The organism is Streptomyces endocoffeicus (genome assembly GCF_016741935.1).
Classification (GTDB): domain Bacteria; phylum Actinomycetota; class Actinomycetes; order Streptomycetales; family Streptomycetaceae; genus Streptomyces; species Streptomyces endocoffeicus.
Window position 1 is genome coordinate 1,262,705 of record NZ_JAERRG010000001.1, and the last position, 57,671, is coordinate 1,320,375.

The following is a 57,671-nucleotide window of genomic DNA, read 5'->3' on the forward strand; positions in this document are numbered from 1 at the left end:
CACTTGAGGACCGTGCGAGGCGTAGTCCACCTCGATCAGCCGCGCCCGCTCCCCCGCGTCCTGGCACGCGGCAACGACAGCGGCCACCTGCTCCGGCGGCCCGGAAATCACGGTGGAGAAGGGGCCGTTGACGGCTGCGACGCCCACGCCTCCGGCTCGGTTTCCCAGGTCGGAGAGCAGTTGACCCGCCCGCTCCTGGCCCACACCGAGCGACGCCATCGCCCCGCCCCCGGCCAACCGCCGCAGCGCCTTGCTCCGCAGCGCCACGACCTTGGCACCGTCCTCCAACGACAGCGCCCCCGCGACGACAGCCGCCGCGATCTCACCCTGGCTGTGGCCCACCACCGCCGCGGGACGTACGCCATGTCCTGCCCACACCGCGGCCAACGACACCATCACCGCCCACAACACCGGCTGGACCACATCCACCCGGCCCAGATCCGCCGCACCCTCCGCGCCACGCAGTACGTCCGTGAGCGACCAGTCCGCGTACGGCGCCAGTGCCCGCTCGCACTCGGCCACCCGGGCCGCGAACACCGGCGAGGCTTCCAGCAACTCGGCGCCCATACCGGCCCATTGCGAACCCTGGCCGGGGAAGACGAGCACCGGACCCACGTCACCCGTCAGCGCCGCCGTGCCCGACCGCACCACACCCGGATGCGACACATCCGCCGCCAACGCCTCCACGGCGGCCAACAGCTCCGCACGGTCATCGCCCACCACCACCGCTCGGTGCTCGAACACCGATCGCGTGGTGACCAACGACCACCCCACATCGACGGGCGAGAGCTCGGATGCGCCGCCCACCCGCTCGGCCAGAGCGGCGGCCTGGCCGCGCAGCGCCTCCGCGCTGCGCGCCGAGAGCACCCACGAGACCGTGCCCATGTCGGAGGAGACCGCCTCCGCCTCCGGCCCGTCCTCCTCGGGAACCTGCTCCAGGATCACATGGGCATTGGTGCCGGAGGCGCCGAACGAGGACACCCCGGCCCGGCGCGGGCGCTCACCGTTCGGCCACTCCGCCGCCTCGGTCAGCAGCCGCACCGCACCGCTCTCCCAGTCCACATGCGGGCTCGGCTCGTCGATATGCAGCGAGGCGGGCAGCATTCCATGGCGCATGCCCTGCACCATCTTGATGACACCCGCGACACCCGCCGCCGCCTGCGTATGCCCGATGTTGGACTTGATCGAGCCCAGCAGCAGCGGCTGCTCGGCCGGGCGTTCCTGACCGTAGGTGGCCAGCAGTGCCTGCGCCTCGATCGGATCGCCCAGCGTGGTACCCGTACCGTGCGCCTCCACCGCATCGACATCCGATGCCGACAGTCCGGCGCTCGCCAGGGCCTGCCGGATCACCCGCTGCTGCGACGGGCCGTTCGGCGCCGTCAACCCGTTGGACGCGCCGTCCTGGTTGACCGCCGAACCACGGATCACCGCCAGTACCTCATGATCGTTGCGGCGGGCGTCCGACAACCGTTCCAGCAGCAGAACGCCCACGCCCTCGCCCCAGCCCGTCCCGTCGGCGGCCGCCGCGAAGGGCTTGCAGCGGCCATCGGGGGCCAGACCGCGCTGACGGGAGAAACCGGTGAACACATCCGGGGTGGCCATCACCGTCACCCCACCGGCCAGGGCCAGGGTGCACTCCCCCTGCCGCAACGCCTGCGCCGCGAGATGCATCGCCACCAACGACGACGAACACGCCGTATCCACCGTCACCGCCGGACCCTCGAAGCCCAGCGTGTACGCCACCCGACCCGAGACCACACTGCCCGAACCCGCGAGCATCGCATAGCCCTCGAGCTTCACATCCGCGCCGCCGCCGCTGAGCCCGGCGGCGTAGTCGTGGTACATCACGCCCGCGTAGACACCGGTCGGGCTGCCCTTCAACGACACCGGGTCGATCCCCGCCCGCTCCAGCACCTCCCACGACGCCTCCAACAGCAACCGCTGCTGCGGATCCGTGGCCAGCGCCTCCCGCGGATTGATCCCGAAGAACGCCGCGTCGAACGCGTCCGCGTCATAAAGGAAAGCACCCTCGTTGGCATAGCTGGTGCCCGGGTGATCGGGGTCCGGATGGAACAGCCCATCCAGGTCCCAGCCGCGGCCGGTCGGAAACTCCCCGATCACGTCCTTCCCCGAGGCGACCAGGTCCCAGAGCGTTTCGGGGGAGTTCGCACCTCCCGGGAAACGGCAGGTCATGCCGATGATTGCCACGGGGTCGTCCACGTCGGCCCGCACCGCGAGGGGAGCGCCGGAGGCCGCGGTCCCACCGGTCAGCCGGGTGCACAGATACTCCGCCAGCGCCCGAGGCGTCGGATAGTCGAACACCAACGTCGCCGGCAACCGCAACCCCGTCACCACCGACAACCGATTACGCAACTCCACCGCCGTCAACGAATCAAAACCCAACTCCTTGAACGCCGCATCCACCCGCACCTCACCCAACGAACCAAACCCCAACACCACCGCCACCCCACCCCGCACCACATCCACCACCACACCCAACCGACCAGCCGCATCCAACCCCACCAACTCAGCCGCCAACCCCGAGGCCGACGGACCACCCTCGGCGGCCCGCCGCCGAGTACGACCGGACACCAACCCCCGCAACACCGCCGGAAGATCCTCACCGGCCACCCCGGCCGGGTCGAAGTCCACGGCCACCATCAGCGGGTTCGCGAACCGGCATGCGGCGTCCAGCAGGGCCAGCCCGCGCTCGGACGACAACGGCCTCATTCCGCGCAGCCGCGTCAGATCCGACCGGCCCATATGCCCGGTCATCTCGCTGGCCCGCGCCCACAGCCCCCAGGCCAGGGAAAGCCCGGACAGCCCGAGCGCCCGCCGATGGGCCACCAGCGCGTCGGCAAACGCGTTCGCCGCCGCGTATCCGGCCTGACCCGCGTTGCCCACGACTCCGGCGGCCGAGGAGAACATCACAAACATGCGGAGCGGAAGATCCGCCGTGGCGGTGTGCAGATGGGCGGCCGCCGTGGCCTTCGCCGCCCACACCCGCGCCACCTGTTCCCGCGTCTGCGAGGTGACCACCGCGTCATCCAGCAGCCCCGCCGCATGAATGACACCGGTCAGCGGATGCGCCGGGTCGATACCGGCCACCGCCCCGGCCACCGCGTCCGCGTCCGTGACATCCACCGCGGCGATGCGCACCCGCGCACCCAGATCGCTCAGCCGCTCGGCCAACTCCGGTGCGCCGGGCGCGTCCGAGCCACGTCGGCTGACCAGCACCAGATGCTTGACCTGCCACGTACGTACGAGATGCTCGGCCACCAGACCGCCCAGCAGACCCGTACCACCGGTGATCAGCACCGTGCCATCCGGGTCGAGGCCACCAGGGGTCGGCCCGCCGGATTCCGCCTCGTCGGCACCGTCGGTGGCCCGCGCCCGCATCAGCCGGGGCACCATCGGCCCCCCGGTGCGCAGCGCCGCCTGTGGCTCATCCGCCCGTACGGCACGGACCACGGCGTCCGCCACCTCACCCGCGGCCGGATCGATGGCCTGGTGAAGGTCGAGGAGGACGAATCGGTCCGGGTGTTCCGCCTGTGCGCTCCGCAGCAGCCCCCAGAGCCCCGCGGCGGCCACATTCAGCTCTCCGTCGCCGGAATCCCCGCCTTCATCAGGGTCGCCGGTCGACACCGCGCCACGTGTCACCACCACCAACCGGGCTTCGGCCAGCCGTGGTTCGGCCAGCCACCCCCGCACCAACTCCAGCGCGTGGCCGACGGCGGCCAAGCCATCAGCCGCCCTGGCCGCGGCTCCGGCGTCCGCCGGGCCACCGTCGGCAGGCAGGTAGGTCACGGCGAACGCGGGAGGTGGCGTACCGTCGTCGAGCGCGGCGACCAGCACGTCGAGACCCGGGTGGCACACCACTCCTCCGCCACCGAGTCCGGGCTCCTCGGCCAGGTGCAGCGCGTCCTCGCCCAGTACGACCCAGCCCATGGCGTCGGAGGCGTCCGCGTCCGGCACGTCGCGCATCGGAATCCAGTCCAGCGTGAACAGCCCCTCGACGCCACGTCCGCCCACGGATCGCAGCTGACGGGGGTCGGCGGCACGCATCGTCAGGGAGTCGACCGTGAGCACCGGGGCACCCATGCCATCGGCCACGACCACCCGCAACCCGCGCTCCCCCGCCGCACCGTCCCGATGGGGCGAGAGCCGGACCCGGACCGTGGTCGCCTCCGTGGCCCACAACGACACGCCGTTCCAGGCGAACGGCAGCCTCACCCCGGCATCGTCGGCCGACTCGATGCCGGCGGCGAGCAGCATGGGATGCAGGGCGGCGTCGAGCAGCGCCGGATGGATGCCGAATCCGTCCGCGTCCCCGGCCGCCTCGGGCAGCGCCACCTCGGCCAGCAGGTCCGCACCGTCCCGCCACACGGTGCGCACCCCGTGGAACGACGGCCCGTACGCATAGCCCGACGCCGCGGCATGCTCGTAGAAGCCCTCGACGTCCACCGGCTTCGCGCCCTCGGGAGGCCAGACTCCCGCCAACTCCCCGGCCGCGCCCGGCGCGGCCGCCGGGCTCAGGACACCCTCCGCATGGGCCACCCAGTCCGGATCGGCGCCGGGCTCGGCATCGCGGTCGGGCCGGGAGTACACCCGCACCTCGCGCCGCCCGTCCTCGGCGGCCTCGCCCACCACGATCTGCACCCGCAGCCCGCCCGTCTCCGGCAGCACCAACGGCACCTGCAGCGCGAGTTCCTCGATGCCGCCACAGCCCGCCTCATCGGCCGCCCGCAGCGCCCACTCCACCAGCGCCGCACCCGGCACCAGCGACGCTCCCGCGACCACATGGTCACCGAGCCAGCCGTCGCCGCCGGTGGCCGAAACCCGACCGGTCAGCACCAGCCCGCCATCGGCAAGGCCCACCGCCGCCCGCAACAACGGATGCTCCACCCGCTGCAGCCCCGCGGCACCCACATCACCAATCCCGCCGGTGGCGGTGGCCCAGTAGCGTTGGCGCTGGAAGGCATACGTGGGCAGATCGACCGTACGAGGGGCGGGGTCACCCGGGAACACGGCCCTCCAGTCGACGTCCACCCCGGCGGTGAACGCCTGGGCGAGCGAGTGGAGGAGCTGGGCCCGGCCGCCGTGCTCGCGGCGCAGGGTGGGCACGGTGACGGCCGGGATCTCGGCTTCCTCGAAGATCTCCTGCAGACCGAGGGTGAGCACGGGGTGGGTGCTGGCCTCGATGAACACCCGATGCCCGGCCACCAGCAGCGCCTGAACGGCATCGGTGAACCGCACCCGCTCACGGAGATTGGTCACCCAGTAGGCGGCGTCCAAGTCGGTGGTAACGGCACGGCCGCCGGTCACGGTCGAGTAGAACGCCGTATCCGAACCGGACGTATCGAGCGGACGGACGCCCTCCAGCACCCGCGTCAACTCATCGCGGATCTCCTCCACCTGGGGGCCGTGCGAGGCGTAGTCCACCTCGATCAGCCGCGCCCGCTCGCCCGCCTCCTGACATACGGCCACGACAGCGGCCACCTGAACCGGCCGACCCGAAATCACGGTGGAGGAGGGTCCGTTGACGGCCGCCACACCCACACCGGCGGCCCGATCCCCAAGCTCCGACAGCAACTGCCCCGCCCGCTCCTGACCCACACCGAGCGACGCCATCGCCCCACCACCGGCCAACCGCCGCAGCGCCTTGCTACGCAAAGCCACGACTTTGGCACCGTCCTCCAAAGACAGCGCCCCCGCGACGACAGCCGCCGCGATCTCCCCCTGGCTGTGGCCCACCACCGCCGCAGGACGTACGCCATGCCCGGCCCACACCGCCGCCAACGACACCATCACGGCCCACAGGACAGGCTGGACCACATCCACCCGGCCCAGATCCGCCGCACCCTCCGCGCCACGCAGTACGTCCGTGAGCGACCAGTCCACATACGGCGTCAGCGCCCGCTCACACTCGGCCACCCGGGCCGCGAACACCGGCGACGCTTCCAGCAGCTCGGCGCCCATCCCCACCCACTGCGAACCCTGACCGGGAAAGACCAGCACCGGCCCTACATTTCCCGTCAACGCCGCCGCACCCGACTGCACCACACCCGGATGCGACACACCCCCCGCCAACGCCTCCACACCCGCCAACAGCTCCACACGGTCAGCACCCACCACCACCGCCCGATGCTCAAACACCGACCGCGCAGTGACCAACGACCACCCCACATCGACGAACGACAGCCCAGACACGCACCCCACCCGCTCAGCCAACGCCGCAGCCTGCCCCCGCAACGCCTCCACACTCCGACCCGACACCACCCACGGAACCGTGCCCACCTCAGAGGACGGCTCCGACGCATCCTCCTCAGGAGCCTGCTCCACGATCACATGCGCATTGGTGCCGCTGATCCCGAAGGACGACACACCGGCCCGGCGCGGGCGCTCACCGTTCGGCCACTCCACCGGCTCGGTCAGCAGCCGTACACCGCCGCCGTCCCACTCCACATGCGGGGTCAGCTCCTCGGCGTGGAGGGTGGCCGGGAGTACGTCGTGCCGCAGGGCCATCACCATCTTGATGACACCGGCCACACCCGCCGCACCCTGCGTATGGCCGATGTTGGACTTCAGCGAGCCGAGCCACAGTGGCCGGTCCTCCGCCCGGTCGCGGCCGTACGTGGCGATCAGCGCGTCGGCCTCGATCGGGTCGCCCAGCTTGGTGCCCGTGCCATGCGCCTCCACCGCGTCCACCTCGGACGGGGCCAGCCGGGCACTGGCGAGGGCCTGGCGGATCACCCGCTGCTGCGATGGGCCGTTCGGCGCGGTGAAGCCATTGCTGGCGCCGTCCTGGTTGATGGCCGAGCCCCGGATCACCGCCAGGACCCGATGACCGTTGCGCCGGGCGTCGGACAGCCGCTCCAGCAGTACCAGGCCGACGCCTTCGCCCCAGCCCGTTCCGTCGGCATTCGCCGAGAACGCCTTGCACCGCCCGTCCGGGGACAGCCCCCGCTGCCGGGAGAAGCCGGTGAACACCTCGGGGGTGGTCATCACCGTCACCCCGCCGGCCAGGGCCAGGGCGCACTCCTCCTGCCGCAGTGCCTGGCAGGCCAGATGGATCGCGACCAGGGAGGACGAACACGCCGTCTCCACCGTGACGGCCGGTCCCTCCAGACCGAGGGTGTAGGACACCCGGCCCGAGAGCAGGCTCGGTGCGTTGCCCGCGTATCCCTCGGATCCCTTCTGCGGAAGGTCACCCGATGTGGTGCCACCGGTGGTGGCCGTACCGGCGTAGACGCCCGTCCGGGAGCCCTTGAGGGACACCGGGTCGATTCCCGCCCGTTCGCATGCCTCCCAGGCGGTTTCCAGCAGCAGTCGCTGCTGGGGGCTGGTGGCGAGCGCCTCGCGCGGGCTGATGCCGAAGAACCGCGGGTCGAATCGGTCGGCGTCGTAGAGGAATCCGCCCCGGCGGACATACGTGGTGCCGGGGTGGTCCGGGTCCGGGTGGTAGAGGCTGTCGAGGTCCCAGCCGCGGTCGGTGGGGAAGTCCCCGATGGCGTCCACACCGCCCGCGACCAGCCGCCACAGGTCCTCGGGCGTGTTCACCCCGCCCGGGAACCGACAGGCGATGCTCACGACCGCGATCGGCTCCTGGTATCGCTCCTCCACCTCACGCAAACGCAGGCGCGTATCGTGCAGATCCGCGGAAACGCGCTTGAGATACTCGACCAGCTTCTCTTCATTCACGTTCACCATGAGGTTTCACCCGGCCCTCAGCGGTCGTCGCGCCCGGCACATTCAGGACACGCCCAGTTCGTTGTCGATGAAGTCGAGAACCTGGGCCGCGGACGCGGACTCCAGCCTCTCCGCGGCGGTCATCTCTTCCTCCGCCGGCTTTCGTGTCGCCTTCCACTTCGCCAGCAGGCCTTCGAGCCGTGCCGTGACCGCCCCCGAGTCGTCGTCTTCCATCTGGAGGCCGAGCAGGGTGGCTTCGAGCCTGGCCAGTTCGTTGAGGACCGGATCGGCGCCTCCCCGGCCCGGTGTGGCGCCGACCGCCGGAGCGATGCGCTCCAGCAGGTAGTCGGCGAGCACCGCCGCGTCCGGATAGTCGAAGACGAGGGCCGCGGGCAGACGCAGACCGGTGGCGGCGGCGAGCCGGTTGCGCAGTTCGACGGCGGTCAACGAGTCGAAGCCCAGCTCCTTGAAGTTGGTGTCCGCCTGCACCGCCTCGGCGTCGGCGTGTCCGAGCACGGTGGCCACATGGCCACGGACCAACTGGAGGACGGCGCGGTGCTGTTCCGCGGCGGACAGCCCCGCCAGCCGGTCGGCCCAGTCGTCCGGCCGCGCGCCGGCTGCCGCCGCCGTACGCCGTGCCGCCGCGCCACCGGCCCCCGAGGCGGCGAGGGCGCGGAGCGTGGCCGGGAGGCCCTCGGCGGGCTGGGCGGCGAGGACACGAGTGTCCATATCCGCCGCGATCAGCTGGTGGCCACCGTGCTCGGACGCCGCGTCGAGCAGCCGGAGGGCGTGGCCCGCGGCCATCGCGGTGACACCCGAGCGGGACATCCGGGCCAGGTCCGCGTCGGCGAGGCCGCCGGTCATCTCGCTGGCCTCGGCCCATAGGCCCCACGCCACCGAGACCGTTGGCAGGCCCAGCGCCTGGCGGTGGGCCGCGAGCGCGTCGCAGAAGGCGTTGGCCGCCGCGTAGTTGGCCTGTCCCGGGCTGCCCATGACCCCGGCGGCCGACGAGAACAGCACGAACGCGCCCAGGCGCAGATGTGCCGTCGCGGTGTGCAGATGCGCCGCGGCGGTGGCCTTCGCCGCCCAGACCCGCGCCAGTCGCTCGGGAGTCTGCGCGGTGACGACCGCGTCGTCCAGCACACCCGCGGCATGGATGACCGCGGTCAGCGGACGCTCGGGATCGACCCCCGCCACCAGCTCGGCCACGGCTGTCGCGTCTGTGACATCGGCCGCGACGATGCGTACTCGCGCGCCCAGGGCGGTCAGCCGGGCGACGAGGTCCTGGGCGCCCGGCGCGTCCGGGCCCCGGCGGCTCACCAGCAGCAGATGCCCGATTCGCCAGACCCGTACGAGGTGTTCGGCGACCAGGGCGCCCAGTGTGCCGGTGCCACCGGTGATGAGCACCGTGCCGTCCGGGTCCACGGGGGCGGGGACGTCCAGGACCAGCTTGCCGGTGTGCTTGGCCTGGCTGAGGTGGCGCAGCGCCTCACGTGTCCGGCTCAGCGGCCAGGTCCGCACCGGCAGCGGCGGCAGGGCTGCGGTGGCTCGGATGATAGCTCCGGTGGCGCCGGTGGCTCGGGCGTCTCCGGTGGCTGCGGTGCCTCCGGTGGCTGCGGTGAGCTCGGCGGCACCGGTGGCTCCGGCGGCCCGGGCACCTCCGGCACCCACGGCGGCCCCGGTAGCCCCCGCGGCCTTGGCGGCACCGGCAACCTCAGCGGCACCAGTACCTCCGGCGGCCCCGGCCGCCCCCGTGGTGAACAGCTCGCCCAGTTCGGCCAGCATCCGGCCGATGCGTTCGGGTCCCGCGTCAGTGACCAGGTCGTAGATCTGGTACGCCACTCCCGGGTGCTCTTCCGCGACGCGCTCGGGGTCACGGAGGTCGGTCTTGCCCATCTCCATCAGCCGGCCGCCCTCGGCCAGCAGCCGCAGGGAGGCGTCCACGAAGGGCCCGGCGAGGCTGTTGAGCACCACATCGACGCCACGTCCGCCGGTGGCCCCCCGGAACACCTCCTCGAAGTCCAGATCGCGCGACGAGGCCCGATGGGCCGCATCGACGCCCATCTCCTCCAGCACCCCGTGCTTCGCCGGACTCGCCGTCGCGTAGACCTCCGCTCCCAGGTGGCGGGCGATCCGCACGGCCGCCATGCCCACACCGCCGGTCGCGGCATGGATCAGGACCGACTCCCCGGCCCGGAGCCCGGCCAGCTCCACGAGCCCGTACCAGGCGGTCAGGTACGCCACCGGCACCGCGGCCGCCTGCGGATAGGTCCACCCGGCGGGAACGGGCGCCACCATACGGGCGTCGGTCACCGCCGTCGGGCCGAACGCGCGGTCGAAGACCCCCATGACCCGGTCGCCCACGGCGAGCCCGGTCACTTCGGGGCCGATGTCCAGCACCACGCCGGCACCCTCTCCACCGAGCCCGGTCTGGCCCGGGACCATGCCCAAACTGATGAGTGCGTCGCGGAAGTTGATACCGGCCGCGTGCACCGCCACCCGCACCTGATGCGGTCCGAGGGGCTCGAGCACCTCCGGGCACGGCACCGGCTGCACGTTCTCCACCGTGGCCGCGCCGGTCAGCTCCAGCCGCCATGCGGGCTGTCCCACCAGTGCGGCCACACCGCCGCTGCTCACACCGCCGGCGCGCATCAGCCGGGGCACCCGGAGCCGCCCCGCCCGCAGCGCGACCTGCGGCTCGTCCAGGTGCGCGGCACACGCCACCGCGCTGCGCACACCCTCCGCGAGCGGCTCGGCATCCGGGTCGAGATCGACCAGAAGGAACCGTCCCGGGTTCTCCGCCTGCGCACTGCGCACCAGCCCGCACACGGCGGCCCCGGCCATGTCCACGCCGCCGTCTCCGGGGGCCTCCGCCTCGGTTGCGTCGATCGCGACGGCCCCCCGGGTGACCACCACCAGCAGGGCGTCGGCCAGCCGAGGCTCGGCCAGCCAACCCCGCGCCAGCTCCAACGCCCACTCCGAGGCCGCCAGACCGTCGGCCGCCAGGTCCGTGCCGATGTGCCGCTCGGACGTGTCGCCGAGGGCGGGCAGATACGCGATGGCCACCGGGGGAACGGGGTCGCCACCGTCGAGGGCGGACACCAACGCCTCCAGATGCGGATGGCGTACCGCGTCCGGCACGATCGGCCCGCGCTCCTGCGGTCCCAAAACCACCCAACCGCTGCCACGGTCTGCCGAATCCGGCTCCTGGCCTCCCGCATCGGTGTCCTGTGCGGGAACGGGCAGGGGCGTCCACTCCAGGGTGAACAGCCCGTCCACCCGCGGCCCGCCGGAGGTCCGCAGCTGGTCGACGGCGGCCGGTCGCATCACCAGCGAGTCGACGGTCAGCACCGGACCGCCGACGGCGTCGGCCACCTCGACCCGCAGCCCGCGCTCGCCCTCGGCACCGCCCGCCTCCCGCCGCTGGGGCGAGAGTCGGACCCGTACGGTCGTAGCACCGCCCGCCCACAGCGATACGCCGTTCCAGGCGAACGGCAGCCACACCCGGCCATCGTCGTGGTCCTCCTCGGTCCGGTCCAGGAGCAACGCCGAATGCAGCGCGGCATCCAGCAGCGCCGGGTGGATACCGAACCCCTCCGGGTCTCCGGCGGCCTCGGGCAGTGCCACTTCGGCGAGTACATCGGCGCCGTCCCGCCATACCGCCCGCAGTCCACGGAACGACGGCCCGTACGCGTATCCGGACGCCTCGGCGCGCTCGTAGAACCCGTCGAGCCGTACGGGCTCCGCGCCCACCGGAGGCCACGCCCGCCCCGGCTCGTCCTCCGGCCCCCGCGCGGGGCCCTGTGGAGACGGCGGGCCCAGGATGCCCTCGGCGTGGCATACCCAGCCCGGGTCGGCGCCGGGCTCGACATCGCGGTCGGGCCGGGAGTACACCCCCACATCGCGCCGCCCGTCCTCGGTGGCCACGCCGGCGACCACCTGGACGCGCAACCCGCCAGACGCGGGGAGGACGAGCGGGATCTGGAGCGCCAGCTCCTCCACCCGGCCGCAACCCGCCTCGTCGGCTGCCCGCAGTGCCCACTCCACCAGCGCCGCGCCCGGCGCCAGCACGGCGCCCACCATCACATGCTCGGCCAGCCAGCCCCCGGCATCCCCGGCACCCCCGGCACCCCTGGCCGAGATCCGGCCGGTCAGCACCAGCCCGCCGTCGGCGAGCCCGACGGCCGCCGGCAGATGTGGGTGCTCGACGCGCTGCAGCCCGGCGGCCCCCACGTCCCCGACGCCACCGCCCGCCGCCAGCCAGTAGCGCTCGCGCTGGAAGGCGTACGTCGGCAGATCGACCGTCCGGGGTGCCGGATCGGCCGGGAACCAGCGTGCCCAGTCGACATCGGTGCCATGGGTGTGCAGCTGAGCGAGGGTGTGGCCGAGCGCGTGGGCATCGGGCCGTTTACGGCTCAGGGTGGCCGCCACCAGCGGGCTCGGCCGCCCGGTCCCGCCCTCGCCCCCGTCGGTGTCGGCCGTCGCCTCGTCGGCGGCGAGGTGCTGAAGGGTGTGCTGGGTCGCGGTGGCCAGGACGGGGTCGGGGCCGAGCTCGAGGAAGACACCCGTTTCGGGCGCGATATGAGCGACGGCGGGGTGGAATCGCACGGGCCGGCGGATGTGCCGCACCCAGTAGTCCGGTGTGGCCAACTCCTCGGCGGCCGGCTCCCCGGTGAGGTTGCTGAGCACCAGAAGGGTGGGCCGGTGGAAGGTCAGGCCGCCGATGGCCTGCGCGAACGGCTCCAGGATCGGGTCCATCAGCGGGGAGTGGAAGGCGTGGCTGACCGTCAGCGGCCTGGTCTTGCGGCCCTGCGCCGCCCAGGAGGCACGGATGTCGGCGACCAGCTCGATCGGACCGGAGACCACGGTGTTGCCGGGGGTGTTCAGGGCGGCGATGCCCACCTGGCCGTCGTAAGCCGCCAGATCCTCGGCGAGTTCCTCGGCGGTGGCGGCGATGGTGGCCATGCCTCCGCCGGTGGGGAGTTCGCCCATGAGCGTGGCGCGGGCGGCCACGAGTCGGCAGGCGTCGGGGAGGTCGAAGACCCCGGCGACATGGGCGGCGGCGATCTCGCCGATCGAATGCCCGATGACGGCGTCCGCGCGTACCCCGAACGAGTCGAGCAGCCGTGCCAAGGCGATGTGCAGCGCGAACAGCCCCGCCTGGGCGTAGGTGGTGTGGTCCAACAGCCCCGGCCGCTCGGCCACACCGTGGAAGACCACGTCGCGGAGGGGATGTTCCAGGTGGGGGTCGAGCAGCCCGCAGACCTCGTCGAACGCGGTGGCGAACACCGGGAACCGGTCGTACAGCCCGGCCCCCATCCCCTGGCGCTGGCTGCCCTGACCGCTGAAGAGCCATACGGTCTTGCCCGCCGCCGCTCCGCTGCCGGGGAGCACCACACCCGGATGGGGTTCACCGGTGGCCAGCGCCTCCACGGCGGCCAGCAGCTCGGCTCGGTCATCGCCCAACGCCACCGCCCGGTGCTCGAACAGCGACCGGGTGGTCGCGAGGGACCAGCCCACCTCGACCATCGACATCTCCTCGTGCCCGGCCACCCGTTCGGCCAGCGCGGCGGCCTGGCCACGCAGCGCCTCCGCGCTCCGCGCGGACAGCATCCATGGGACGGCCGGTAGGTGGTCGGGGGAGGCCACGGGCTCGGTCGTGACGCGCTCGACCGGCTCGGGGGCCTGCTCCAAGAGGAGATGGGCATTGGTGCCGGAGGCGCCGAAGGAGGACACCCCGGCCCGGCGCGGTCGCTCGTCGTCGCGCCACTCCACCGGCTCGGTCAGCAGCCGCACCGCACCGCTCTCCCAGTCCACATGGGGAGTGGGCTCGTCAATGTGCAGGGAGGCGGGCATCGTTCCGTGTCTGATCGCCTGCACCATCTTGATGACGCCCGCGACACCCGCCGCCGCCTGGGCATGGCCGATGTTGGACTTGATCGAGCCCAGCAGCAGCGGCTGCTCGGCCGGGCGTTCCTGACCGTAGGTGGCCAGCAGTGCCTGCGCCTCGATCGGGTCACCCAGCGTGGTACCCGTACCGTGTGCCTCCACCGCATCGACGTCGGACGGCGACAGACCGGCGCTCGCCAGGGCCTGCCGGATCACCCGCTGCTGGGAGGGGCCGTTGGGCGCGGTGAGCCCGTTGGACGCACCGTCCTGGTTGACGGCGGAGCCACGGATCACGGCCAGGACGTCATGGCCGTTGCGGCGGGCGTCCGACAGCCGTTCCAGCAGCAGAACGCCCACACCCTCGCTCCAGCCGGTGCCATCGGCCGCAGCGGCGAAGGGCTTGCAGCGGCCATCGGGGGCCAGACCGCGCTGGCGGGAGAAACCGGTGAACACATCCGGGGTGGCCATCACCGTGACGCCACCGGCCAGGGCCAGGGTGCACTCCCCCTGCCGCAACGCCTGCGCCGCGAGATGCATCGCCACCAACGACGACGAACACGCCGTATCCACCGTCACCGCCGGACCCTCGAAGCCCAGCGTGTACGCCACCCGGCCCGAGACCACACTGCCGGAGCTGGCCAGCATGGCGTAGCCCTCCAGCCGTGCGTCGCCGCCGCTGAGTCCGGCGGCGTAGTCGTGGTACATCACGCCCGCGTAGACCCCGGTCGGGCTGCCCTTCAACGACACCGGGTCGATCCCCGCCCGCTCCAGCACCTCCCACGACGCCTCCAACAGCAACCGCTGCTGCGGATCGGTGGCCAGCGCCTCCCGCGGATTGATCCCGAAGAACGCCGCGTCGAACGCGTCCGCGTCGTACAGGAACCCGCCTTTGCGCGCGTACGAGGTGCCGGGGTGGTCGGGGTCGGGGTGGAAGAGCCCGTCCAGGTCCCAGCCCCGGCCGGTCGGAAACTCCCCGATGGCGTCACGGCCCGAGGCGACGAGCTCCCAGAGCTCCTCCGGGGAGCTGACCCCGCCCGGGAAGCGGCAGGTCATCGCGACGATGGCGATCGGCTCGTCCGTGTCGCCCCGCACCGCGAGGGGAGCACGGGAGCTTACGGTCTCGCCGCTCAGCCGGGTGCACAGATACTCCGCCAGCGCACGAGGCGTCGGATAGTCGAACACCAACGTCGCCGGCAACCGCAACCCCGTCACCACCGACAACCGATTACGCAACTCCACCGCCGTCAACGAATCAAAGCCCAACTCCTTGAACGCCGCATCCACCCGCACCTCACCCAACGAACCAAACCCCAACACCACCGCCACCCCACCCCGCACCACATCCACCACCACACCCAACCGACCAGCCGCATCCAACCCCACCAACTCAGCCGCCAACCCCGAGGTCCCCGTCTCACCGGCCGCCATCCGGCGCGCGGTCCTGCCGGACACCAACCCCCGCAGCACCGCCGGAAGATCCTGACGAGCCACCCCGGCCGTGTCGACGGCGGCGGCGACACAGAGAGAGTTGCCCTGTGCACAGGCGGCATCGAGCAGGCCCAGCGCCTTCTCGCTGGACATCGCGGTGATGCCCGAGCGGGACATCCGGGCCCGGTCCGTCGCGGCGAGCTTTCCGGTCAGCTCGCTGGACCGGGCCCACAGGCCCCAGGCCACCGACAGCCCCGGGAGGCCATGGGCCTGGCGGTGGGCGGCGAGGGCGTCGCAAAAGGCGTTCGCCGCCGCGTAGTTGGCCTGTCCCGGGCTGCCCAGGACGCCGGCGGCCGACGAGAACATCGCGAACAGGGAGAGCGGAAGATCGGCGGTGGCGGTGTGCAGATGCGCCGCACCCATCGCCTTGGCCGCCCACACCCGGGCCAACCGTTCGGGTGTCTGGGAGGTCACCACCGCGTCGTCGAGCAGCCCCGTGGCATGGATGACACCGGTCAACGGATGGTCGGCGTCGATCCCCGCCACGAGTTCGGCCACCGCCGACGCGTCCGTGACGTCCACGGCGGCGATCCGCACCGGTGCGCCCAACTCCTCCAAACGCGCGGCCAGTTCGTGAGCTCCCGGGGCGTCCGGCCCGCGACGGCTCACCAGGAGCAGATGGCCGACCTGCCAGGTGCGCACCAGATGTTCGGCCACCAGGCCGCCCAGGGTGCCGGTGCCGCCCGTCACCAGCACGGTGCCGTCGGGATCGAGCGCTACCGGGTCGTCCCGCCCCTCCGGACCGCTGTCGACGGAGGCACGGATCAGCCGTGGCACCCACGCCCGTCCATCCCGCACGGCCAACTGCGGCTCGTCCAGGTCCACCGCCCGCGCGACGGCGTCCCGCACGTTGTCCGCGCTCGCATCGGCCGCCGGGTCGAAGCCGAGGTCGAGGTCAAGGTCGAGGTCGAGGTCGAGCAGCAGGAAACGCCCCGGGTTCTCCGCCTGAGCGCTCCGCAGAAGACCCCAGAGCGCGGCGGCGGCCACATCCGTACCGCTCTCGGTGTCGGCGACGGCGACCGCGCCACGCGTCACCACGACCAACCGGGCATCGGCAAGCCGTGGTTCGGCAAGCCACTGCTGCACCAGCGCGAGAGCCCGCTGTGCCATCGCCAGACCAGCAGTCGCCAGGTCGGCCACGATGTCGGCATCGGCGTCCGGGCGCGGGAACTCGGCGAGCACCAGGGCCGGAGCCGGCTTCCCGTCATCGAGCCCCGCGAGCAACGCCTCCAGATCCGGGCCGGCGCCCTCGGCCGCCAGCACCGCCCAGCTGCCGCGATCGGCCACCGGCCCGCCGGTCCCCGTCGGCTGCGACAGTGTCGGCTGCGGCAGTGGGGTCCAGTCCAGGACGAACAGACCGTCCACACCACGCGTTGTCCCAGCCCGCAGCTGCTCTACGGCCGCCTGTCGCGTCACCAGGGAGTCGACCGTCAGAACGGGGTCGCCCACGGCATCGGCCGCCACCAGGCGCAGCCCGCGCTCACCCTCGGCACCGCCCCGATGCGGGGACAGCCGAACGCGTACGGTGCTGGCTCCAGCGGCCCACAGCGAGACCCCGTTCCAGGCGAACGGCAACCACACCTGGCCGCTGTCCCGCTCCTGGTCGGACCCCGTGTCGAGCAGGAGGGCCGGGTGCAGGGCCGCGTCGAGCAGCGCCGGGTGGATGCCGAACCCGTCCGCGTCGCCCGCCGCCTCGGGCAGCGACACCTCGGCCAGCAGGTCCGCACCGTCCCGCCACATGGCGCGCAGTCCCCGGAACGACGGCCCGTACGCATACCCCGCCGCCGCGGAGCGCTCGTAGAACCCGTCCAGATCCACCGATTGCGCACCCACCGGAGGCCATGTCCCGCCCAGTCCCTCGGCCGACGGTTCCGCGCCTTCCAGCGCCGGGCTCAGCACCCCCTCGGCGTGGCACACCCAGCCCACGTCGGGACCCGAGTCGACCTCGCCATCCGGACGTGAGTAGATCCGCACATCGCGCCGCCCGTCCTCCGCCGCGGCGCCCACCACCACCTGGATGCGCAATCCGCCTGACTCGGGCAGCACCAACGGCACTTGCAGCGCCAGCTCCTCGACCCCACCACAACCGACCTCGTCGGCCGCTCGCAACGCCCACTCCACCAGCGCCGCGCCCGGGGCCAGGGCGGTGTCCGCCACGATGTGCTCGCCGAGCCAGCCGCCGCCACCGCCACCGGCCGCGATGCGCCCGGTGAGCAGATGGGTGCTCCCATCAGCCAACTCCACGGCGGCGCCCAGCAACGGATGGTCCGCGGCGACCAGACCGAGGCCGCTGGGGTCACCAGTCGCGCCCGAGGCGTTCATCCAGTAACGCTGGTGCTGGAAGGCGTACGTGGGCAGATCGACCGTACGGGGGGTGGGGTCGGCCGGGAACGCCGCCTTCCAGTCGACCTCGACCCCGGCGATGAACGCCTGGCCGAGAGAGTGGAGGAGCTGGACCTGGCCACCGTGATCGCGACGCAGGGTCGGTACGGCGACCGCGTCCACACCTACTTGCTCAAAGGTCTCCTGCAAGCCGAGGATCAGCACGGGGTGAGTACTGGCCTCGATGAACACCCGATGCCCATCGGACAGCAGAGCCTCGACGGCATCGGCGAACCGCACCCGCTCCCGCAGATTCCGCACCCAATAGTCCGCATCCAGGACGGATGCATCGGCCCGGCCACCGGTCACCGCCGAATAGAACGCCACCTCATCCGCGCCGCCGACGACCGGACGAACACCGGCCAAAACGTCGTTCAACTCCTCGCGGATCTCATCCACCTGAGGACCATGCGAGGCATAGTCCACCTCGATCAGCCGCCCCCGCTCGCCCGCCTCCTGACACACGGCCACCACAGCGGCCACCTGGACCGGCGGACCAGAAATCACGGTGGAGGAGGGCCCGTTGACAGCCGCCACACCCACACCAGCGGCCCGATCACCAAGCTCCGACAGCAACTGCCCCGCCCGCTCCTGACCCACACCGAGCGACGCCATCGCCCCACCACCGGCCAACCGCCGCAACGCCCTGCTCCGCAACGCCACGACCTTGGCGCCATCCTCCAGGGACAGCGCACCCGCGACCACAGCCGCCGCGATCTCACCCTGACTGTGACCCACCACCGCCGCAGGACGTACGCCATGCCCGGCCCACACCGCGGCCAACGACACCATCACCGCCCACAACACCGGCTGCACCACATCCACCCGCCCCAAATCCGCCGCACCCTCCACCCCACCCAACACATCCGAAAGCGACCACTCCACAAACGGCGCCAACGCCCGCTCACACTCCGCAACCCGCCCCGCGAACACCGGCGACACCTCAAGCAGCTCCGCACCCATCCCCACCCACTGCGAACCCTGACCCGGAAACACCAACACCGGACCCACATCACCCGTCAACGCCGCCGCACCCGACTCCACCACACCCGGATGCGACACACCCCCCGCCAACGCCTCCACACCCGCCAACAACCCAGCACGATCACCACCCACCACCACCGCCCGATGCTCAAACACCGACCGCGCAGTGACCAACGACCACCCCACGTCAACCAACGAAAGCCCAGACACACCACCCACCCACTCACCCAACGCCGCAGCCTGCCCCCGCAACGCCTCCACACCCCGCCCCGACACCACCCACGGAACCACCCCGCCCACCTCAGAGGACGGCTCCGACGCATCCTCCTCAGGAGCCTGCTCCACGATCACATGCGCATTGGTGCCGCTGATCCCGAACGCGGACACCCCGGCGCGGCGTGGCCGCTCGTTCCTCGGCCACTCCACCGGGTCCGTGAGCAACCGCACCGCACCGCCGGACCAGTCCGCGTGCGGGGTCGGCTCATCGACGTGCAGCGTGGCGGGCAGCAGTTGATGGCGGAGGGCCATCACCATCTTGATGACACCGGCCACACCCGCCGCACCCTGCGTATGGCCGATGTTGGACTTCAGCGAGCCGAGCCACAGTGGCCGGTCCTCCGCCCGGTCCTGGCCGTACGCGGCGAGCAGCGCCTCGGCCTCGATCGGGTCGCCGAGCGTGGTGCCCGTGCCATGGGCCTCCACCGCATCTACCTCGGCGGACGACAGCTGCGCGTTGATCAGTGCCTGGCGGATCACCCGCTGCTGCGATGGGCCGTTCGGCGCGGTGAGCCCGTTCGACGCACCGTCCTGGTTGATGGCCGAGCCCCGGAGCACCGCCAGCACCTGGTGGCCGTTGCGCTGTGCGTCGGAGAGCCGTTCCAGCAGCAGGAGTCCCACGCCCTCCGAGAAGCCCGTGCCGTCCGCGGCGGCCGCGAAGGGCTTGCAGCGGCCGTCGGGGGCGAGGCCGCGCTGGCGGGAGAACTCGACGAAGGTGTTCGGGGTGGTCATGACGGTCACGCCACCGGCCAGGGCCAGGGTGCACTCCCCCTGCCGCAGTGCCTGGCAGGCCAGATGCATCGCGACCAGCGACGACGAACACGCCGTATCCACCGTCACCGCGGGCCCCTCCAGCCCGAGGGTGAAGGCCACCCGCCCCGAGACGACGCTCAGGGTGTTTCCGGTGAGCAGATATCCTTCCGCGCTCTTTTCGATCTGCGGGGTGCCGAAGCCCAGGATTCCGGCGCCCGCGTAGACCCCGGTGGGGGTGCCCTTCAGTGAGGTGGGGTCGATTCCGGCACGTTCGAGCAATTCCCAGGCGACTTCCAGCAGTTGGCGCTGCTGGGGTTCGGCCGCGAGGGCCTCGCGCGGGCTGATGCCGAAGAAGGTGGCGTCGAAGCCGTCGGCCCGGTCGAGGAATCCGCCGTGGCGGACATAGCTGGTGCCGGAGTGGTCGGGGTCCGGGTGGAACAGCCCGGACAGGTCCCAGCCGCGGTCGGTGGGGAACTCCCCGATCGCGTCCCCGCGCGAGGCGACCAGCCGCCACAGGTCCTCGGGCGAGGTGATTCCGCCGGGAAACCGGCAGGCCATGCTGACGATGGCCACCGGCTCCTGGGAACGCTCCTCCATCTCGCGAAGCCGCCGACGCGTCTGCCCCAGATCGGCCGTGACCTTCTTGAGGTACTGGCGGAGCTTCTCTTCGGTACCCGACATCAGTTCCGCGCCTCCATCAGGGCAGTTCACGGTCAATGAGCTCGAACATCTCGTCGTCCGAGGCGGCTTCGAGGGCGTCGAAGCCGGTCGCGCCGACCGGGTCGCCGGACCCGCCGCCGTTCCACTTCGCCAGCAGGGCGCCCAGGCGTTGGGCGATCCGCTGCCGGCCTTCGTCGTCCGTGTCGAGGGTGGCCAGGGTGGTGTCCAGCCTGGCCAGCTCGCCCAGAACCGGGTCGACGGCGTCCCGCCCCGGAGTGGCCCCGTCGCCGGGGGCCAGCCGTTCCAGCAGGTAGTCGGCGAGTACGGCCGCCTCCGGGTAGTCGAAGACCATTCCGGCGGGCAGGCGCAGTCCGGTGGCGGCGGCGAGGCGGTTGCGCAGTTCGACGGCGGTCAGGGAGTCGAAGCCCAGCTCCTTGAAGCTGGCCTCTGCCTGCACTGCGTCCACATCGGCGTGTCCGAGCACCGTGGCGGCGTGGCCACGGACCAGGTTGAGGACAAGTCGGTGTCGTTCGGCCGTGGACAGGCCCGCGAGCCGGGCGCCCCAGTCGACTTGTGCGCCCTCCCCGGCCGCCGCCGCGGTGCGCCGCCCGGCGCCGCCACCACCGCCGGTGGCGGCCAGGGCGCGCAGCGTGGCGGGCAGGCTGTCGGCGGGCAGTCCGGCGAGGGTTCGGGGGTCCACCTGGGCGGCGACCAGATGGGCACCGCCGTGCTGGACGGCGGCGTCGAGCAGGGCCAGACCGTGCCGGGTGCTCAGGGCCGCCACGCCGGTACGGGACATCCGGGCCAGATCCGCCTCGGCCAGGTGTCCGGTCATGCCGCTCGCGTCGGCCCACAGGCCCCAGGCGATCGAGACGCCCGGCAGCCCGGCAGCCCGGCGGTGGGCGGCGAGCGCGTCGCAAAAGGCGTTGGCAGCGGCGTAGTTGGCCTGTCCCGGGCTGCCGAGTGTGCCCGCGGCGGAGGAGAAGAGGACGAACACGCCGAGCCGCAGATGCGCGGTCGCCGTGTGCAGATGGGCCGCGGCCGTGGCCTTGGCCGTCCAGACCCGCGCCAGCCGTTCGGGGGTCTGTGCGGTGACCACCGCGTCGTCCAGCACACCGGTGGCGTGGATGACTCCGGTCAGCGGATGCTCGGGGTCGACCCCCGCCACCAGCTCCGCCACCGTCGAGGCGTCGGTGACATCCGCTGCCGCGACGCGCACCCGCGCGCCCAGCCCCTCCAGCCGGGTGGCCAGGTCGCGGGCGCCCGGAGCGTCCGGCCCCCGCCTGCTCACCAGCAGCAGATGGCCGATTCCCCAGGCGCGGACGAGGTGTTCGGCGATGTAGGCGCCCAGGGTGCCGGTGCCACCGGTGATGAGGACCGTGCCGTCCGGGTCGACCGCCGCGGGTACGTCGAGCACCAGTTTGCCGGTGTGCTTGGCCTGGCTCAGCTGCCGTAGCGCGTCCCGCGCCCGGCTGAGCGGCCAGGGCCGTACGGGTGCGGGCCGCAGCACTCCGGTGGCGAACAGCCCGCTCAACTCGTTCAGCATCTCCCCGATACGGTCCGGCCCGGCGTCGGGGACCAGGTCGAAGGCGCGATAGCGGATGCCCGTACGCACGGCCGCGAGGTGTTCCGGGTCGCGGATGTCGGTCTTGCCCATCTCGGAGAGCCGTCCGCCGTCGGCCAGCAGTCGCAGGGAGGCGTCGACGAACGGCCCGGCGAGGCTGTTGAGCACCACATCGACGCCACGTCCGCTGGTGGCCTCGCGGAACACCTCCTCGAAGTCCAGATCGCGCGACGAGGCCCGATGCGCCTGGTCGATGCCCATGCCCTCCAGTACCCCGTGCTTGCCGGGGCTCGCCGTCGCGTAGACCTCGGCGCCCAGGTGGCGGGCGATGTGCACCGCCGCCATGCCGACGCCACCGGTGGCGGCGTGGATCAGCACCGTTTCGCCGTTCCGCAGCCCGGCCAGGTCCACCAGCCCGTACCAGGCGGTGAGGAACACCACCGGTACGGCGGCCGCCTGCCGGAAGCTCCAGCCGTCGGGGACCGGCACGACCATGCGCGCGTCCGCCACCGCCCACGGGCCGAACGCGCCCTCGAACAGGCCCATGACCCGGTCGCCCACCGCGAGCCCGGTCACCTCCGGGCCGATGTCCACGACCACTCCGGCGCCCTCGCTGCCGCGGAACACCCCGCCTCCGGGGTACATCCCGACGACGATGAGCGCATCGCGGAAGTTCATGCCCGCCGCGTGCACCGCGATCCGGACCTCTCCCGGCCCCAGTGGCTCCAGCACCTCGGGGCACGCCACGGGCGTCACATTGGCCACGGTGGACGCGCCCTCCACGGCGAGTCGCCACGCGGGCTGTGCCACCGGACCCACCAGACCTCCGCTGCCGGGGCCGCCCGCGCGCATCAGACGGGGCGCCCATACCCGGCCGGCGCCCACCGCCACCTGCGGTTCGTCCAGGGCGACGGCCCTCAGCACACCGTCCAGCACCGCCGCGCCGATCTCGTCTGGGTCGGGCGCGCCGTGCGGATCGCGGTCGAGCAGGATGAACCGATCCGGGTTCTCCGCCTGTGCGCTGCGCAGCAGCCCCCACACCGCGGCACCGGCCGTGTCCACGGCCCCGGAGCCGGGGTCCTCCGCCACCGGGCCACCGGCCGCGACCGCGCCGTGTGTCACCACGGCCAAGCGGCTCTCGGCCAGCCGGGGTTCGGCCAGCCAGCCCCGCAGCAGGTCCAGGGTCCGCCGTACGGCCGCCAGGGCATCGGCCTCCGCGGCCCCGATGTCCACGGCCGTCGTCGAGGCCGGTACGGCGGTCAGCGCCACCGAGGGCACGGGTGTCCCGGCGTCGATCGCCGCGACCAGCGACTCCAGGTCCGGATGGCGGATCACGCCCGAGGGGGCCCAGTCCAGGTCCTCGGAGCCCAATGCCACCCAGCCGCCGTCCCCGGCCACCGGCTGGGGCAGGCCCGTGTCCGCGCCGGGTGCCGGCTCGGAGAGCGGGATCCAGTCCAGGGTGAACATCCCGTCCACGGCGCCCCGTCCGGCGGTCCGCAGCTGATCCACGCGGGCCGGGCGCAGCACCAGCGAGTCGACCGTCAGGACCGGTTCGCCCACGGCGTCGGCCACCGCGATCCGCAGCGCCCGCTCGCCGTCCGCGCCCTGCTCACGCGGGGACAGCCGGACGCGTACGGTGGTCGCTCCGGCGGCCCACAGGGACACGCCGTTCCAGGCGAACGGCAGCCACACCCGGCCGTCGTCGTGCTGCTCCTCGGGCTGATCGGGCTGGTCGGTCCGGTCGGTCCGGTCGAGGAGGGACGCCGGGTGCAGCGCGGCGTCCAACAGCGCCGGGTGGATGCCGAATCCGGCCCGGTCGCCCGCGGCTTCGGGCAGCGCCACCTCAGCGAGCACATCCGCGCCGTCGCGCCAGAGCTTGCGGACGCCCTGGAACGCGGGCCCGTATCCGTATCCGGCCGCCTCGGCGCGCTCGTAGAAGCCGTCCGTGTCCACCGCTTCCGCGCTCGGCGGGGGCCACGCCCCGGAGGTCCGGGGTGCCGATTCGCCGTGGGGGCCGACTACGCCGACCGCATGGCACACCCAGACCGGGGCCGCGGTGGTTTCGGTGTCGCGGTCGGGCCGGGAGTACACCCGTACGTCGCGGCGTCCGTCGTCGGCGGCCTCGCCCACCACCACCTGGACGCGCAGCCCACCGGTGTCGGGGAGGACGAGCGGGACCTGTAGCGCGAGTTCCTCCACTGTGCCGCAGCCCGCCTCGTCGGCGGCCCGCAGCGCCCATTCGACCTGGGCCGCGCCCGGGACCAGCCGGGCGCCCGCCACCACGTGTTCGCCGAGCCAGCCCTCGCCGCCACCGGCCGTCAGCCGTCCGGTGAGCAGATGGGTGCTGCCGTCGGCGAGTTCCACGGCCGCGCCGAGCAGCGGGTGGTCCGCGGAGACCAGGCCGAGGTCGGTGGGGTCGCCGCCCCGGCCCGCGGTGCCCTCGAGCCAGTAGCGCTCGCGCTGGAAGGCGTAGGTGGGCAGCGGCACGGTGCGGGGTGCGGGGTCGGTGGGGAACAGGGTGGTCCAGTCGACGTCGATCCCCGCGGTGAACGCCTGGGCCAGCGACCGCACCAGCTGGGCGAGGTCGCCGTGGTCGCGGCGCAGGGTGGGGACGGTGGCGGCGGGGAAGCCCGCCTCCTCGAAGCTCTCCTGCATGCCCACTGTGAGGACGGGGTGGGTGCTGGCCTCGATGAACACCCGGTGGCCATCGGCCAGCAGCGCCTGGATCGCCTCGGCGAACCGCACCCGCTCCCGCAGGTTCCGTACCCAGTAGCCCGTGTCCAGGACGGAGCCGTCGGCACGGGCACCGGTCACGGTGGAGTAGAACACCACTCCGGACGCGGGCGCCTCGACCGGCTCAACTCCCCTGAGCAGCTCGGCGAGTTCCTCGGCGATCTCATCGACCTGGGGACTGTGCGAGGCATAGTCCACCTCGATCATCCTGGCCCGTTCCCCGGTGTCGCGGCAGGCCGCCACGGCCGCGGCCACCTGCTCCGGCGGGCCGGACACCACCGTGGAGGCGGGGCCGTTCACGGCGGCCACGACCACGGCGGCGGCGCGGTCGCCGAGCCCGGACAGCAGTTCCGTGGCCTGTTCCTGGCCCACGCCGAGGGAGGCCATGGCCCCGCCACCGGCCAGTTGGCGCAGTGCCCGGCTGCGCAGGGCCACGATCCGCGCGCCGTCCTCCAAGGTCAGCGCCCCGGCCACGCAGGCGGCGGCGATCTCGCCCTGGCTGTGGCCCACGACGGCGGCGGGCCGCACCCCATGGCCCGCCCATACGGCGGCCAGGGACACCATCACCGCCCAGAGCACCGGCTGCACCACATCCACCCGGCTCAGATCGCCCGCGCCGTCCACGCCGCGCAGCACATCGGTGAGCGACCAGTCGACGTGGGGCGCGAGGGCTCGTTCGCACTCGGCCACCCGGGCGGCGAACACCGGTGAGGCGGCCAGCAGTCCGGCGCCCATCCCGATCCACTGGGAGCCCTGGCCGGGGAAGACCAGCACCGGGCCCGCGCCGCCCGTGGTGGCGGCCGTGCCCGTGTGCACGACGCCCGGGTGTGTCTCGTCGGCCGCCAGCGCCTCGACGGCCGCCATCAGTTCGGCGCGGCTCTCGCCGACCACCACGGCCCGGTGGTCGAACAGGGTACGGGAGCGGATGAGGGACCAGCCCACCTCGACGGGCGCGGCCGAGGGGCCGGTGGCCAGCCGCGCGGCCAGCGCCCGCGCCTGGTCCCGCAGCGCGCCCGCGCCCCGCGCGGACAGCACCCAGGGCACCACCCGGGGGCCACCGGACTCGGGCACGGGCACGGTGCGTTCGGCCCGGTCGGCCCGGTCGGCCCGGTCGGCCTGCTCCAGGATCACATGGGCGTTGGTGCCGCTGATGCCGAACGACGACACACCGGCCCGGCGCGGGCGCTCGCCCGTCGGCCACTCGACCGCCTCGGCCAGCAGCCGCACTCCGCCGTCGTCCCACTCCACATGCGGGCTGGGCTCGTCGACGTGCAGCGAGGCGGGCAGCAGGCCATGGCGCATCGCCAGCACCATCTTGATCACACCCGCCACGCCCGCGGCGGCCTGCGTATGGCCGATGTTCGACTTGATGGAGCCGAGCCACAGCGGACGGCCCTCCGGCCGCTCCTGCCCGTACGTGGCCAGCAGCGCCTGCGCCTCGATGGGATCGCCGAGTGTGGTGCCCGTGCCGTGGGCCTCGACCACGTCGATGTCCGCCGGGGAGAGCCGTGCGGTGGCCAGGGCCTGGCGGATCACCCGCTGCTGGGAGGGCCCGTTCGGCGCGGTCAGACCGTTGGACGCGCCGTCCTGGTTGACCGCCGACCCACGGATCACCGCCAGCACCTCACGGCCGTTGCGGCGCGCGTCCGACAGCCGCTCCAGGACGAGCAGCCCGATGCCCTCGCCCCAGCCCGTGCCGTCGGCCGCCGCGGCGAACGGCTTGCAGCGGCCGTCCGGGGCCAGTCCGCGCTGCCGCGAGAACTCCACGAACGTGTTCGGCGTGGCCATCACCGTGACACCACCGGCCAGGGCCAGGGTGCACTCCCCCTGCCGCAGGGCCTGCGCCGCGAGGTGCATCGCCACCAACGACGACGAACACGCCGTGTCCACCGTCACCGCGGGCCCCTCCAGGCCGAAGGTGAACGCCACCCGGCCGGAGGCGATGCTCGGTGTGCTGCCGGTCATCAGCCGGCCCTCGACGCCCTCCGGGGTGCGGCCCAGGAAGCGGCTGCCGTAGTCGTCGTACATCACCCCGGTGATCACCGCGCTGCGGCTGCCGCGCAGGCTCACCGGGTCGATGCCCGCGCTCTCGAACGCCTGCCACGCCGTCTCCAGCAGCAGCCGCTGCTGGGGGTCGGTGGCCAGCGCCTCGCGGGGGGAGATCCCGAAGAACTCGGCGTCGAACCGCGGCGCCTCGTAGAGGAATCCGCCCTCGCGGGCGTAGCTGGTACCGATGTGGTCCGGGTCGGGGTCGAAGAGGCCCCCGAGGTCCCAGCCGCGGTCCGCGGGGAACTCCCCGATCGCGTCCACGCCCTCGGCCACCAGCCGCCACAGCTCCTCGGGGGAGCCCACGCCGCCCGGATAGCGGCAGGCCATGCCGACGATGGCGATCGGGTCGTCGTCAGTGGCCACGACGACCGGCGTCGTCGGTAGCGGTGTCCCGGCCGGTGCGCCGACCAGCCGCTCCCGCAGGAAGCGCACCAGGGCGTCGGGGGTCGGATAGTCGAAGATGACGGTGGCCGGAATCCGGGTGCCGGTGGCGGCGTTGAGCCGGTTGCGCAGGTCGAGTGCCGTGAGCGAGTCGAAGCCGAGGTCCTGGAAGGCCCTGCCCAGGTCGATGGCCTCCGGTGCGGGATGGGCGAGCACGGTGGCCACCTGGTCGCGGACCAGCTCGCCGATGAGCCGGTTCTGCTCCTCGGTGGACAGCCCGGCGAGCCGCCCGGACAACGAGCCCGATCCGGTGTTCCGCGCGGCCCGCGTGGGGACGTGCACCAGCCGCCGCAGCACGGGCGGAAGTGGCCCGGCGGCAGCCCGGGTGCGCAGCGCCGCGAGGTCGAAACGCGCGGGGACGAGTGTGGGGTGGTCGGTGGTGAGCGCCGCGTCGAGCAGCGCCGGCGCCTGCTCGTTGGAGACGGAGGCGATACCCGAGCGGGCCATCCGGGCGAGGTCCGCGTCGTCCAGGTGGCCGGTCATGCCACCGGCGGACGCCAGCAGCCCCCAGGCCAGCGTGTGGGCCGTCCGCCCCTCGGCGCGGCGGTGTTCGGCGAGGGCGTTGAGGAACATGTTGGCCGCGGCGTAGTTGGCCTGGCCGCCGTTGCCCATGATGGAGGCGGCGGAGGAGAACATCACGAACGCGGCCGGATCCATGTCCCGGGTCAGCCGGTGCAGATGCCATGCGGCGTCCAGCTTCGGGGCGAGGACGGTGTCGAGTTGCTCGGGGGTCATGGCGGTGACCACACCGTCGTCGAGCACCCCCGCGGCGTGGATGACGGCCGTCAGCGGATGGGCTTCGGGGAGCGTGGCGAGCAGGTCGGCCAGCGCCTCGGGGTCGGCGGCGTCACACGCGGTGACGCGTACGTCCGCCGCGCCCAGCGCGGTCAGTTCGTCCGCGAACGCGTCGATGTCCTCCGTGATGCCACCGCGCCGGCTGACCAGCAGCAGATGGCGGGCTCCGTGTGCGGCGACCAGATGGCGGGCGACCAGCCGGCCGAGCGCTCCGGTGCCACCGGTGATCAGCGCGGTGCCGTCCGGGTCGAGGAGGCGGGGCGGGGTGTCTTGGTCAGGGCGAACGGTGACCAGACGGGGCACATGGGCCGTTCCCGCCCGCACCGCCACCTCGGATTCGGCGGCGGCGACGGCGGCCGGAAGGACGGTGCGCAGGGCATCGCGCGACGCGGGGTCGTCGTCCAGGTCGAGCAGCAGGATGCGCTCGGGGTGTTCGGCCTGGGCGGCGCGGACCAGGCCCCATACGGGCGCGGCGGCCAGGTCGGCGGGCCCGTCCCCGGGGCCGGTGGCGACGGCGCCACGGGTGGCGATGACCAGCCGGGCCCCGCTGAACCGCTCGTCCGTCAGCCAGGTGCGCAGCGCGTCGAGGACGTGATGGACCACCGCGCGTACGCGGGCGGGTGTCCCGTCCGGGTGTGATGAGGTGTCCGGCGCGCCGGGGCATTCGAGGACGACGATGTCGGGGGCGGCCTGTCCGCCGTCGAGGGCGGCCCGCAGGGCGGCCAGGTCCGGATGGGCCGGGAGGGCCGGGTCCGGGTTTTGGGATCCGACGATCGCCCAACTCGCCGAGGGCGGGGCGGTGTCGGCGGAGACCGGATACGGCTGCCAGTCCAGGCGGTACAGCGGGGCGTCGGCCGTGGCGGCGCGGGCCGAGCGCCAGCGGTCGGCGGAGATCTCCCGCAGCCCGAGGGCGTCGATGGTGGCCACGGGTGCGCCGTGGTCGTCGGTCAGCCTCAGGGTGATGGTGTCCGGGGCGGTGGGGGTGATGCGTACGCGCAGCCGGGTGGCGCCGGTGGCGAAGAGGCGCACCCCGCCGAAGGAGAACGGCAGCCGTACGGTCCCCGCGGCGCCGTCCGGCGCGTGGTCGCCGCCGAGGCGGTCCAGGCCCGCGAAGCGGCCGAAGAGCTCCTCGACCGGATGCAGGGCGCTGTCGAGCAGGGCGGGGTGCAGTCCGTAGCCGTCGGCCTCGCCGCGCTGTTCAGGGGCCAGACGTACCTCGGCGAACATCTCCTCACCGAGCCGCCATGCGGAGTGCAGCCCCCGGAAGGCGGGCCCGTAGGCGTATCCCTGCGCGGCCAGGCGCTCGTACAGGTCCGCCACGTCCACCGGGACGGCCCCGGCGGGTGGCCAGGCCGTGGCCGGCGGCTCGTCGTCGGGCGGTGGCGGGGTCGCGTCGGAGAGGAGGCCGGTGGCGTGGTGGCGCCAGGCGGCCGGGGCGTCCAGGGCGTCGCCGCCCTCGTCGGCGGGGCGCGAGGCGACGGTGACCGTCCGTCGTCCGGCCTCGTCGGGCGGGGTGACGGCGAGCTGGATCCGTACCGCGCCGGAGGCGGGCAGGATCAGCGGTGTCTCCAGGGTGAGGTCGTCGACCAGCTCGCAGCCGGTGTGCGCGGCGGCGAGGAGGCCCAGCTCCAGCAGGGCCGTACCGGGCAGGGGGACGCTGTCCGCGATGGTGTGGTCGGCGAGCCAGGCGTGGGTGTGCGCGGACAGCCGTCCGGTGAGCAGCAGCCCGCCGTCGGGCGTTTCCACGGCGGCCTGGAGCAGGGGATGTCCGGTGGCGCCGAGGCCGACGGCGCGTACGTCGGCGGTGGCGTTCGGGACGGGCCGCCAGTACCGCTGCCGCTGGAACCGGTAGGTGGGCAGGTCGACATGGCCCGCCTCCTCGGGGAGGGCGGCGGCGAAGTCGACCGTACCGCCGTCGATGTGTGTGAGGGCGAGTGCGGTCAGCAGCGTACGGGGCTCGTCGCGGCCCGGACGCAGGGCGGTGGCCAACACGGGCGCGGGGTCGGGGGTGTCGGGGGTGTCGGGGGTGTCTGGGGTGTCTGGGGTGTCGGCGGCCAGGGCGTCCTGGGCCATGGTGGTGAGGACGGCGTCCGGGCCGAGTTCGAGGTAGCGCGTCACGCCCTCGCCGCGCAGGGTGCGCAGCCCGTCGTGGAACCGTACGGGCTCGCTGACGTGGCGCACCCAGTACTCGGGGTCTCGGAGCTGCTCGGGGTCGGCCTGCCGGCCGGTGACGTTGGAGATCACCGGGATGCGCGGTGCGTGGTAGGTGAGCCGCCGCGCCACCTCGCGGAAGTCGTCGAGCATGGGGGCCAGGAGGGGCGAGTGGAAGGCGTGGCTGACCCGGAGCCGCTTGGTGCGGTGCCCTCGTTCCTTCAGGGTGCGGGCGATCTCGTCGACGGTTTCGGCGGCTCCGGACACGACCACCGAGGTGGGGCCGTTGACCGCGGCGAGCGCCACGTGGTCCTCACGGCCCGCGAGCAGGGGGAGGACCTGCTCCTCGGTGGCTTCGACGGCGGCCATGGCGCCGCCGGAGGGCAGCGCCTGCATCAACCGGCCGCGGGCGGCCACCAGTTCGCAGGCGTCCGGCAGGGACAGCACACCCGCCACATGCGCGGCCACCAGTTCGCCGACGGAGTGTCCGGTCAGGAACGAGGGGGTGAGGCCGAACGACTCGACGAGCCGGAAGAGCGCCGTCTCCAGGGCGAAGAGGGCCGCCTGCGTCACACCGGTGCCGTGCAGGGCCCGCGCCTGGTCGGTGTCCTCCGCCGCGAAGAGGATCTCGCGGAGCGGCCGGCCGGGCAGCGGATCGAGATGGGCGCAGACCTCGTCCAGGGTGGCGGCGAACACCTCGTAGGTCCGGTACAGCTCACGGCCCATACCGGGCCGCTGGCTGCCCTGACCGGTGAACATGAAGGCGGTGCCGCCGGAGCGGGTGGCCGCCGTGGCCCGGATCAGCCCGGGGTGGCTCTCGTCATCGGCCAGCGCCCGCACGGCGGCCAGCAGTTCGTCGCGGTCCTCGCCGATGGCCACGGCCCGGTGTTCGAAGGCCGAGCGGGTATGGGCCAGCGACCAGCCCACATCGGCCACGGGCAGCCCGGGGTGGGCGGTGAGATGGGCGGCGAGCGCCTCGGCCTGGCCCCGTAACGCCTGGCCGGTACGGGCGGACACCACCCAGGGCACCACACGGCGGTCCGGCGTGGCCGTGTCCGCGGCGGTCGGCCCGGGAGTCCCGTCCGATGTGAAGGGCGCGTCGTCGGGGGGCTGTTCGAGCAGCAGATGGGCATTGGTCCCGGAGATGCCGAAGGAGGACACCGCGGCCCGGCGGGGCCGTTCGCCACGCGGCCACCCGACGGCTTCGGTGAGCAGGCGTACGGTGCCGGTGTCCCATGCCACGTGGGGCGTGGGCTGCTCGACGTTCAAGGTGGCGGGCAGCGTCTCATGCCGCATCGCCATGATCATCTTGATGACACCGGCCACGCCCGCGGCGCCCTGAGTGTGTCCGATGTTGGACTTGACCGACCCCAGCCACAGCGGCCGGTCCTCGGTCCGGTCCCGTCCGTAGGTGGCGAGCAGCGCATGGGCCTCGATGGGGTCGCCGAGGCGGGTTCCGGTGCCATGCGCCTCCACCGCGTCCACCTCGGCCGGGGACAGCCGTGCGTTCGCCAACGCCCGGAGGATGACGCGCTGTTGGGCGGGTCCGTTGGGCGCGGTCAGCCCGTTGGAGGCGCCGTCCTGGTTGACGGCCGAGCCACGGATCACGGCCAGCACCGGATGGCCGTGGCGCCGCGCGTCGGACAGCCGCTCCAGCAGCACCAGGCCCACGCCCTCGGAGAAGGCGGTGCCGTCGGCGTCGGCGGAGAACGCCTTGCACCGGCCGTCGGGAGCCAGCCCACGCTGCCGGGAGAACTCGGTGAAGACGTTCGGGATGGCCATCACCGTCACCCCACCCGCCAGGGCCAGGGTGCACTCGCCCTGCCGCAGCGCCTGGCAGGCCAGGTGCATCGACACCAGCGAGGACGAGCACGCCGTGTCCACCGTGACGGCCGGCCCCTCCAGGCCGAGGGTGTACGCCACCCGGCCGGAGAGCACGCTGGGCGCGTTGCCCGTCACCAGATAGCCCTCGGCGCTCTTCTCGATGTGCGGGGTGCCGAAGCCGGGCAGCGCGGTCCCGGCGTACACGCCCGTCGAGGTGCCCTTCAGCGAGACCGGGTCGATTCCGGCGCGTTCGAGGAGCTCCCAGGACACCTCCAGCAGCAGCCGCTGCTGCGGGTCGATGACCAGCGCCTCGCGCGGGCTGATCCCGAAGAACTCGGGGTCGAAGCGGTCGGCGTCGTAGAGGAAACCGCCCTCGCGGGCATGACTGGTGCCGGGGTGGTCCGGGTCCGGGTGGAACAGCCCCTCCAGGTCCCAGCCGCGGTCGTCGGGGAACTCCCCCATCGCATGCGCGCCGGAGGCCAGAAGCCGCCACAGCGCCTCGGGCGAGTCGGCGCCGCCGGGGTAGCGGCATGCCATGCCGACCACGGCCACCGGCTCCTCGGAGCGGTCCTCCAGCTCGCGCAGCCGCTGACGCGTTTCGTGCAGATCGCCTGCCACTCGCCTCAGATAGTCGACCAGCTTCTCTTCATTAGCGTGCGTCACGGAGGATCACCCGGCCTTCAGCGAAGGGCGCGCCACGTTGTTCATGACAGGCCAAGTTCGTTGTCGATGAATTCCAGAACCTGATCGGCGGTCGCCACCTGCAACCGCTCCACGGCATCGCCGTCGTCCGCCTGCGCCGACGAGCACATCGCCTTCCACTTGGACAGCAAGGTCTCCAGCCGGGCGGTGACCGCGCCGGAGTCCACGTCCTCGACGACGGCCGCCGACAGGCTGTTCTCCAGCCTGACCAGCTCGTTGAGGACGGGGTGGGGCTGGGCCACATCCGGGCCCCGGGCACCCGGCTCACCGTCCGGCGAGAGCTCCCGGCGCAGCCGCTCGGCCAGCACCGCCGCCTCCGGGTGGTCGAAGACGAGGGCCGCGGGCAGCCGCAGTCCGGTGGCCGCGGCCAGCCGGTTGCGCAGCTCCACGGCGGTCAGCGAGTCGAAGCCGAGGTCCTTGAACGACGCGTCCGGCCGCACCACACCCGGATCGGCGTGGCCGAGGACCGTGGCCGCCTGGGTGCGCACCAGGTTGAGCAGCAGCCGGTGCTGTTCGGTGGGCGGCAGCCCCCTGAGCCGGCCCGCCCAGTCGGTGTTCTGTCCACCGGCGGCCGCCGTGGGCCGGGCCCGCCCACTGCCACCGACGGTGGCGAGGGCCCGCAGGGGGGTGGGTAGGGTGCCCGGGACCTGAGCGGCGAGGGAGCCGGTGTCCAGGTGGAGCGCCAGCAGATGCGGATGGCCGTGGTGGCAGGCCGCGTCCAGCAGCGCCAGCCCCTCCTCGGTGCTGTTGGCCTTGATGCCCAGACGGCCGATCCGGGCCAGATCGGCGTCGGCCAGCCGCGCGGTGAGACCGCTGGTGGCCGCCCAGAGTCCCCATGCCACCGACAGCCCGGGAAGCCCGGCCGCCCGGCGGTGAGTGGCCAGGGCGTCACAAAAGGCGTTGGCGGCGGCGTAGTTGGCCTGGCCGGGGGTGCCCAGGTCGGAGGCGAAGGAGGAGAACAGCACGAACATGCCGAGCCGCAGATGCGCGGTGGCGGTGTGCAGATGGGCCGCCGCCGCGGCCTTCGCCGCCCACGCCCGCGCCAGCCGTTTCGGATCCTGCGAGGGAAGCATCGCGTCGTCCAGCGCCCCCGCCGCGTGTACGACACCGGTCAGCGGGTGTGCCGGGTCGATGCCCGCGAGGACCTCGGCCACCTGGGCGGCCTCGCCGATGTCGCAGGCGGCGACGCGTACGTCGGCGCCCAGGTCGGCGAGCTGGGCCACCAGCTCCTTGGCCCCGGGCGCGTCGGGTCCGCCGCGGCTCACCAGCAGCAGATGGCGGATGTTCCAGGTACGGACGAGGTGCTCGGCGACGCGTGCGCCGATGGTGCCGGTGCCACCGGTGATGAGCACGGTGCCGTCCGTATCCACCGGGGCGGGGACGTCCAGGACCAGCTTGCCGGTGTGCTTGGCCTGGCCGATACACCGCAAGGCCGCACGCGCCCGGCCGAGCGGCCATGCCCGTACCGGAGGCGGCTCCAGCACACCGGAGGCGAACAACTCGCCCAGCTCGCACAGCATTTCGCCGATACGGTCCGGTCCGGCGTCGGCGATCAAATCGTACGCGTGGTAGCGGACGCCGGGGTGCTCGGCCGCGATCAGCTCCGGGTCGCGGATGTCGGTCTTGCCCATCTCCAGCAATCGGCCGCCCTCGTGGAGGAGGCGGAGCGAGGCGTCCACGAACTCACCGGCGAGGCTGTTGAGCACCACATCGACGCCCCGGCCACCGGTGGCCTCCTGGACCGCCTCCTCGAAGTCCAGGTCGCGCGACGAGGCCCGGTGGGCTTGGTCGACGCCCATCTCCTCCAGCACCCCGTGCTTCGCCGGGCTCGCCGTCGCGTAGACCTCCGCGCCGAGATGCCGGGCGATCCGCACCGCGGCCGTTCCCACACCACCGGTCGCCGCATGGATCAGGACGCGCTCACCCGCCTGGAGCCCGCCCAGCTCCACAAGCCCGTACCAGGCGGTGAGGAACACGACGGGGGCCGCGGCCGCCTGCCGGAAGGTCCAGCCTTCGGGGATGGGCACGACCGTACGGGCGTCCGCCACGGCCAGCGGGCCGAACGCGCCCTCGAACAGGCCCATCACCCGGTCGCCCACGGCGTGGCCGGTCGCTCCGGGGCCGACCTCCCGCACCACACCGGCGCCCTCGCTGCCACCGAACACCGCGTCCCCGGGGTACATCCCCAACACCATCAGCGCATCGCGGAAGTTGACGCCCGCCGCGTGGACGTCGACGCGCACCTGGCCCTCCCGCAGGGGCTCCAGCGCCTCCGGGCACGCCACCGGCCGTACGCTGTCCACAGTCCCGGCGCCGTCGAGCCCGAGCCGCCACGCGGACTGCCCCACCGGGGCCGCCAGGCCCGCGCTCGGCGCGGCGCGCACCAGCCGGGGCATCAGCGCCCGCCCCGCGCGCAGGGCCAGCTGCGACTCGTCCATCTCGATGGCGCGCGCCACCGCTTCGGTCACGAGGTCGGCGGACACCACGGCGTGCGGGTCGAGATCGAGCAGCAGGAAGCGACCCGGGTTCTCGGCCTGCGCGCTGCGCACCAGGCCCCAAATCGCGGCGCCCGCCACATCCACGCCCTCGGCCGCGGGGTCAACTCCAACCGGGTCGCCGGTCGCGATGGCGCCACGTGTCGCCACCACCAACCGGGCCTCGGCCAGGCGCGGCTCGGCCAGCCAGCTCTGCAACAGCTCCAGGACCCGCTCCGCCGAGGCCAGCCCGTCGGCCGCCATCCCGCCATCCCGGGCGTGGCCCGCCTCGGCGGGCTCGAGTGCCAGGACGACGGCGGGGGCGGCGGCGCCCGCGTCGAGCGCGCTGATCAACGCCTGCGGATCCGGATGGCATACGGCGGCGGACCCGACCGGAGCCCTGTCCCCGGGCCCCAGAATCACCCAGCCGGTGTCATCGGCCGGGTGATCCGCGGACCGCCGGTCGCCGTTGGGCGGTGCGGGAACCGGGTTGGGCGGTACGGGAACCGGCAGGGGAGCCCAGTCCATGACGAACAGCCCATCCGCGCCCGGCCGTTGGGCCGTACGAAGCTGATCGGCGTCGGCGGACCGCAGCACCACCGCGTCGGCGCTCAGCACCGGGGCGCCAAGGGCGTCCGCCACGGTCACCCGCAGCGTACGTTCCCGCTCCGCGCTCGGCTCGTACGGAGAGATCCGCACCCGTACCGTGCTCGCCCCGGCCGCCCACAGCGACACGTCGTTCCAGGTGAACGGCAGCCACACCCGGCCAACGGCCGACTCGGCGTCGCTCGGTGAACCATCGGTCAGCAGAACGGGATGCAGGGCGGCGTCGAGCAGCGCCGGGTGGATGCCGAATCCCGTCCGCTCCCCCGCGGCCTCGGGCAGCGCCACCTCGGCCAGCAGGTCCGCACCGTCCCGCCACACGGCGCGCAGCCCCTGGAAGGCGGGACCGTACGCGTACCCCGACGCGGCGATGTGCTCGTAGAAGTCCATGGGGTCGATCGGCTTCGCACCCGCCGGTGGCCATGCCCCGCCCAACTCCTCCACTGGCGTGGAGCCGTCGGGAGGTGGGCTCAGCACGCCCTCCGCATGGCACACCCACCCGGCCGTCGTGTCGGCGCCGTCGTCGGGGCGCGAGTACATCCGCACATCACGTCGGCCATCGGCGCCCGGCCCGCCGACGACCACTTGCAGGCGCACCCCGCCGCTGCGCGGCAGCACGAGCGGTACCTGGAGCGCCAGCTCCTCCACCCCACCGCAGCCGACCTCGTCGGCGGCCCGCAGCGCCCACTCGACCAAGGCCGTTCCGGGCACCAGGGCCGCGCCCGCCACCACATGGTCGGCGAGCCAGCCATGGGACCGCACCGAGAGCCGTCCCGTCAGCAGATGGCCCTGGCCATCGGCAAGCTCCACGGCGGCGCTCAGCAACGGATGGCCCGCGGCGACCAGTCCGAGGTCGGTGGGGTCGGCACCCCGGCCACTGAGGCCGTCGAGCCAATAGCGCTGGTGCTGGAAGGCGTACGTGGGCAGATCGACCGTACGGGGGGTGGGGTCGGCCGGGAACGCCGCCTTCCAGTCGACCTCGACCCCGGCGATGAACGCCTGGCCGAGAGAGTGGAGGAGCTGGACCTGGCCACCGTGGTCGCGGCGCAGGGTCGGTACGGCGACCGCGTCCACACCCGCCTGCTCGAACGTCTCCTGCAGGCCGAGGATCAGCACGGGGTGAGTGCTGGCCTCGATGAACACCCGATGCCCATCGGACAGCAGCGCCTCGACGGCATCGGCGAACCGCACCCGCTCCCGCAGATTCCGCACCCAATAGTCCGTATCCAGGGCGGATACGTCGGCCCGGCCACCGGTCACCGCCGAATAGAACGCCACCTCATCCGCGCCGCCGACGACCGGACGAACACCGGCCAAAACGTCGTTCAACTCCTCGCGGATCTCCTCCACCTGAGGACCATGCGAGGCGTAATCCACCTCGATCAGCCGGGCACGCTCCCCCGCCTCCTGGCACGCGGCAACGACAGCGGCCACCTGCTCGGGCGGACCCGAAACCACCGTGGACGAGGGCCCGTTGACGGACGCCACACCCACGCCAGCGGCCCGATCGCCAAGCCCGGACAGCAACTGCCCCGCCCGCTCCTGACCCACGCCCAGCGACGCCATCGCCCCGCCCCCGGCCAACCGCCGCAACGCCTTGCTCCGCAGCGCCACGACCTTGGCGCCATCCTCCAGGGACAGCGCCCCCGCGACCACAGCCGCCGCGATCTCACCCTGACTATGACCCACCACCGCCGCAGGACGTACGCCATGCCCGGCCCACACCGCGGCCAGCGACACCATCACCGCCCACAGGACAGGCTGGACCACATCCACCCGCCCCAGATCCGCCGCACCCTCCGCGCCACGCAGTACGTCCGAGAGCGACCAGTCCACATACGGCGCCAGTGCCCGCTCACACTCCGCAACCCGCTCAGCGAACACCGCCGACACCTCAAGCAGCTCGGCGCCCATCCCCACCCACTGCGAACCCTGACCCGGAAACACCAACACCGGACCCACATCACCCGTCAGCACCGCCGCACCGGACTGCACGACGCCCGGATGTGACACCCCTCCCGCCAACGCCTCCACACCCGCCAACAACCCAGCACGATCACCACCCACCACCACCGCCCGATGCTCAAACACCGACCGCGCCGTAACCAACGACCACCCCACATCAACCAACGACAGCTCGGACGCACCCCCCACCCGCTCAGCCAAAGCCGCAGCCTGCCCCCGCAACGCCTCCACACTCCGCCCCGACACCACCCACGGCACCGTGCCCATGTCCGAGGAGATCTGCTCGGTCGGTTCTTCCTCCTCAGGCGCCTGCTCCACGATCAGATGGGCGTTCGTACCCGAGATGCCGAACGACGACACCGCCGCGCGGCGGGGCCGCTCCAGGTGGGGCCACTCCACCGGCTCGGTCAGCAGCCGCAGTCCGCTGCTCTCCCACTCCACATGCGGGGTGGGCTCGTCCAGATGCAGGTTGGCGGGCAGTCCGGGGTGCCGGAGTGCCATCACCATCTTGATCACGCCCGCCACACCGGCCGCCGCGTGTGTATGGCCGATGTTGGACTTCAGCGAGCCCAACAGCAGTGGCCGGTCGGCGGGGCGGTTCTGGCCGTACGTGGCGATCAGGGCCTCGGCCTCGATCGGGTCGCCGAGTTTGGTGCCGGTGCCGTGTGCCTCGAGGGCGTCCACATCGCCGGGCGTCAGCTGGGCGTTGGCCAGCGCCTGGCCGATGACGCGTTCCTGGGCCACGTCGTTGGGCGCGGTGAGGCCGTTGCTGGCGCCGTCCTGGTTGATGGCCGAGCCCCGGATCACCGCCATCACCCGATGGCCGTTGCGCCGGGCCTCCGACAGCCGCTCCAGCACCACCAGCCCGACGCCTTCGGAGAAGCCGGTGCCGTCCGCGTCGGCGGCGAAGGACTTGCACCGGCCGTCCGGGGCGAGTGCGCGCTGCCGGGAGAACTCGGTGAACATGATGGGGGTGGCGAGCGAGGTGACACCGCCCGCCAGGGCCAGGGTGCACTCCCCCTGCCGCAGCGCCTGCACCGCCAGATGCATCGCCACCAGCGAGGCCGAGCACGCGGTGTCCACCGTCACCGCCGGCCCCTCCAGGCCGAAGGTGTAGGCCACCCGGCCCGAGATGACACTGGTGAGTCCGCCCGTGGTGGCGTAGCCCTCGAACCCCTCGGGGATGCGCGGGGCCCTGGACAGATAGTCCTGGCTGGACACCCCGGCGTAGACACCCGTGCGGGTCCCCTTCAGCGACACCGGATCGATACCGGCCCGCTCCAGGGATTCCCAGGCCATCTCCAGCACCAGCCGCTGCTGCGGATCCATGGCGAGCGCTTCCCTGGGGCTGATGCCGAAGAACGCCGCGTCGAAGCGGTCGGCCTCGACGAATCCGCCCTGGCGGACACAGCTGGTGCCGTAGTGCTCCGGATCGGGGTGGTAGAGGTTCTCCAGGTCCCAGCCACGGTCCGTGGGGAAGTCCCCGATCGCGTCGACACCCGAGACGAGCAGTTCCCACAGCTCCTCCGGGGAGGTGACCCCGCCGGGAAAGCGGCAGGCCATGCCGACCACGGCCACCGGCTCGTGGGAACGCTCCTCCACCTCGCGCAAGCGCAGACGCGTATCGTGCAGATCGGCGGAAACGCGCTTGAGATACTCGACCAGCTTCTCTTCGTTCGCCATGAGGGTCACCCGGCCTTCAGCGATCGTCGCGCCCGGCACATTCAGGACACACCAAGCTCGTTGTCAATAAACTCAAGGACCTGATCCGCGGAGGCGGACTCCAGCCTTTGGGCCGCGCTCATCTCATCCGTCGGCTGCCGCGGCAATTGCGTGCTCGGAGGGACGATCGCGGTGGGGGTGGCGTCGGTACCGTCGGAGGTCAGCCGTCGCACAAGATGGTGGGCGATGCCCTCCGGGGTCGGATGTCTGAAGATCAGGGCCGCGGGCAGCCGCAGGCCCGTGGCGGCCGCGAGGCGATCGCGCAGTTCGACGGCGGTCAGGGACTCGAAGCCCAGTTCCTTGAAACTGGCGTCCGCGTGCACCGCCTCGGCATCGGTGTGCCCCAGCACGGTGGCGGCGTGGTCGCGCACCAGGCCGAGGAGGGTGCGGTACCGCTCCACGGCCGACAGCCGCGCCAGCCGGGCGGCCCAGTCGACGGACGACACGCCGGTGACGGCAGCGGCGGCGCGCCGCCGTACGCTTCCGCCACCAGCACTCTCGGTCGCCACTCGGCCGGTGTTCAGGGACCGCAGCTGATCGGCGTCGGCGGGGCGCAGCACCAGCGCGTCGATCGTCAGCACCGGGGCGCCCACGGCATCCGCGACGACGACCCTCAGTTCACGCTCACCGTCGGCCCCGGCGGTCTGCGGACGGGGGATGAGCCGGACGCGTACGGCGGTGGCCTCGGCCGCCCACAGAGACACACCGCTGATGGTGAACGGCAGCCACATCCGGCCGTTGTCCTCCTCCCCCTGGGTCCGGTCCGTCCGGTCCATCCGGTCCATCCCGTCCGTCAGCAGCGTCGGATGCAGCACCGCGTCCAGCAGGGCGGGGTGAATCCCGAACCCACCGGGCTCTCCCGCGGCCTTGGGCAGCTCCACATCGGCCAGCAGATCCGCGCCGTCCCGCCACACCGCGCGCAGCCCCTGGAACGCGGCGCCGTAGGCGTATCCGGATGCGGCGATCCGTGCGTAGAACCCGTCGGTGTCCACCGGCCGCGCTCCGGACGGAGGCCAGGTCCCGGGCAACTCCCCCGACCGGCTTTCCGGTACGGCGGGGCCGAGGACGCCCACGGCATGGCACATCCAGTCGGTGTCGCCACCCGCGCGAAGGCCGTCGTCGGGGAGGGAGTAGAGCGCGATGTCGCGGCGTCCGTCGTCGACGGGTGGGCCCACCACCACCTGGACACACCGGCCGCCCGTCGCGGGCATCACCAGCGGCAGCCGCAGCGCGAGCTCCTCCACCGCACCGCAGCCGGCCTCGTCGGCGGCCCGCAGCGCCCACTCCACCAGCGCGGCGCCGGGCACCAGGGCCACGCCCGCCACCACATGGTCGGCGAGCCAGCCGTGCGTCCGCGGGGAGATACGTCCGGTCAGCACATGGCCACTGCCGTCGGCGAGCCGCACCGCGGCGCCCAGCAGCGGATGGTCCGCGGCCACCAGGCCGAGGGCGCCGGGGTCCCCCGCGCGCCCGCCGGGGGCGTCCAGCCAGTAGCGTCGACGCTGGAAGGCGTACGTGGGCAGATCGACCGTACGGGGCGCGGGGTCGGCCGGGAAGGCGGCCGACCAGTCCACCTCGGCCCCGGCGATGAACGCCTGCGCGACCGACTTGGTCAGCTGGGCCGAGTCCCCGTGGTCGCGCCGCAGGGTGGGCACCGCGGCGGCGCCGACCTCGGCGTGCTCGAAGCTCTCCCGCATCGCCATGGTGAGGACGGGGTGGGTGCTGGCCTCGATGAACACCCGATGCCCAGCCGCCAGCGACGCCTCGACGGCATCGGCGAACCGCACCCGCTCCCGCAGATTCCGCACCCAGTAGTCCGTGTTCAGGAGGGAAACATCGGTCCGGCCACCGGTCACGGTGGAGTAGAACACCACTCCGGACGAGGGCGTCCCGACCGGCTCAACTCCCCTGAGCAGCTCGGCGAGTTCCTCGGCGAGCTCATCGACCTGGGGACTGTGCGAGGCGTAGTCCACCTCGATCATCCGCGCCCGCTCACCCGCCTCCTGGCAGGCGGCCATCACAGCGGCCACCTGCTCCGGCGGCCCGGACACCACCGTGGACTCGGGCCCGTTCACCACCGCCACCACGACCGCGGCGGCCCGGTCGCCGAGCCCGGTCAGCAGCTCCTCGGCCCGCTCATGGCCCAGTGCCAGCGAGGCCATGGCGCCACCTCCGGCCAGTCGCCGCAATGCCTTGCTGCGCAGGGCCACGACCTTGGCGCCGTCCTCCAGGGTCAGCGCTCCGGCCACCACGGCCGCCGCGATCTCGCCCTGGCTGTGCCCCACGACGGCGGCGGGGCGCACACCGTACTGGGCCCATACGGCGGCCAGGGACACCATCGCCGCCCAGAGCACCGGCTGCACCACATCCACCCGGCTCAGATCGGCGGCGTCCTCGGCTCCCCGCAGGACATCGGTGAGCGACCAGTCGACGTGGGGCGCGAGGGCTCGTTCGCACTCCGCCACCCGGGCGGCGAACACCGGTGAGGTGTCCAGCAGTCCGGCGCCCATCCCGGCCCACTGTGAACCCTGCCCGGGGAACACCAGCACCGGGCCCGCGTCCACTGCCGCGCCGGAGCGGGTGGCACCCGGGCCCACCACGCCCGGATGCGTCTCGTCGGCCGCCAACGCCGCGAGGGCGGCGGTGAGTTCGTCACGGCTCCCGCCGACCACCACCGCGCGGTGGTCGAACGCCGTCCGGGTGGTGATCAGCGACCAGCCCACGTCCCGGGGCGACGGTGTGTCGTCGGCGGCCGTGTGGGCGGCCAACTCCCGGGCCTGTCCTCGGAGCGCTTCGGCGCTGCGGGCGGACAGCGCCCAGGGCACCGGCCGGTCGTCCTCGTCCGTCCGCGGGCCGCTGGGGACGGGTTCCGGTTCGGCGGCCTGCTCCACGATCAGATGCGCGTTGGTGCCGCTGATGCCGAAGGAGGACACGCCCGCGCGGCGGGGGTGTTCGTCGCGCGGCCACTCCACCGGCTCGGTCAGCAGCCGCACCGCGCCGCTGTCCCAGTTGACGTGCGGGCTGGGCGTGTCGATGTGCAAGGTGGCGGGCAGAAGTCCGTGCCGCATGGCCATCACCATCTTGATGACGCCCGCCACGCCGGCCGCGGCCTGGGTGTGGCCGATGTTGGACTTCAGCGAGCCCAGCCACAGGGGCCGCTCTTCGGGCCGCTCCCGCCCGTACGTGGCCAGCAACGCCTGCGCCTCGATCGGGTCGCCGAGGGTGGTTCCGGTGCCATGGGCCTCGACGGCGTCCACCTCGGACAGGGACAGCCGGGCATCGGCGAGCGCCTGGCGGATCACCCGCTGCTGGGAGGGGCCGTTGGGCGCGGTCAGGCCGTTGGAGGCGCCGTCCTGGTTGACGGCCGAGCCCCGGATCACCGCCAGCACCCGGTGGCCGTTCCGCCGGGCGTCGGACAGCCGCTCCAGGAGCAGCAGGCCGACGCCCTCGCCCCATCCGGTGCCGTCGGCGGCGGCCGCGAACGGCTTGCACCGCCCGTCGGGGGCCAGGCCCCGCTGCCGGGAGAAGCCGGTGAACATGCCGGGTGCGGCCATCACCGTCACCCCTCCGGCCAGGGCGAGCGCGCATTCGCCCTGCCTCAGTGCCCGCACCGCGAGATGGATGGCCACGAGCGACGACGAACACGCCGTGTCCACCGACACCGCGGGCCCCTCCAGGCCGAAGGTGAACGCCACCCGGCCGGACACCACGCTCGGGGTGGAGCCGGTGAGCAGATGGCCGTCGAGCCCCTTGGGCGCCTCGTGCAGCCGGGGGCCGTAGTCCTGGGGCATCACTCCGACGAACACCCCGGTGGCGCTGGACTGGAGGGCGGTGGAGCGGAGGCCCGCCCGTTCGAAGGTCTGCCACGCGGTTTCCAGCAGCAGCCGCTGCTGTGGGTCGGTGGCGAGCGCCTCCCGGGGGCTGATCCCGAAGAATTCCGCGTCGAATTCCGGTGCGTCGTAGAGGAAGCCGCCCTCGTGAGCGTAGCTGGTGCCGGGGCGGTCCTGGTCGGGGTCGAAGAGTCCGGCCAGGTCCCAGCCGCGGTCCCGGGGGAACTCCCCGATCGCGTCGACGCCCTCGGCCACCAGCCGCCACAGCGCCTCGGGCGAGTCGACGCCGCCGGGGAAGCGGCAGCCCATGGCCACCACGGCGATCGGCTCGCCGGCGTCGCGCGGTGCGGGTGCCGTTGACGCGGGCGGGGTGGCGGCGGGGCTGGTGTGGGCCCGCAGATGGTCGGCGACAGCCAGGGGGGTGGGGTGGTCGAAGGTGAGCGTGGCGGTCAGGGGCAGTCCGGTGGCGGCGCCGAGGCGCTCGCTCAGTTCGGTCGCCGCGAGCGAGTCGAAGCCCAGCTCCTTGAAGGTGAGGCCGGGATCGATGGAGTCCGGCTCGGAGTGTCCGAGGACGAGTGCCACCTGGGTCCGCACGACCTCCAGCGGGTCCCGGTCCGGACCCGTTGTGCCGGGCTCGGCCGGCTCTCCCGCGGGCGCTGCCTGGTCCGGGGCGGCCTCCGTCCGGGTGATGTGAGTGGCCCGCGCGGTGGATTCGGGTGTGGTGCCGGGCCAGTAGCGGTCCCGCTGGAAGGCGTACGTCGGCAGGGGGACCCGCTGCCGGGGGTGCCCGCCGCAGGCCCGGCCCCAGGCCACCTCGGCGCCGCGGACATACGCCTCGGCCATGGCGGCGGCGAAGGTGCGCACCTCGGGGCGGTCGCGGCGCAGCGCCGCCACGGCGGCCGGGCGTGGCCGCCCGGGGGCCGGTCCGGGCTGTGCGGTGAGGCATTCGCGGGTCATGGCGGTGAGTGGGGCGTCCGGCCCGAGTTCGAGGAAGGTGGTGACACCGGTGTCCAGGAGGGTGTGCACACCGTCCATGAAGCGCACCGCGTGGCGGGCGTGCCGGGCCCAGTAGTCCGGTGCGGCGAGCTCCGAGGCGGTGGCGAGCCGTCCCGTCACATTGGAGACGAGGGGGATGGCCGGTGCGGAGAAGGCCAGTCCGGAGGCGACGGCGCGCAGTTCGTCGAGCATGGTGTCCATGTGCGGCGAGTGGAAGGCGTGGCTGACCTTCAGCAGCCGGGCCTTGCGGCCACGCTCGCGCCAGGCGGCGGCGGTCGCGTGGACGGCGTCGTGGTCGCCCGAAATCACCACGGAGAACGGGCCGTTGACGGCGGCGAGGTCCAGCCGGTCCTCCCATCCGGCGAGCAGTCCCGCGGCCTCGTCCGGATCGGCCTGCAGCGCGGCCATGGCACCCGTCGCCGTGATGGACTGCATCAACCGGCCGCGGGCGGCCACCAGGGTGCAGGCGTCGGGCAGGGTGAGCACGCCGGCCACATGGGCCGCGGAGATCTCGCCGACCGAGTGGCCCATCAGATGGCCGGGGGTGAGCCCCCAGGACTCGGCCAGCCGGTACAGGGCCACCTCGATGGCGAACAGCGCGGGCTGGGTGTACGCGGTGTGGTCGAGCAACGCCGCTCGCGGGGAAGGGGATTGGGCGAACATCACCTCGCGCAACGGCTCCGCCAACTGCCCGTCCAGACGGTCGCACACCTCGTCCAGCGCCGCGGCGAAGACCGGGTAGGCGGCGTACAGTTCACGCCCCATGGCCACTCGCTGACTGCCCTGGCCGCTGAAGAGGACGGCGAGACCGCCGCCCGTGGCCCTGCCCCGCACCACTCCGGCGGTCTCCATGCCGTCGGCCAGCGCGTCCAGTCCGCTCAGCAGCTCTTCGGTGCCCTCGCCGAGAATCACGGTGCGGTGCCCGAAGGCGGTCCGGGTGGTGGCCAGGGAGTGTCCGATGTCGGTCGGGGAGTGGCCGTCGTGGTCCGCCAGATGGTCCCGCAGCCGCCCGGCCTGGGCACGCAGCGCCGCGGGCGTCTTCGCGGAGATCGGCCAGGCCACCACGGGGGGTGTGGGGGTGTCGGCCGGTGCGGACGTGGACCCGGGTGAGGGTGTTTCGCCGAGGACGAGATGGCAGTTGGTGCCGCCCATCCCGAAGGAGCTGACCCCGGCGAGCAGCGGCCGGTCCGGACGGGGCCACTCGCCGAGCCGGTCCTGGACCCGCAGTCCGAGTTCGGCCAGCGGGATCCGCGGGTTCGGGGTGGCGAAGTGAAGGCTGGCCGGCAGTCGGCGGTGGGTGATGCCGAGGGCGGTCTTGAGCAGTCCGACGATGCCCGAGGCGCCCTCGAGGTGGCCCACGTTGGTCTTGGCGGAGCCGACGAGCAGCGGTGTGCCGTCGGTCCGTACGGTGCCGAGCGCGGCGCCGAGGGCCGTCGCCTCGACGGGGTCGCCGACGGGGGTTCCGGTGCCGTGCAGCTCGACGTACTGAATCTCGTCGGGTGAGACTCCGGCCCGCCGGTGGGCGGTGCGCACCACGTCCTCCTGGGCCGCCGGGCTGGGGGACGTCAGCCCGTCGGTGGCACCGTCGTTGTTGACGGCGCTCGCGTGGATGACGCAGTACACCGGGTCGCCGTCGCGTACGGCCGCGGCGAGTGGTTTGAGGAGGACCACCGCGCCGCCCTCGCCACGCACGAAGCCGTTGGCACGGGCGTCGAAGGTGTGGCAGCGCCCGTCCGGGGAGAGCCCGCCGAACTGGGCGGCGGCGGCCGCCATGCTGTCCTCGGTGAGGATGAGGTTGACGCCTCCGGCCAGGGCCAGGGCGCACTCCTGGCGGCGCAGGCTCTCGCAGGCGGTGTGCACGGCCACCAGCGAGGAGGACTGTGCGGTGTCGACGGTGAGGCTCGGGCCCCGCAGACCGTAGCCGTAGGAGACCCGGTTGGCGATGATGCTGCGGTGGACACCGGTCATCGCGTGCCGGGTGGCCGCGGTGGCGTCCCGGCGCAGGAGGGCGGCGTACTCGTCCCAGATGGCGCCGACGAACACACCGGTCGGGCTGTCCTTCAGCGTTCCGGGCCGGATACCCGCGTCCTCGAACGCCTCCCAGGCGAGTTCGAGCATCAGCCGCTGCTGGGGGTCCATGGCCGTGGCCTCGCGGGGCGAGATGCCGAAGAAGGAGGCGTCGAAGGTGTCGACGCGGTCCAGGAAGCCGCCGTACCAGGTCGGCGCCAACCGGTCGGAACCGTCGCTGGCGGGGCCGTTGGTAGCGGGGCTGTCGCTGACGGGACCGTCGGCGGCGGGGCCGTTGGTGGCGGCGCCATCCGTAGCGGGGCCATCGGCGGCGGGGCCGGTCCGGCGGCGGTCGTCCGGCATGGTGGTGATGGCGTTCCCGCCCTGCCGCAGCAGCTGCCAGAAGGCCGACGGGCTGGGTGCGTTCGGCAGGCGGCAGGCCATTCCCACCACGGCGATGGGCTCCGCGTGCTGAGGTGTGCGGGTGGGCTCGGCGCTATCCATCGCACCCCATACGGCGCTCGGCGAACGGCTGCGTGTTCGTGGTCATGGGCGGCACTCCCGCTCCGGATTGATGATCGGTGCGAGCACGTGGCCCATCGTGGGGCTCGGTTCTAAAGCAAGACCAAATAGGCCACGGCCGGTGACTTTAGAGACGCGTTACCGGAACCCCGGACGATCGCTTGAGCGGGTGAGCCTTTATGTGCCCTGGGCCGACCCGATCTTTCGAGCACACAGGAGGAGTGCCATGACCTCTCCCTCGGCCGTGCCCCCGGGCGGCACGGTGTCGGACTACTACAGCTCGCTGGGCCCGCTTCTGCAGATGGCGTGGGACGACAACTTCCACTTCGGCTACTGGGACGGCCCGTCCGATACCCGTTCGGTCCAAGAGGCCACCGATCGCTTCACGGATCTGCTGATCGAACGGCTGCGGGTAGGGCCGGGCGACCGGGTGCTGGATGTCGGCTGTGGTATCGGGAAACCGGCGATGCGGCTGGCGTCCGCCACCGGCGCCAATGTCCTGGGCGTCACGATCAGCGAGCTCCAGGTCAAACAGGCGACCGAATCCGCCCGGCTGGCCGAGCTGTCCGACCGGGTGGCATTCCAATACGCCGACGCCATGGCGATGCCTTTCGACGGCGCGGCTTTCGACGCCGTACTCGCATTCGAATCGATCAATCACATGGACCGTCCGACGGCGCTGCGGGAGATGGCCCGTGTGCTGCGGCCGGGAGGCCGGGTGGTGCTCACGGATGTCACCCCGCCGAGCGACGGCAGCTATCAGCCGGACGACGATCCCGCTGTGGTCACCTCGCTGACCCGGCTGGAGGACTGGCCCGGTCTGGTCGGTGACGCCGGGCTGGTGCTCGATGAGCTGACCGATGTCACCGAGAACACCAAGGACACCGCCAATCGCATGATCGACGGCATCCTGCGCTGTCGCCGGGAGTTCGAGGCGCGCCACGGGGTCAGCGTGCAGGAGGTGCTGGACGCCGCCAAGTCGGCGCTGCCCACCGTGCCCAGCGCCGGCTGCGCCATCGTGGTGGCCCACAAGCCCTGAATCGGCGGCAAACCTGACGGTTATTCGAGAATCCTTCATGGGTCCCGCGCAGACGGAATTCTCCGCTCCTCATCAAAGCGGCACCAAGGGGCCCATGATCTCGCAAGATGCGCTTGTCCCGGCCGATGTGATCCGCGTATTCTCATTCGCGGACTGCAACACCTCAAGTGCGGGATATCCGGACTCCGATCTTCCGGACTGTATTGCGAATACCCGCTCCGCACCGTCGAGGACGCCGCCTCGAGGGCGCGTATATCCGGATTCTAGGTGAGGTGGGTAGTCATAGGACTCGCTTACGATGTGGGGCACCTGCCGAAGGCGACGACCTCGTCCATCCTCTGATTCCTCGGCAGGTCCCCGATAAAAGAGGGGTGAGTAATGGCAGTCGCGAACGGCGTGCGTCAGTGGATCCGGCGGCACCGCCCGTACCCGTCCAGTGCGGAGCGGCCGGACCACTTTCCACACGCAAGCGGCTCGGCAAGCGCCCACTTCCCATCCCCTTCGGGGTCGCCGGACTCCGGGGACGTGACAATTCCAGCGCGCCACCCGGACGGCAGGGGTCGACGGTCCGCATGGACCGCCAGAGCCCGACCCGCACACGCGTTCGCCTCCGGAAGCAGACCGCCCTCGAAATCGAGAGAACACACAGACAACCCCGCGGGCAATTCCGGCAAAGACGCCGACTGTCCCATGACCGCACTCGTCGGCGACTCGGATGGGGCACATCGTGCGATATGAGATCATGGGACCTCTCCGCGTAGTGGAAGAGGAGAGGAAATTAACCGTCAGGGCGCGGAAGATCGAGGTCCTGTTAACCGTCCTCCTCGTCCGCGCCGATCAAGTGGTCCCGATCGACCAGCTCATCACGGAGATCTGGGGAGAGTATCCACCGCGCCGGGCGATCGCCGGGCTCCATGTGTATGTCTCCCAGATCCGTAAGTTCCTGCGCCGGCCCGGCCAGAGCGAAAGTCCCGTTATCACCCGCCCGCCGGGATATGTCCTGCGGCTGGGCCACGACCGCCTCGACTTCCACTGCTTCGAACGGCTGGTGTACGAGGGCCGGGACCATCTGCGGGAGCTGCGTTACCAGCAGGCCACGGCGACTTTCGAAAGCGCACTCGATCTCTGGCGCGATCCACTGCTGGACGACGTATGCCATGGGCCGATCCTCGAAGGCTTTCAGACCTGGCTGAAAGAAGCCCGGCTGGAATGCATCGAGATGCTGACGGATTCCCGGCTCATGCTCGGCCGCCATCGCGAGCTGGTGAGCGATCTGTATCAGCTGACCACCGAACATCCCTTGCGGGAGGCACTGCACCGTCAGTTGATGCTGGCGCTCTACCGCTGTGGCCGCCGGGCGGACGCCTTGCATGTGTATCAAGCGGCGCGCAAGACACTCAATGAGGAACTCGGGCTCGAACCGTGCCGGGCCCTGCAGGACATGCAGCGGGCCATCCTCACCTCGGATGACCGACTGGAACTGCATGTTCCCGCTTGAGGAGGACGGCGTAAGGAGGTGGAGATATTGAGCGAACACATCAGATATCTGTCCGAGGGCACTCCGATCGAGGTCGTCCTCGAAGGCGGACCGGACGATCTGCCCCGGGCATTCAGGGCCGGGCGGTCGACCCTCACCAGCAAGAAGCTCAAAATCCAGCACCGCAATGGATACGAGCACTTCGAACTCGTCAACGATTCCGCTGACATCACCACAGCGATCTTTCGCTGGACCATGCGTACGAAAATCGCCGAGTAGCCTCCATGGCTCCGGAACCCCGGGATCGCCGACCGGCCACCGCCGGCCGGTGGTCCCGGGGCGGGGGTCGTGGCCAGGAGGTCCGTATGCGTACTTCACGCTGGCGCGCGGTCGTGATCGCCGCGCTCACGATATCGACAGCCCTTGCCGCACTGCCCGCCGGGCCCGCGTCGGCCCGGACAGCCACCAGACCCGCCACCAAGGTGGTGGACGGCCGTACTCAGCCGGTGTTCTCCTACGCGGACGCCGTGCGGGAGCACCTGATGGTCCAGACGCCCGTCGACAGTGACGGCGATGGCCGCAAGGACCGGGTCGCGGTGGACATCATCCGGCCCAAGGAGACCCAGCAGGGTCTCCAGGTGCCGGTCATCATGTCGTCCAGCCCCTACAACGACACCGTGGGCCGTGGCTTCGAGTCGGAGCGCAAGACCTACGACGCCCAGGGCGACCCGGCCAAGTTCCCCCTCTTCTACGACAATTACTTCGTGCCGCGCGGCTACGCCGTGGTCGATGTCGATGTGACCGGCACCGGCAGGTCCGACGGCTGTCTGACGGTCGGCGGCGCCGCCGATGTGGCGGCCGCCAAGGCCACGATCGACTGGCTGGGCGGCCGCGCCACGGCGTACGCGGCCGACGGCAGCGCGGTGAAAGCCTCCTGGTCCACCGGCAAGGTGGGCATGATCGGCCACTCGTACGAGGGCATGCTGGCCAACGCGGTGGCGGGCACCGGGGTGGAGGGGCTGGAGACCATCGTCCCGATCTCCGGAGTCAGCTCCTGGTACGAGTTCGCCCGCACCAACGGCGCCAAGCACTGGAACGGTTTCGCCTCGTATCTGACCACCGCGCTGGACACCGACCCGCCCCAGAAGTGCCAGGCGGTGCGCGAACGGTTGCAGGCCGGTGAGGACGACGCCACCGGCAACTACAACGCCCACTGGAACGAGCGCGATTACATCGCGCGGCCCGCGCCCGAGGTGGACAAGGTGCGCGCGAGCGTCCTCGCGGCGCATGACATCAGCGACTACAACATCCGGATCGACCAGCTCGCGAACTGGTGGGGCGCGCTGGCCGAGCGCGGGGTGCCACGCAAGCTGTGGCTGGGCCGCTACGGCCACACCGATCCGTTCGACTGGCCCGGTCGGCGCGCGCAGTGGGTCGACACCGTGCACCGGTGGTTCGACCACTGGCTGTACGGCATCCAGAACGGAATCATGGACGAGCCCCGCGTCGATCTGCAGACCGGCCCGGACACCTGGACCACCCAGGCCGACTGGCCCGCCGGCACCTCCTCGGTCCCCCTGCACCCCGGGCCCGACGGCTCGCTGGCGCTGAGTCCCGCGAGCGGCACCGGATCCTTCACCGACACCAAGCTGAGCGAGGCGGATCTCACCGCCGACCCGACGGCGAACCGTCCGGGCCGGCTGGCGTTCGTCACCCCGCCGCTGCGCACCGGGGTACGGCTGTCCGGCACACCCACCGCGGATCTGCGGGTCACGCTCGACAGACCGACGTCGAACCTCACCGCGCTGCTCGTGGACTACGGCGAGGACGAACGGATCGACTGGAACCGCAACGAACCCCAGAACCGGATCCACGACGGTCTGCGGGGGCTGGACAAGGAGTCCTGCCACGGGGAGAGCACCGCCCAGGACGACGCCTGCTACCAGCAGACCGCCAATGTGACAGCGCGCAAATCCTCCGAGGTGATCGCCCGGGGCTGGATGGACGCCCAGAACCGCCACTCGCTCACCACCCCCGAGCCGCTCACCCCCGGCCGGTCCTACCGGATCACCTGGAAGACCCTGCCGGGCGACTACGAGATCAAGCCGGGCCATCGGCTGGGTCTGGTCCTCGGCGGCACCGACGCCGACTTCCTCTACTTCGAGGACCCGACCGGGGCGAAGGTGACGGTGGACCTGGGCGGCAGCCGGGTGACCGTACCGGTGACCACCGCCGGCAGGCTCAGCGACTCCCTTCGCTGACAGGCGCGTTGACGAGGCCCGGGCCGCCGTTCACCGGCGGTCCGGGCTCAGCCCTGAGTCCAGGCGCTCAGCCCTGCGTCCCGGTGCTCAACCCTGGATCCACACGCTCAACCCTGCGTCCAGGCGTGGATCACATGGGCGCCGAGGTCCGCGTTCCCCTGCGCCATCCGGTGGCCGCTCTCGTACCGGGCCGTGAGGTCGCGGTAGCGGATATCCTCCCTCGCGGAGAAGCCCAGCCGGCGCAGTTCGTCCGCGAGTTCCTCCGGGGTGAAGAAGCTGAGGAAGGGCTCACCGGCCTCGGCGGCCCATGCCGCGCGCGCCTCGTGCACGGCACGTTGCTCCGGTGGCAGCGCGTCCGGCGGCTCGCCGTAGTCGAAGACCACGCCCGAGCCGTCCGGCAGGGCCGCGATGAAGCCGAGCGTGTCCAGCACTGCGGTGTGCGTCAGATACGGCACCACCCCGAGCCAGCAGAAGAACGCCGGGCGGGCGAGGTCGAAGCCCGCCGCCGTCAGCCCGTCGGCCAGGCTCTGCCGCTCGAAGTCCACCGGCGCGAAGGTCAGTGACGGCGGTACGGGGATCTCCGCGGCGGCCAAGCGTCCGCGCTTCCACTCCTGGGTGGCGGGATGGTCCACCTCGAACACCCGGAGGCCCTCCGCCTCGTACGGATTGCGGCAGCCGAAGGTGTCCAGCCCCGCCCCGAGTGCCACCGCCTGCCGTACCCCGCGCGTCACGGCGGCCGCGACGGCGTCCTCGGCGAACCGCGCACGGGCGGCCACGGACAGCCGCACATCCTCGCGCCCGGGGTGGAAGGCCGCCTCGAGGACGGGGTCGTCGGCGTCGTCCGCGTCGGCGGCGAGGACGCGGAGCGCCAGCGGGTCGTAGAACACCCGGCCGCCCTCCAGCTCCTGGTGGGCCGCGCGGAACGCGGCCGCGCCGCGGGCGGTGATGCTGGGCCGGCCGATCTGCATGGAACGTCCTCCCCCGAGGTCCCACCGCGGATGCCGCGAGCGACACCCCCATGGTGTCAGCTCGGCACCCCGGCACGCACCGCTAACGACCGCTGTTCACAGGGGAGTTACCCGATGGACGGCCACCCGGGGACCGCGCCCGGCCGTGACACCGCGCGGCGGGCGCACATTGTCCCATCGATGACCTCCGGACAGGGGTTGACCGGGCCCATCGGGTGCAACCGGTCGGCCGAACCGGTGAAGCTCCCCACCACTCCGCAAGCCCCTCTGATGTCGTGCAATAAATATGACAATCCGACAATCAGAACAAAAGGGTCCGGCATGGCCCGGACCAGTGCGGAGTGCACCGTGTCCCATCACCCACGCCATCGGACGGCGCTTCTCGCCGTCGCCCTGCTCGGCGCCGCCACCGCGTGCGGCAGCGGGACACCGGCCACCCCGAAGGCCGAGGAGAAGCCCTCGAAGACCCCGGCGGCGGCCAGGAGCGGGTCCATGAAGAACTTCACCCTCGTGGCCACCGGCGATCTGCTGGTGCACGCCTCGGTCATCCGCCAGGCGAAGGCGGACTCGGGCGGTGACAGCTATGACTTCCGGCGCATGATCCGGGCGGCCGCGCCCATCGTCGCCCAGGCCGACCTGGCCATCTGCCATATGGAGACCGTCTACGGGGCCACCCACGGGCCGTTCACCGGCTATCCGACCTTCAAGACGCCACCGCAGCTCGCCTCGGCCGTGAAGAACATCGGCTACGACTCCTGCTCCACCGCCTCCAACCACACCCTCGACGCCGGTCCGGAGGGGGTGGTCCGCACCCTCGACGCCATGGACAAGGCCGGGCTCAAGCACGCCGGATCGGCCCGTTCCGCCGCGGAGAGCACCCGCTCCACGATCATGGAGGCCGGGGGCGCCAAGGTGGCCCATCTCGCCTACGCCTACGGCACCAACGGAATCCCGGTCCCCAAGGGCAAACCGTGGCTGGTCAACCTCATCAATCCGGCGCGGATCATCAAGGACGCGCGGGCCGCGCGGCGGGCCGGGGCCGATGTGGTCGTCGTCAGCGTGCACTGGGGCACCGAGTGGCAGCAGGCGCCGGACAAGCTCCAGCTCTCGCTCGCCAAGAAGCTCACCGCCGCCAAGGACGGTGGCCGCCGCGATATCGATCTGATCATCGGCACCCACGCCCATATCCCCCAGGCGTACGAGAAGGTCAACGGCACCTGGGTGGTCTACGGCATGGGCGACCAGATCGCGGGGGTCATGCCGGACAAGCGCGGCCAGATGGGCTCGGCGGCGCGCTTCACCTTCACCCCGCCGTCCGCCCCGGGCCGGGCGTGGCGGGTGAAGAAGGCGGAGTACATCCCGCACGCCGTGGACAACGACCCGATCACCCTGGTGAACCTTCCCCGGGCCCTGGAGAAGAGCCCCGGCAACCCGGGTTACACCAGCGCCCTGAGCACCATCCAGGAGGCGGTGCTCAGCCGGGGCGGCAAGAAGGACGGCCTGTCCATGGGCCGTTGACCCGGCTCGCTCCCGGAGGCGCTACCGCTCCGGTCGCTCCGTCCCGCCCGGTCGCTCCGTCCCGCCCGGCTGCTCCGGGTGACCCGGCGGGCCGGGCCGGCCCGTACGCTCGGCGGCCTCCTGGGTGTGGAAGGTCAGCCGGTCGTCGTGCACATCGACCCGGACCCGGCTGTGCGCGGGCAGCTCGCCGCCGAGCAGCATCCGGGAGAGCGGATTGTCGACCTCGCGCTGGATGGTGCGGCGCAGCGGCCGGGCGCCGTACTCCGGCTGGTGGCCGTGTTTGGCCAGCCAGTCGACGGCGGCCAGGGTGAACTCCACGCCGACGTCCTGGGCGTGCAGCCGGCGCCGGGTCTCCTCCAGCAGCACATCGGCGATCTGCCGCAGCTGGTCGTCGGCGAGCCGGCGGAAGATGATGATCTCGTCGATGCGGTTGAGGAACTCCGGCCGGAAGTGCTCCCGCAGCGGGCGCAGCACCCGCTCCCGGCGCGCCGCGTCGTCGGCCTCCTCGCCACCGCCGCCGAAGCCCAGGGGGCCACCGCGTCCGGTGATGGTCTGCGAGCCGAGGTTGCTGGTCATCACGATGACGGTGTTCTTGAAGTCGATGGTGCGGCCCTGGGCGTCCGTCAGCCTGCCGTCGTCGAGCACCTGGAGCAGGATGTTGAAGACATCGGGATGGGCCTTCTCCACCTCGTCCATGAGCAGCAGCGAGTAGGGCTGGCGGCGCACCGCCTCGGTGAGCTGTCCGGCCTCCTCGTGGCCGACGTATCCGGGTGGCGCGCCGACCAGCCGGCTGACGGTGTGCTTCTCCTGGTACTCGCTCATGTCGAGGCGGACCATGCGGTCCTCGCTGCCGAAGAGCGCCTCGGCCAGTGCGCGGGCGAGTTCGGTCTTGCCGACGCCGGTGGGGCCGAGGAAGAGGAAGCTGCCGCTGGGGCGGTTGGGGTCGGCGAGTCCGGCGCGGGCGCGCAGGACCGCGTCGGCCACGGCGGACACGGCCTCCTCCTGCCCGACGACCCGGCGGTGGAGGTGCTGCTCCAGGCGCAGCAGCCGTTCGCGCTCCTCCTGGGTGAGGCTGGAGACGGGGATCCCGGTCTGCCGGGAGACGATCTCGGCGATGTCCTCGACGGTGACCTCGGCGACGCGCCCGCCGTGGTACTGCGTTTCGGATGCCTGCGCGATCCGGTTGTTCAGCTCGGCGATCCGGTCCCGCAGGGAGGTGGCGCGTTCATAGCTCTCGGAGGCGACGGCCTGGTCCTTGTCCCGGGTGAGCTGTTCGACCTCCCGCTCCAGGGCGCGCAGATCGGTGCCGCGGGCGCTGGAGCGCAGCCGTACCCGGGCCCCCGCCTGGTCCATGAGGTCGATGGCCTTGTCGGGCAGGAAACGGTCGGTCAGATAGCGGTCGGAGAGCTCGACGGCGGCGAGCAGCGCCTCGTCGGTGTAGCGGACCTGGTGATGGGCCTCGTAGCGGTCGCGGAGGCCGTGCAGGATGGCGACGGCGTCCGCGGAGGTGGGCTCGGGGACCATGATGGGCTGGAAGCGGCGGGCGAGCGCGGCGTCCTTCTCGATGTACTGGCGGTACTCCCGGAGCGTGGTCGCGCCCATCACATGCAGTTCGCCGCGGGCGAGCGCGGGCTTGAGGAGGTTGCCGGCGTCCATCTGGCTGCCCTCGGAGCCACCGCCACCGGCGCCGACCACCGTGTGCAGCTCATCGATGAAGATGATCAATTCGTCGGAGTTGGCGCGGATCTCGTCGACGATGCTGGTGACGCGCTGCTCGAAGTCGCCGCGGAAGCGGGTGCCGGCCACGACGCTCGCGATGTCGAGCTGGACGACCCGGCGGCCGAGCAGGATGTCCGGCACATCGGCGTCGGTGATCCGCTGGGCGAGCCCTTCGACGACGGCCGTCTTGCCGACTCCGGCCTCGCCGATGAGGACGGGGTTGTTCTTGCCGCGCCGGGCGAGCACCTCGATGCTCTGCTCGATCTCCTCGTCGCGGCCGATCACCGGGTCGATCCGCCCCTCGCGGGCCAGTTCGGTCAGGTCGCGCCCGAACCGGTCGAGGTTCGGGGTCTTCCGCTGGTCCATGACGGGCCTCTGGTCTGCCGTGGGGGCGCTCGGGGTGAGGCCGCCGGTCGGCGGGCCGGGGGCCCGGGGTTCGAAGCGGGCGGCGCCCAGGATCTGCCCGGCGGTGGACTCGCGGTTGGCGGCGAGCGCGATCAGTACGTGTTCGGGGCCGATGTACGAGGCGCCGCGCGAGCGGGCTATCTCATGCGCGTCGAGCAACGCCCGTTTGACGGCCGGGGTGACGGCGACCGAGTTGCGCGGCGGCCCGCCCCCGGCCTCCCGGTCGATCTCCGCGGCGATCCGGTCGGGGTCGGCTCCGGCGCGCGAGACCATGGTGCGGGTGGGTTCGGCGGAGAGTGCCGCCCGCAGCAGATGTTCGGTGTCGAGGTCGGTGCTGCCGTGTTCGGCGGCGTAGGAGGCGGCCGCCGAGACGAGATGGCGTGCGTTCTCGCTCATCAGCCGGCCGAAGTCGACATGGCGTGAATCGGGCCGCTGCCCGGCCGGCCCGGTCCCGAGGAAGCGTGCGAGGAAGTCGCCGAGTGGATCCGGCCCGAAGTCCTCGGGGCCCTGATTCGGGCCCTCGTTCCCGCTGCCCATATGACCAGTTTACGAGCGATCGAGACCGATGTCCGTTTCTGGCCGGTTCCGCGAGCGGGCACCGCGGCCCGGCTGCGGCTGCCGGACGGCGCCCGGCGCCACCGGGTGCGTCAGCGCTCCACCCGGTGGCGTTCGAGGACGACCAGGGCGGCGTCATCGCCCTGGTGGCCGCCTGTGTGGCTGAGCAGATCGCGGTGCAGACGGTCGATGAGGTACTGGGGGCCGCCGCCGTCCACTCCGGGGAGCCGCTCGGCGAGCGGGAAGAAGGTGCCCTCGCTGTTCCGCGCCTCGACGACCCCGTCGGTGTAGAGCAGCAACTGATCTCCCTCGTCGAACGGGAAGTCCTCGGTGTGGTAGCTGCCGGCCGCCAGGTGGCCGAGGCCCAGTGGCAGTGCGGGCGCCTGGCCCTCCAGCGCCTTGACACCGGAGTCGCACAGCAGGAGCGGTGGCGGATGTCCGCAGTTGACGAGGCGGACCACCGGCCGGTCGTCGGGGATCTCCAGCACGGCGGCGGTGACGAACGACTCCCCCGCCCCGGGCGCCTTGTCGCGGGGTTCGGTCCGCTCCGCGGACAGCGCGGTGTCCAGGTGGGACGCCAGATCGGTCAGCGGTACGGGCCAGTGGGCGATCGCGCGGAAGGCGCCGAGCACCAGGGAGGCGTCCGCGACGGCGGTCAGCCCGCTGCCCCGGACATCGCCGATGATCAGGCGGGTGGCGTTCGAGGTGCGCGCCGCCGCGTACAGATCGCCGCCGATCTCCGCGCCCGGCTCGGCCGCGAGGTAGACCGAGGCGATCAGCAGCGGGCCGACCCTGTCGGGGAGCGGGCGCAGCAGCACCCGCTGCGCCACATCGGCCACCGCCCGCACCCGGTTCAGCTCGCGCATATGCCGGTCGAGAACCGCCCGGAACAGCACGATCATCGCCGAGACCAGGGCCAGGGTGATCACCTCGGTCAGGCGGCCGGGAAGGCCGAGGAACCCCTCCGAGGCGTTCGCCCCGATCTGCGCGGCGACGGCCAGCAGCCCGACGCACGCGGTGAGCACCGGACCGGCGAACGAGGCGGTCATGGCGGGGGCGGCGATCAGCAGCGGGCTGAGCCGGACACTCGCCGGGGACAGCACATCGCCGAGCGTGATCAGCCCGATGACCAGCAGGGGGATCACGACCAGGAAGCGGGTCCGCCACCTTGGCCGGCGCGGATCCGAGGGACCTTGCCGCATGTGCACATCTACTGCTTACGCCTGCCGT

13 protein-coding genes (1 of these 13 cut by a window edge) are annotated in these 57,671 nt (G+C 72.5%); 5 read left to right on the top strand and 8 right to left on the bottom strand.

What is annotated here, in order from left to right:
* The 5 genes in view from JK364_RS04855 to JK364_RS04875 are tightly spaced (at most 42 nt apart) and all read right to left on the bottom strand, a layout consistent with a single transcriptional unit that may run on beyond the window.
* Positions 1-7,710, bottom strand: the 5' portion of a protein-coding gene (locus JK364_RS04855) for a type I polyketide synthase (protein WP_201847808.1). It extends 4,389 nt beyond the left edge of the window; only the first 7,710 of its 12,099 coding nucleotides appear in the window; its start codon is at positions 7,708-7,710; its stop codon lies off the left edge, out of view.
* 42 nt (positions 7,711-7,752) lie between these two features.
* Positions 7,753-20,142, bottom strand: coding sequence for a type I polyketide synthase (locus tag JK364_RS04860; protein WP_201847810.1), 12,390 nt, complete (start codon positions 20,140-20,142; stop codon positions 7,753-7,755).
* Between the two features lie 16 nt (positions 20,143-20,158).
* Complete coding sequence (locus tag JK364_RS04865; RefSeq protein WP_201847811.1) at positions 20,159-32,341, bottom strand: type I polyketide synthase; 12,183 nt, start codon at positions 32,339-32,341, stop codon at positions 20,159-20,161.
* 41 nt (positions 32,342-32,382) lie between these two features.
* The gene (locus JK364_RS04870; protein WP_230991303.1) at positions 32,383-39,105 is read right to left on the bottom strand and encodes a type I polyketide synthase; all 6,723 of its coding nucleotides are present in this window, start codon (positions 39,103-39,105) and stop codon (positions 32,383-32,385) included.
* Positions 39,106-39,146: 41 nt separating this feature from the next.
* Complete coding sequence (locus tag JK364_RS04875) at positions 39,147-46,481, bottom strand: type I polyketide synthase (RefSeq protein WP_230991304.1); 7,335 nt, start codon at positions 46,479-46,481, stop codon at positions 39,147-39,149.
* A 244-nt stretch (positions 46,482-46,725) separates the two neighbouring features.
* On the opposite strand from JK364_RS04875, the gene JK364_RS04880 reads away from it, so the two are divergent.
* The 4 genes from JK364_RS04880 (at position 46,726) to JK364_RS04895 (ending at position 51,276) form a co-directional block, all read left to right on the top strand.
* Positions 46,726-47,538, top strand: a complete 813-nt coding sequence (locus JK364_RS04880) for an SAM-dependent methyltransferase (RefSeq protein ID WP_201847815.1) — start codon at positions 46,726-46,728, stop codon at positions 47,536-47,538.
* Positions 47,539-48,265: 727 nt separating this feature from the next.
* Complete coding sequence (locus tag JK364_RS04885) at positions 48,266-49,036, top strand: AfsR/SARP family transcriptional regulator (protein ID WP_201847817.1); 771 nt, start codon at positions 48,266-48,268, stop codon at positions 49,034-49,036.
* 18 nt (positions 49,037-49,054) lie between these two features.
* Complete coding sequence (locus JK364_RS04890) at positions 49,055-49,294, top strand: DUF5988 family protein (RefSeq protein WP_307841157.1); 240 nt, start codon at positions 49,055-49,057, stop codon at positions 49,292-49,294.
* An 86-nt stretch (positions 49,295-49,380) separates the two neighbouring features.
* Positions 49,381-51,276: a Xaa-Pro dipeptidyl-peptidase gene (locus tag JK364_RS04895; RefSeq protein WP_201847821.1), complete on the top strand. Its 1,896-nt coding sequence runs from the start codon at positions 49,381-49,383 to the stop codon at positions 51,274-51,276.
* A 107-nt stretch (positions 51,277-51,383) separates the two neighbouring features.
* Here the strand turns inward: JK364_RS04895 and JK364_RS04900 are convergent, their stop codons facing one another.
* A complete protein-coding gene (locus JK364_RS04900) occupies positions 51,384-52,244 on the bottom strand; it encodes a class I SAM-dependent methyltransferase (protein WP_201847823.1) in 861 nt (286 codons plus the stop codon).
* Positions 52,245-52,565: 321 nt separating this feature from the next.
* On the opposite strand from JK364_RS04900, the gene JK364_RS04905 reads away from it, so the two are divergent.
* Positions 52,566-53,762 (top strand): CapA family protein, encoded by a 1,197-nt coding sequence (locus JK364_RS04905; RefSeq protein ID WP_201847826.1) that lies wholly within the window; start codon positions 52,566-52,568, stop codon positions 53,760-53,762.
* A gap of 21 nt (positions 53,763-53,783) precedes the next feature.
* On the opposite strand, the gene JK364_RS04910 is transcribed toward JK364_RS04905, so the two are convergent.
* Complete coding sequence (locus tag JK364_RS04910) at positions 53,784-56,423, bottom strand: ATP-dependent Clp protease ATP-binding subunit (RefSeq protein WP_201847827.1); 2,640 nt, start codon at positions 56,421-56,423, stop codon at positions 53,784-53,786.
* 110 nt (positions 56,424-56,533) lie between these two features.
* A complete protein-coding gene (locus tag JK364_RS04915) occupies positions 56,534-57,643 on the bottom strand; it encodes a PP2C family protein-serine/threonine phosphatase (protein WP_201847829.1) in 1,110 nt (369 codons plus the stop codon).
* Positions 57,644-57,671 lie beyond the last annotated feature (28 nt).

What these genes read in the sequence shown, in the direction of transcription:
- JK364_RS04860 (WP_201847810.1), bottom strand. Translation starts at nt 20,142, where the DNA reads ATGTCGGGTACCGAAGAGAAGCTCCGCCAGTACCTCAAGAAGGTCACG.
- JK364_RS04870 (WP_230991303.1), bottom strand. Translation starts at nt 39,105, where the DNA reads ATGGCGAACGAAGAGAAGCTGGTCGAGTATCTCAAGCGCGTTTCCGCC.
- JK364_RS04915 (WP_201847829.1), bottom strand. Translation starts at nt 57,643, where the DNA reads ATGCGGCAAGGTCCCTCGGATCCGCGCCGGCCAAGGTGGCGGACCCGC.
- JK364_RS04895 (WP_201847821.1), top strand. Translation starts at nt 49,381, where the DNA reads ATGCGTACTTCACGCTGGCGCGCGGTCGTGATCGCCGCGCTCACGATA.
- JK364_RS04905 (WP_201847826.1), top strand. Translation starts at nt 52,566, where the DNA reads ATGGCCCGGACCAGTGCGGAGTGCACCGTGTCCCATCACCCACGCCAT.
- JK364_RS04900 (WP_201847823.1), bottom strand. Translation starts at nt 52,244, where the DNA reads ATGCAGATCGGCCGGCCCAGCATCACCGCCCGCGGCGCGGCCGCGTTC.
- JK364_RS04875 (WP_230991304.1), bottom strand. Translation starts at nt 46,481, where the DNA reads ATGGATAGCGCCGAGCCCACCCGCACACCTCAGCACGCGGAGCCCATC.
- JK364_RS04910 (WP_201847827.1), bottom strand. Translation starts at nt 56,423, where the DNA reads ATGGGCAGCGGGAACGAGGGCCCGAATCAGGGCCCCGAGGACTTCGGG.
- JK364_RS04880 (WP_201847815.1), top strand. Translation starts at nt 46,726, where the DNA reads ATGACCTCTCCCTCGGCCGTGCCCCCGGGCGGCACGGTGTCGGACTAC.